The organism is Marinomonas arctica, from assembly GCF_003259225.1.
Classification (GTDB): Bacteria; Pseudomonadota; Gammaproteobacteria; order Pseudomonadales; family Marinomonadaceae; genus Marinomonas; species Marinomonas arctica.
The window spans coordinates 115,344-173,014 of record NZ_QHJF01000003.1 but is presented as its reverse complement, the minus strand read 5'-3'; the positions used below and the strand labels follow the sequence as shown (position 1 = coordinate 173,014).

The 57,671-nt window shown below is 44.9% G+C and carries 54 protein-coding genes (2 of these 54 cut by a window edge); 29 read left to right on the top strand and 25 right to left on the bottom strand.

The genetic code is table 11. The features are described 5' to 3' along the window. The 5 genes from DK187_RS02535 to DK187_RS02515 all read right to left on the bottom strand — a co-directional run. Positions 1–560 carry the 5' end (the start) of an alpha-glucosidase gene (locus tag DK187_RS02535; protein ID WP_111605765.1) on the bottom strand. Its footprint begins 1,033 nt before the window's first position, so only the first 560 of its 1,593 coding nucleotides appear in the window; it begins with the start codon at positions 558–560; the stop codon falls past the left edge of the window. Between the two features lies 1 nt (position 561). Continuing rightward, complete coding sequence (locus DK187_RS02530) at positions 562–1,590, bottom strand: ABC transporter ATP-binding protein (RefSeq protein WP_111605764.1); 1,029 nt, start codon at positions 1,588–1,590, stop codon at positions 562–564. A gap of 12 nt (positions 1,591–1,602) precedes the next feature. Continuing rightward, entirely contained in the window at positions 1,603–2,436 is an 834-nt protein-coding gene (locus tag DK187_RS02525; RefSeq protein WP_111605763.1) for a carbohydrate ABC transporter permease, read from the bottom strand. Further along, complete coding sequence (locus DK187_RS02520) at positions 2,433–3,395, bottom strand: carbohydrate ABC transporter permease (protein WP_111605762.1); 963 nt, start codon at positions 3,393–3,395, stop codon at positions 2,433–2,435. The genes DK187_RS02525 and DK187_RS02520 overlap by 4 nt, the downstream gene beginning before the upstream one ends. A 70-nt stretch (positions 3,396–3,465) precedes the next feature. Beyond that, a complete protein-coding gene (locus tag DK187_RS02515; protein ID WP_111605761.1) occupies positions 3,466–4,743 on the bottom strand; it encodes an ABC transporter substrate-binding protein in 1,278 nt (425 codons plus the stop codon). A gap of 250 nt (positions 4,744–4,993) precedes the next feature. Here DK187_RS02515 and DK187_RS02510 point away from each other — a divergent pair, with 250 nt between their 5' ends. From DK187_RS02510 to DK187_RS02495, 4 genes are all read left to right on the top strand, one after another. Continuing rightward, the gene (locus DK187_RS02510) at positions 4,994–5,959 is read left to right on the top strand and encodes a LacI family DNA-binding transcriptional regulator (RefSeq protein ID WP_162623472.1); all 966 of its coding nucleotides are present in this window, start codon (positions 4,994–4,996) and stop codon (positions 5,957–5,959) included. A 162-nt stretch (positions 5,960–6,121) separates the two neighbouring features. Next, positions 6,122–6,901: a ThuA domain-containing protein gene (locus tag DK187_RS02505; RefSeq protein WP_111605759.1), complete on the top strand. Its 780-nt coding sequence runs from the start codon at positions 6,122–6,124 to the stop codon at positions 6,899–6,901. After that, positions 6,901–7,950 carry a Gfo/Idh/MocA family protein gene (locus DK187_RS02500; RefSeq protein ID WP_111605758.1) on the top strand — a complete coding sequence of 350 codons (1,050 nt, stop codon included), beginning with the start codon at positions 6,901–6,903 and terminating at the stop codon, positions 7,948–7,950. The genes DK187_RS02505 and DK187_RS02500 overlap by 1 nt, the downstream gene beginning before the upstream one ends. A gap of 11 nt (positions 7,951–7,961) precedes the next feature. Continuing rightward, positions 7,962–9,101, top strand: coding sequence for a Gfo/Idh/MocA family protein (locus tag DK187_RS02495; RefSeq protein ID WP_111605757.1), 1,140 nt, complete (start codon positions 7,962–7,964; stop codon positions 9,099–9,101). Between the two features lie 21 nt (positions 9,102–9,122). Here DK187_RS02495 and DK187_RS02490 read toward each other — a convergent pair whose 3' ends face one another. After that, positions 9,123–9,713, bottom strand: a complete 591-nt coding sequence (locus tag DK187_RS02490) for a TetR/AcrR family transcriptional regulator (RefSeq protein ID WP_111605756.1) — start codon at positions 9,711–9,713, stop codon at positions 9,123–9,125. 127 nt (positions 9,714–9,840) lie between these two features. On the opposite strand from DK187_RS02490, the gene fabF reads away from it, so the two are divergent. Continuing rightward, positions 9,841–11,109 (top strand): beta-ketoacyl-ACP synthase II, encoded by a 1,269-nt coding sequence (gene fabF, locus DK187_RS02485; protein WP_111605755.1) that lies wholly within the window; start codon positions 9,841–9,843, stop codon positions 11,107–11,109. Between the two features lie 107 nt (positions 11,110–11,216). Here fabF and DK187_RS02480 read toward each other — a convergent pair whose 3' ends face one another. From DK187_RS02480 to DK187_RS02465, 4 genes are all read right to left on the bottom strand, one after another. Beyond that, on the bottom strand, positions 11,217–12,539 hold the full coding sequence (locus tag DK187_RS02480) for a TRAP transporter large permease (RefSeq protein WP_204355570.1): 1,323 nt from the start codon (positions 12,537–12,539) through the stop codon (positions 11,217–11,219). Beyond that, positions 12,536–13,090 (bottom strand): TRAP transporter small permease subunit, encoded by a 555-nt coding sequence (locus DK187_RS02475; protein ID WP_111605754.1) that lies wholly within the window; start codon positions 13,088–13,090, stop codon positions 12,536–12,538. The genes DK187_RS02480 and DK187_RS02475 overlap by 4 nt, the downstream gene beginning before the upstream one ends. Positions 13,091–13,170: 80 nt before the next feature. Beyond that, complete coding sequence (locus DK187_RS02470) at positions 13,171–14,196, bottom strand: TRAP transporter substrate-binding protein (protein WP_188322942.1); 1,026 nt, start codon at positions 14,194–14,196, stop codon at positions 13,171–13,173. A gap of 399 nt (positions 14,197–14,595) precedes the next feature. Next, the gene (locus DK187_RS02465) at positions 14,596–16,485 is read right to left on the bottom strand and encodes a HAMP domain-containing methyl-accepting chemotaxis protein (protein ID WP_111605753.1); all 1,890 of its coding nucleotides are present in this window, start codon (positions 16,483–16,485) and stop codon (positions 14,596–14,598) included. A 335-nt stretch (positions 16,486–16,820) separates the two neighbouring features. Here DK187_RS02465 and DK187_RS02460 point away from each other — a divergent pair, with 335 nt between their 5' ends. After that, the gene (locus DK187_RS02460) at positions 16,821–17,759 is read left to right on the top strand and encodes a LysR family transcriptional regulator (RefSeq protein WP_111605752.1); all 939 of its coding nucleotides are present in this window, start codon (positions 16,821–16,823) and stop codon (positions 17,757–17,759) included. Positions 17,760–17,761: 2 nt separating this feature from the next. Here DK187_RS02460 and DK187_RS02455 read toward each other — a convergent pair whose 3' ends face one another. Further along, the gene (locus tag DK187_RS02455) at positions 17,762–18,484 is read right to left on the bottom strand and encodes an FCD domain-containing protein (RefSeq protein ID WP_111605751.1); all 723 of its coding nucleotides are present in this window, start codon (positions 18,482–18,484) and stop codon (positions 17,762–17,764) included. A gap of 213 nt (positions 18,485–18,697) precedes the next feature. On the opposite strand from DK187_RS02455, the gene manD reads away from it, so the two are divergent. The 5 genes from manD to DK187_RS02430 all read left to right on the top strand — a co-directional run bounded on the left by manD (position 18,698) and on the right by DK187_RS02430 (position 23,826). Beyond that, positions 18,698–19,909: a D-mannonate dehydratase ManD gene (gene manD, locus DK187_RS02450; RefSeq protein WP_111605750.1), complete on the top strand. Its 1,212-nt coding sequence runs from the start codon at positions 18,698–18,700 to the stop codon at positions 19,907–19,909. A gap of 6 nt (positions 19,910–19,915) precedes the next feature. Continuing rightward, a complete protein-coding gene (locus tag DK187_RS02445; protein ID WP_111605749.1) occupies positions 19,916–20,938 on the top strand; it encodes a Zn-dependent oxidoreductase in 1,023 nt (340 codons plus the stop codon). A 46-nt stretch (positions 20,939–20,984) separates the two neighbouring features. Continuing rightward, positions 20,985–21,941, top strand: a complete 957-nt coding sequence (locus DK187_RS02440) for a TRAP transporter substrate-binding protein (protein WP_111605748.1) — start codon at positions 20,985–20,987, stop codon at positions 21,939–21,941. 65 nt (positions 21,942–22,006) lie between these two features. Further along, positions 22,007–22,552: a TRAP transporter small permease gene (locus DK187_RS02435; protein ID WP_111605747.1), complete on the top strand. Its 546-nt coding sequence runs from the start codon at positions 22,007–22,009 to the stop codon at positions 22,550–22,552. Next, complete coding sequence (locus tag DK187_RS02430) at positions 22,552–23,826, top strand: TRAP transporter large permease (RefSeq protein ID WP_111605746.1); 1,275 nt, start codon at positions 22,552–22,554, stop codon at positions 23,824–23,826. Before DK187_RS02435 ends, DK187_RS02430 begins: the two co-directional genes overlap by 1 nt. A 45-nt stretch (positions 23,827–23,871) precedes the next feature. Here DK187_RS02430 and DK187_RS02425 read toward each other — a convergent pair whose 3' ends face one another. Next, a complete protein-coding gene (locus DK187_RS02425) occupies positions 23,872–24,813 on the bottom strand; it encodes a LysR substrate-binding domain-containing protein (protein ID WP_111605745.1) in 942 nt (313 codons plus the stop codon). 121 nt (positions 24,814–24,934) lie between these two features. Here DK187_RS02425 and DK187_RS02420 point away from each other — a divergent pair, with 121 nt between their 5' ends. Continuing rightward, positions 24,935–25,117 carry a hypothetical protein gene (locus DK187_RS02420; protein WP_111605744.1) on the top strand — a complete coding sequence of 61 codons (183 nt, stop codon included), beginning with the start codon at positions 24,935–24,937 and terminating at the stop codon, positions 25,115–25,117. Between the two features lie 273 nt (positions 25,118–25,390). Then, on the top strand, positions 25,391–26,374 hold the full coding sequence (locus DK187_RS02415; RefSeq protein WP_111605743.1) for a TRAP transporter substrate-binding protein: 984 nt from the start codon (positions 25,391–25,393) through the stop codon (positions 26,372–26,374). A gap of 69 nt (positions 26,375–26,443) precedes the next feature. Here DK187_RS02415 and gabT read toward each other — a convergent pair whose 3' ends face one another. After that, positions 26,444–27,721: a 4-aminobutyrate--2-oxoglutarate transaminase gene (gene gabT / locus DK187_RS02410; protein ID WP_111605742.1), complete on the bottom strand. Its 1,278-nt coding sequence runs from the start codon at positions 27,719–27,721 to the stop codon at positions 26,444–26,446. Between the two features lie 99 nt (positions 27,722–27,820). Further along, positions 27,821–29,287, bottom strand: coding sequence for an NAD-dependent succinate-semialdehyde dehydrogenase (locus DK187_RS02405; protein ID WP_111605741.1), 1,467 nt, complete (start codon positions 29,285–29,287; stop codon positions 27,821–27,823). Between the two features lie 291 nt (positions 29,288–29,578). Between DK187_RS02405 and DK187_RS02400 the strand changes: the two genes are divergently transcribed. From DK187_RS02400 to DK187_RS02380, 5 genes are all read left to right on the top strand, one after another. Beyond that, positions 29,579–30,247, top strand: a complete 669-nt coding sequence (locus DK187_RS02400; protein ID WP_111605740.1) for a GntR family transcriptional regulator — start codon at positions 29,579–29,581, stop codon at positions 30,245–30,247. 665 nt (positions 30,248–30,912) lie between these two features. Continuing rightward, positions 30,913–31,683, top strand: a complete 771-nt coding sequence (locus DK187_RS02395) for a cysteine synthase family protein (RefSeq protein ID WP_204355569.1) — start codon at positions 30,913–30,915, stop codon at positions 31,681–31,683. A gap of 216 nt (positions 31,684–31,899) precedes the next feature. Next, positions 31,900–32,412 carry a type I phosphoribosyltransferase gene (locus DK187_RS02390; RefSeq protein WP_111605739.1) on the top strand — a complete coding sequence of 171 codons (513 nt, stop codon included), beginning with the start codon at positions 31,900–31,902 and terminating at the stop codon, positions 32,410–32,412. A 49-nt stretch (positions 32,413–32,461) separates the two neighbouring features. After that, complete coding sequence (locus tag DK187_RS02385) at positions 32,462–33,127, top strand: YggS family pyridoxal phosphate-dependent enzyme (protein WP_111605738.1); 666 nt, start codon at positions 32,462–32,464, stop codon at positions 33,125–33,127. Beyond that, positions 33,124–34,050 carry a DMT family transporter gene (locus DK187_RS02380; protein WP_204355568.1) on the top strand — a complete coding sequence of 309 codons (927 nt, stop codon included), beginning with the start codon at positions 33,124–33,126 and terminating at the stop codon, positions 34,048–34,050. The genes DK187_RS02385 and DK187_RS02380 overlap by 4 nt, the downstream gene beginning before the upstream one ends. 84 nt (positions 34,051–34,134) lie before the next feature. Here DK187_RS02380 and DK187_RS02375 read toward each other — a convergent pair whose 3' ends face one another. Genes DK187_RS02375 through DK187_RS02365 form a run of 3 tightly spaced genes read right to left on the bottom strand, consistent with a single transcriptional unit; the run spans position 34,135 to position 37,339 of the window. After that, positions 34,135–35,385, bottom strand: coding sequence for an NAD(P)/FAD-dependent oxidoreductase (locus DK187_RS02375; protein ID WP_111605805.1), 1,251 nt, complete (start codon positions 35,383–35,385; stop codon positions 34,135–34,137). A 50-nt stretch (positions 35,386–35,435) separates the two neighbouring features. Then, on the bottom strand, positions 35,436–36,371 hold the full coding sequence (locus tag DK187_RS02370) for a 4-hydroxyproline epimerase (protein ID WP_111605737.1): 936 nt from the start codon (positions 36,369–36,371) through the stop codon (positions 35,436–35,438). Beyond that, positions 36,359–37,339, bottom strand: a complete 981-nt coding sequence (locus DK187_RS02365) for a dihydrodipicolinate synthase family protein (protein ID WP_223232269.1) — start codon at positions 37,337–37,339, stop codon at positions 36,359–36,361. The genes DK187_RS02370 and DK187_RS02365 overlap by 13 nt, the downstream gene beginning before the upstream one ends. Before the next feature lie 172 nt (positions 37,340–37,511). On the opposite strand from DK187_RS02365, the gene DK187_RS02360 reads away from it, so the two are divergent. Both DK187_RS02360 and DK187_RS02355 read left to right on the top strand, forming a co-directional pair. Continuing rightward, positions 37,512–38,306, top strand: a complete 795-nt coding sequence (locus DK187_RS02360; RefSeq protein WP_111605735.1) for a HEPN domain-containing protein — start codon at positions 37,512–37,514, stop codon at positions 38,304–38,306. Between the two features lie 9 nt (positions 38,307–38,315). Beyond that, complete coding sequence (locus DK187_RS02355; RefSeq protein WP_111605734.1) at positions 38,316–38,669, top strand: hypothetical protein; 354 nt, start codon at positions 38,316–38,318, stop codon at positions 38,667–38,669. Positions 38,670–38,742: 73 nt separating this feature from the next. Here the strand turns inward: DK187_RS02355 and lpdA are convergent, their stop codons facing one another. Next, the gene (gene lpdA, locus DK187_RS02350) at positions 38,743–40,161 is read right to left on the bottom strand and encodes a dihydrolipoyl dehydrogenase (RefSeq protein WP_111605733.1); all 1,419 of its coding nucleotides are present in this window, start codon (positions 40,159–40,161) and stop codon (positions 38,743–38,745) included. 136 nt (positions 40,162–40,297) lie between these two features. Here lpdA and DK187_RS02345 point away from each other — a divergent pair, with 136 nt between their 5' ends. From DK187_RS02345 to DK187_RS02325, 5 genes are all read left to right on the top strand, one after another. Continuing rightward, the gene (locus DK187_RS02345) at positions 40,298–40,864 is read left to right on the top strand and encodes a TetR/AcrR family transcriptional regulator (protein WP_111605732.1); all 567 of its coding nucleotides are present in this window, start codon (positions 40,298–40,300) and stop codon (positions 40,862–40,864) included. A 77-nt stretch (positions 40,865–40,941) separates the two neighbouring features. Then, positions 40,942–41,880, top strand: coding sequence for a lauroyl-Kdo(2)-lipid IV(A) myristoyltransferase (gene lpxM / locus DK187_RS02340; protein WP_111605731.1), 939 nt, complete (start codon positions 40,942–40,944; stop codon positions 41,878–41,880). A gap of 153 nt (positions 41,881–42,033) precedes the next feature. Next, positions 42,034–42,975, top strand: coding sequence for an oxygen-dependent coproporphyrinogen oxidase (hemF, locus tag DK187_RS02335; RefSeq protein WP_111605804.1), 942 nt, complete (start codon positions 42,034–42,036; stop codon positions 42,973–42,975). Positions 42,976–43,035: 60 nt separating this feature from the next. Then, entirely contained in the window at positions 43,036–43,836 is an 801-nt protein-coding gene (aroE, locus tag DK187_RS02330; protein WP_111605730.1) for a shikimate dehydrogenase, read from the top strand. A gap of 41 nt (positions 43,837–43,877) precedes the next feature. After that, on the top strand, positions 43,878–45,038 hold the full coding sequence (locus DK187_RS02325) for a GNAT family N-acetyltransferase (protein ID WP_111605729.1): 1,161 nt from the start codon (positions 43,878–43,880) through the stop codon (positions 45,036–45,038). Between the two features lie 14 nt (positions 45,039–45,052). Here the strand turns inward: DK187_RS02325 and tenpIN are convergent, their stop codons facing one another. From tenpIN to hmpA, 3 genes are all read right to left on the bottom strand, one after another. Then, positions 45,053–45,538, bottom strand: coding sequence for a type III toxin-antitoxin system TenpIN family toxin (tenpIN, locus tag DK187_RS02320; protein WP_111605728.1), 486 nt, complete (start codon positions 45,536–45,538; stop codon positions 45,053–45,055). A 454-nt stretch (positions 45,539–45,992) separates the two neighbouring features. Beyond that, a complete protein-coding gene (locus DK187_RS02315; protein ID WP_111605727.1) occupies positions 45,993–46,613 on the bottom strand; it encodes a dioxygenase family protein in 621 nt (206 codons plus the stop codon). A 348-nt stretch (positions 46,614–46,961) separates the two neighbouring features. Then, positions 46,962–48,152: an NO-inducible flavohemoprotein gene (gene hmpA, locus DK187_RS02310; RefSeq protein ID WP_111605726.1), complete on the bottom strand. Its 1,191-nt coding sequence runs from the start codon at positions 48,150–48,152 to the stop codon at positions 46,962–46,964. Between the two features lie 173 nt (positions 48,153–48,325). Between hmpA and norR the strand changes: the two genes are divergently transcribed. Then, positions 48,326–49,954, top strand: coding sequence for a nitric oxide reductase transcriptional regulator NorR (gene norR, locus DK187_RS02305; protein ID WP_223232270.1), 1,629 nt, complete (start codon positions 48,326–48,328; stop codon positions 49,952–49,954). 108 nt (positions 49,955–50,062) lie between these two features. On the opposite strand, the gene DK187_RS02300 is transcribed toward norR, so the two are convergent. Together DK187_RS02300 and DK187_RS02295 are read right to left on the bottom strand one after the other, a co-directional pair. Next, positions 50,063–50,488 (bottom strand): group II truncated hemoglobin, encoded by a 426-nt coding sequence (locus tag DK187_RS02300; RefSeq protein ID WP_111605724.1) that lies wholly within the window; start codon positions 50,486–50,488, stop codon positions 50,063–50,065. Between the two features lies 1 nt (position 50,489). Further along, positions 50,490–50,693, bottom strand: a complete 204-nt coding sequence (locus tag DK187_RS02295) for a hypothetical protein (RefSeq protein ID WP_111605723.1) — start codon at positions 50,691–50,693, stop codon at positions 50,490–50,492. A 388-nt stretch (positions 50,694–51,081) separates the two neighbouring features. Here DK187_RS02295 and DK187_RS02290 point away from each other — a divergent pair, with 388 nt between their 5' ends. After that, positions 51,082–52,371 (top strand): MATE family efflux transporter, encoded by a 1,290-nt coding sequence (locus DK187_RS02290; RefSeq protein ID WP_111605803.1) that lies wholly within the window; start codon positions 51,082–51,084, stop codon positions 52,369–52,371. Between the two features lie 265 nt (positions 52,372–52,636). Here the strand turns inward: DK187_RS02290 and DK187_RS02285 are convergent, their stop codons facing one another. Continuing rightward, entirely contained in the window at positions 52,637–53,410 is a 774-nt protein-coding gene (locus DK187_RS02285; RefSeq protein ID WP_111605722.1) for an FCD domain-containing protein, read from the bottom strand. Positions 53,411–53,661: 251 nt separating this feature from the next. Here DK187_RS02285 and DK187_RS02280 point away from each other — a divergent pair, with 251 nt between their 5' ends. Further along, on the top strand, positions 53,662–56,538 hold the full coding sequence (locus DK187_RS02280) for an FAD-binding and (Fe-S)-binding domain-containing protein (RefSeq protein WP_111605721.1): 2,877 nt from the start codon (positions 53,662–53,664) through the stop codon (positions 56,536–56,538). Positions 56,539–56,750: 212 nt separating this feature from the next. Next, positions 56,751–57,260: a PDDEXK-like family protein gene (locus DK187_RS02275; protein WP_111605720.1), complete on the top strand. Its 510-nt coding sequence runs from the start codon at positions 56,751–56,753 to the stop codon at positions 57,258–57,260. A gap of 174 nt (positions 57,261–57,434) precedes the next feature. Here the strand turns inward: DK187_RS02275 and DK187_RS02270 are convergent, their stop codons facing one another. Beyond that, positions 57,435–57,671 carry the 3' end of a sulfite exporter TauE/SafE family protein gene (locus DK187_RS02270; RefSeq protein ID WP_111605719.1) on the bottom strand. The gene runs 570 nt beyond the window's last position, so only the last 237 of its 807 coding nucleotides appear in the window; the start codon falls outside the window, past its right edge; it ends in the stop codon at positions 57,435–57,437.

The following is a 57,671-nucleotide window of genomic DNA, read 5'->3' as shown; positions in this document are numbered from 1 at the left end:
TTGAGAATCCAGTCTTGCACGTCTGGATTGTGGAAATTTAGATCCGGCTGCTGGCGTAAAAAATTATGCAGATAATACTGTTTACGGCGAGGCTCCCATTGCCAGCCAGTGCCGCCAAAAATCGATAGCCAATTGTTCGGTGGTGAGCCATCTGGTTTTGCGTCTGCCCAAACATACCAGTCTGCTTTATCATTTGTCTGGTCTTGGCGACTTTCCAAGAAATAAGGGTGTTGGTCACTCGTGTGTGAAAGTACTTGATCTATAATAACTTTAAGGCCTAACTTATGAGCCTTGGCTATCATCTCATCGAAATCTGACAGTGTTCCGAAAGACGGATCTATATCGGTATAATTGGAAACATCGTAGCCCATGTCTTTCATTGGCGACGTGAAAATGGGAGAAAGCCAAATAGCGTCAACACCTAGATCTGCTAAATAGTCTAAACGGCTCGTAATGCCAGGAATGTCTCCTATACCGTCACCGTTACTATCTAGGAAAGATCTTGGATAAATCTGATAGGTAACGCTACCACGCCACCATTCTTGCTCACTAGTATTCATTTTAAATAGTCTCACTGTTGGCTGTGGAAGTGATGGGCAAACCATTGTTGTCAAATCGATGGAGGTGTTCTTCTAATGGACGTACATTAACTTGAGTACCTAGCGGAATTCGTTGTTGCCCATCCAAGCGAACAACGAGAGGATCTTTTATACCCAAATCTAAGAATAAAAAGAAATCTGCACCTAGGTTTTCTGTGTGAACTACTTCCCCACTCCATATACCGTCGTTATGATCGATAACCAGATGTTCAGGGCGAATACCCAAAGTATGACACTGGTGTTTTTCAGCGATATCGCCAGTGAGAAAGTTCATTTTTGGAGACCCAATAAAGCCGGCAACAAAAAGAGATTTCGGATGACTGTAGAGCTCTTCTGGTGTGCCAACTTGTTCGATATTACCGTCTCTTAGGACGCAAATTCGATCTGCCAGTGTCATTGCTTCCACTTGATCATGGGTAACGTAAACCATGGTGGTGTTTTTCATTTTGTGATGTAACTTGGCTATTTCTAGTCGAGTATCCACGCGTAAAGAGGCATCTAAGTTAGACAAAGGTTCGTCAAAGAGAAATACTCTCGGATCCCTGACAATCGCGCGGCCAATGGCAACCCGTTGGCGTTGGCCGCCTGAAAGTTGTTTAGGTAAGCGATCAAGTAAATGGTCTATTTGCAGCATTTTAGCGGCTTCAATAACGCGAGCTTCCATTTCTTTGTTGGAAAAATTGGCTAATTTGAGCCCAAATGCCATATTTTTATACACAGACATATGCGGATACAGAGCGTAGGACTGAAACACCATAGCGATGCCACGTTCAGACGGCACCTTGTCATTCATGGACACTCCATCAAATAGTAGCGCTCCAGATGTTATGTCTTCTAATCCACAAATAAGACGTAACAACGTTGACTTACCACAACCGGAAGGGCCGACAAACACCATAAGTTCACCTGCATTAATGGTGAGATCGACACTTCGAATAACATCTGTGCTGCCGAAAGTTTTACTCAGATTTTTAAGTTCAATTTTAGCCATAATGAATACTCCTTAGCCTTTCACGCCACCAGCGGTTAGGCCGGATACAATTTTTCGCTGGAAAATAAGCACCAAGATCACGAGCGGAACGGTGACCAAAACAGAGGCCGCCATAATTAGCCCCCAGGGTGTTTCGTATTGAGATGAGCCTGACAACATGGCAATGGCAACTGGCACGGTGCGCATGGTTTCCGATGCGGTAAAAGTCAGAGCGAATAAGAACTCGTTCCAAGCGCCAATGAAGGCTAGCAAGCCAGTTGTGACCAAAGCAGGCCACAGTAAGGGCATAAAAATTTGCGTGATAATGACCCAAGGCGTGGCACCATCGACAATCGCCGCCTCTTCAATTTCGACGGGCAAATCACGCATAAAGGTGGTCAACACCCAAACGGTAAATGGCAGCGTAAAAATGGTGTAAGACAAAATCATCGCCCAAGGGGTGTTGTATATCCCAATAAAGCGAATAAGTTCGAATAGTCCTGCTAGCACGGCTATTTGTGGAAACATAGAGACGGCTAAGATAGTCATCAGCAATAACCCTCGACCTCTAAATCGGACCCTCGCTAAAGCGTAGGAGGCCGTAACGGCGAGAAAGAGTGCGAATACGACGGTGGTACTGGCAATAAATATGGAATTTAAGGTGCTGCGTATAAATTTGCCGTTGTTCAGTATGTCGATGTAGTTGCGAAAATCGAACGATGAAGGGAAATAATTCACCTTGAACAAATCGGTTCCTGTCTTAAAGCTGGTTAAGATCGCATAGTAAAATGGGAACACTGAAATAAGGACAATAACTACCACGATGGCATAGAAAGCGATGTTGTTGCGTAATGTCTTGTTCGTCATGATTTGTCTCCATTTAGGTCGAGCTTGCCAAGCCAAATATAAAGCGCGACGCACACTGCTATAATGGCAAACAGTAAGGTTGACTGAGCTGAGCCATAGGCAAACTTGTCAAATTCAATGAGGTTTTCTCTGGAAATAATCGACATAGTTTTGGTGGCGGTAGAGTTTGGCGTGAGCACATAGACCAAATCAAACATGCGCAATGCATCAAGTGTTCGAAAGATAACCGCTACCATGAGCGCAGGTTTTACTAAAGGAAGTGTCACTTGAAAGAAGACTTTTACGGGATGGATTCCATCAATTTTGGCTGATTCGTACATGTCTCTTGGGATCATTTGCAACCCGGCCAAACAAAGCAGAGCCATAAAGGGCGTCGTTTTCCAGATATCGACAATCAAGACGGACAACATGGCGGTATCAAGATTCGCTGTCCAAGCGATTTTATGATCGATTAACCCCACAGTGAGGAGCATGTCATTAATGATGCCGAATTGGTCATTAAACATCCATGCCCACATTTTTGCTGAAACAATTGTTGGGATTGCCCACGGTATTAAAATGGCTGCTCGTACTAAACCTCGGCCTTTGAATTCAGCGTTTAAGACCAGAGCGACCATTAATCCAATAATGGTTTCTAAGGTGACAGAAACGACAGCAAATTTTACGGTATTCCAAACCGCATTCCACCAAGCTGGATCAACCAAGGTACCGGAGTAGATGGTGCGCCCAGACGACAGTGTTCTCCAACTTAAATAGTTTTTGAAACCGACCCACTCTCCTCCATACAAATCGGTTAGAGAGGTGTCGGTAAATGAAAAATAAATGGAGCGTAAGAGTGGCCAGGCAGCGACACAAAGTAATACTAATAACATTGGCGCTAGAAACCAAAATGCCGCTCGTTGTTTTTGCTGTTGCAAACTAGAGGTGGGCGAATTGGTTAAGGTGTGTTTTTTAAACATACAAACGTTTCCTATCGAAAAAGGAAGGGGCTCAAAAGAACGACCCTTTGAGCCTTATTGAGTGCAGGAATTACCAGCGACTGCCTTTGAGTTCTTCCAATTCATATTCAAGTACTTCGAGATTCTCTTCTGCGGAGCCGCTGCCTAACAGTGTGGCGTGTACCGCCGAGAAAAATTTAGAAGACACTTCGTTGTATTTGATTTTGGTCGGCGCAGAAGGCCGTGGTACCGCCTGTAAAAACACGTCTTTCCATTGTGCGATCATAGGTTGTTGCTGTTTGATGTCTGGATCATCGTACAAGGACATGATGGTCGGTAATCGAGATGATTGAAGCGCTTGGTACTTTTGTACTTCTTCGGACGCGAGGAATTTTATTAATGAAATAGACGCGTCTTTTTTGGTTGAGTAGCTTGAAACCGCTAAATTCCAGCCACCTAATGTGGCTGCGGATGGGCCATTTTCAGTGCCACTGGGTAATGGCATAACAGCAAACTGGTCTTTAATCGTACTGGTTTCCATGTTGCCAAGCGCATAGGCATAAGGCCAATTTCGCATGAAAACCGCATTGCCTGTTTGCCACACGCCGCGAGCATCTTCTTCTTGATAAGCCAATACCCCAGCAGGAGAAATGTTACCGACCCAAGATTTCGCCAGTTTTAACGCCTCTATGGCTTTTTCGTTGTTGATCGAAATTGAACCGTCAGCTTCTACTATTTGGCCGCCGCCAAAAGATTTTACCCATTCAAGCGCGTTACAAGTCAGGCCTTCATAAGAATTGCCTTGCCAGACAAATCCCCACATATTGTCATTGCCTGCTTGACGCTCTTTGGTTTGAATTTCTTTTGCGGTAGCGGTGAGTTCTTGCCAAGTGGTTGGTGCTGCTTTTTGGTATTTTTCCAATAGGTCTTTACGGTAATAAAGTGCGGGAGCATCGGTAAAAAAAGGCAGTGCAACCAGCTTCCCGTTGCTTGTTTGTGACTCAATAATGGAAGGAAAGTGTTGGTCTATGATGTCTTTGGTGTAGGGAGTAAGGTCCACAAAATTATTAGCGAGTTGTGGGGCCCAAATCACGTCGGTTTGAAAAACGTCTATGTCGGCATTCCCCGCCGCGAGCCATAAACGATACTGAGCGAACTGATCGGTCGTTGACGCTGGCATGGGAAATACGGTCAGCGTATGCCCCGTTTTTTGTTCCCACGGTTTTACTATTTCTTTTAGTATTTCGATGTCTTTCCCTACAGCGCCAGAAACCAGAACGATCTCTTCGGCATGCGCCGTATGAATGGCCGAGGCCGCGATAGATACGGCTAAAAAAGAAGCATTGACATATTGCCATGGTTTTTTCATTGCATTCACTCCTGTTCTTATTCTTGTTGAGTTCATTTTTTACATGAGTACGTAAACGTTTACTCATGCTTTTAACGTTAACGTAAACCTTTACTCTAGTCAACGAAGTATGGAAATAATTAGCATGCTTTTAAAAAAGACTATTTGGATGAATAGTCATGAAGGTTTTCTCTGCCTGTCGCTTGTGGGACTCATTTGCGATATTCTTAAAAACCTTATCCTGTATTTTAAGAAAAGCGATCATTACTGCATGAGCAACAAGTCGGTTACCATTCATGAATTGGCTAATTTAGCCGGTGTGTCTATTGCGTCGGTTAGTCGAGCATTAAATGGCAAGCCTGGTATTAGTGATACTTTGCGAGCGCGCATTCTGTCGCTAAGTGAGGAGATTAATTACCAGCCAAATGTTATGGCTCGTCAGCTTATTTCAGGAAAAACGCCAGTAGTGGCTCTGTGTATGCCGCCTTCTCCTTATGAATTTTCGGATAGACCGTACTTTGTTCATCTTTACCAAGCATTAACTTTGTATCTACATCGTAAAGGTTTGGTTCCGGTTTTATTTGCGTATGAAAATATCGATCAGGTCTTCTCGCAAGCAAGCTCAGCAATTTTATTGGGTGCGACAGAGGATGATCGCCCAGAAATTTTTGATCGCCAAAAGTTCCCTTATGTGACCTTAGAAACTGGGGTGGGTGCTTCTGTCGTTATTGATGAGGCAAATGGTGTGTATAAACTGACACACTATTTGTTTAAGAAAGGTCGGAAAAATATGCTTTTTTTAGGTGAGAATATCGATATTTCAACAAGCCAAGGACGATTGCGAGGTTACCGAAAAGCGATTAATGAACTAGGATTGCAAGAACATTTTAATAATGTATCTCGTCAAATTAGCTCTTCTCTCAGTGCATATCGCCAGATGATGAAACTCTTTCAGTCTTCAGAGCCTTTTCCTTACGATGCTATTATTTGCGCAAATGATGAATTAGCCGTTGGTGTCATTCAAGCTGCTGAAGATGCTGGGTACAAAGTTCCTGAAGATCTCTCTGTAACGGGCTTTGACGACCTTCCACGATTCTCTAACAAGATTACCACTATCCATCAAGATATTCCCAAAATTGCTGAGGCCGCTGTCAGTTTGCTATCAGAGCAGTTAGACGGATTCCCTCCGCGTGTTATTGAAGTGATGACGCGACTCGTTAGCCGAGAGAGCGCTTAACTCTTCTTTATCTAGCTACATCTCTCCTTATTCTTCGAGATTTTTGTATTAAATTTTTCTAAAAAGGCTTTTATTTTTTCGAGTAAACGTTTAAGTTAATTACGTAAACGTTTACTTTGTTTTGTTTTCCATCATTAAAAAAATAATATCTAGGAGAAAAAAATGACAATAAAAGTAACTGTGTGGGGTGAAAACGTCCATGAAAAAACCAATAAAGTGGTCGCCCGCATTTATCCTAATGGTATGCATAACTGCATTGCTTCAGGTTTGAATGAAGATCCGAATATTGAAGCAACCAGTGTTACTTTGCAGGATAAAGAGCATGGTCTTACCGAAGAAAAACTAGAAAATACCGATGTTTTGATTTGGTGGGGGCATGCTGCCCATGGGGATGTTGCGGATGAAATTGTGGATCGGGTTCAGAAGCGTGTACTTGAGGGAATGGGTTTATTAGTCCTTCACTCCGGTCATTATGCCAAAATATTTAAACGTTTAATGGGAACGACCTGTTCTCTAAAATGGCGTGAGGCTGGTGAACGTGAACGGCTCTGGGTGGTTAACCCTGGTCATCCTATTGTTCAAGGCGTTGGAGACTATATTGAGTTACCTCATACTGAAATGTATGGCGAACCCTTTGCCGTACCCAATCCCGATGAAGTGATTTTTATCAGCGCTTTTGAAGGCGGAGAAGTATTCCGTTCTGGCCTTGTCTATCGTCGTGGCAATGGCAAAATATTCTATTTCCGTCCGGGTCATGAAACTTATCCAATTTACTATGATGACAAGGTCAAACGTGTTCTAAAAAATGCGGTGAAATGGTCTCAGCCTGAGGGTAGCCGTTGGATCGACTCATGTCCTTGTGTTCCTGCTGATCAAGCTCCAAACCCTATTGAAGTTAAAGGCGAAGGTTTGCATAAGCCTGGTGAAGAGGGCTTCAAATAATGATTCGGATCGGCATTATTGGGACTGGCGGTATGGCGCGAGTTCACGCAGAAGAGTTTTCAAAAATAGCCAATTGCGAAGTGGTCGCAGCGTGCGATCTAAATGCTTCGCGCCTTGCAAGCTTTGCTGAGGCTCATAATATTCCTTATGCCTTTGGATCGGTAGAAGCTCTACTAAGCAGCGGTCAGGTGGACGCAGTCTCTATTGTGACACCGGATCCATTTCACAAAAATCTATCGATTCAAGCACTTGAAGCGGGAATGCACGTGTTATGTGAAAAACCATTAGCACTCAATGCATCGGATGCCAAAGAAATGGCTGACGCTGCGAAAAAAGCTAAGTGCATAAATATGGTTAATTTAAGTTATCGAAATGCTCATTCGTTACAAAAAGCACGAGAGCTTATTGCAATGGGATGTATCGGTAACATTCGTCATGTAGAAGCAAGCTATTTGCAGAGTTGGTTAGTATCGCCTAAATGGGGGGATTGGAAGACCGAAGATACTTGGTTGTGGCGGCTATCAAGTGCGCATGGTAGTAAAGGTGTACTAGGCGATGTAGGTGTTCACATACTGGACTTTGTTCGTTTTCCTGTTGGCGAGTTTGCAAGCGTAAACTGTACCCTAATGACCTTTGATAAAGCAGATAATAACCAAATCGGTGACTATAACCTTGATGCAAATGACAGTGCCTTAATTACCGCTCGAATGCAAAATGGTGCTATGGCATCTATTCATACTTCTCGTTGGGCAACGGGGAATCTCAATGATTTGCGATTGGTTGTGCATGGCGATAAAGGCGCATTAAAAGTGTCGTTAAAGCTGGATCAGGAATGGAATCAGTTGGAAGTCTGTTTGGATGAAGATGTGATTGAAGGCGTCTGGAAAACAGTAAAATGCGAAAGTACGCCCAATATTTATCAACGTTTTGTTAGTGGTATCTTGTCGGGTAAACAAGAACAGCCAGACTTTAATGCTGGGCTGCAAGTACAGCGAGTGCTGGATGCCTGCGAACAATCCGATCAGCTGGGTCAGACAGTGCAACTTTAGGAGCGTATTGGATGGCTATATTGCATTGGGGAATGGTGGGCGGTGGAGATGGTGCGTTTATTGGTGATGTTCATCGTATGGCCGCTCGTTTGGATGGAGGCTACCAGCTTGTCGCTGGTTGCTTCTCTTCTGACTTTGAAATCACAAAAGCATCCGCGAAATTACTGGGTGTGCAAGACGATCGGGCATATTCTGACTTTCGTACAATGGCTGAGGTTGAAAGCCAACGAAAAGATGGTGTCAGCGTGGTGAGTATTGTCACACCTAATTTTTTGCATTACGACAATGTTGCTGCGTTTTTAAACGTAGGTATCGCGGTTATTTGTGAAAAACCTCTCACAGTTTCATTGCTGCAAGCTCAAGAATTACAGGCTTTGGCAAAGAAGCGAAACACTTTTCTTGCTGTGACCTATAACTATGTTGAAAATCCTATGGTTAAAGTTGCACGGGAACTGGTTAAAAAGGGAGAGTTAGGTGAGTTGTTAATGGTAGATGCCTATTATTTACAAGATTGGCTGGCCGCAGATATTGAAAATTCTGATCAAAAACAAGCCGCTTGGCGTACTGATCCTACTAAGGCTGGACGTGCTGGATGCTTAGGTGACATCGCCATACATGCTTATAATTTGGTGAGTTATTTAATTGGTTATCCTGCGTCGTCGGTCAATGCACGCTTAGCTACCTTTGTCGTAGGGAGAAGAGTGGATGACCATGCGGATATTCAATTAAGTTACAGTGAAAATATACTGCAAGGTCGGGTGTTGGCTTCACAAGTAATGACGGGACATGAAAATGATCTTGGTTTTCGTTTAACTGGTCGTAAAGCAACGATTGAGTGGCGCCAAGAAGACCCGAATGTGCTGTGGTTTAAGCCAATGGCAGCGCCTGCGCAACGATTGACTAGAAATGGCGCGGGTTACCCTGAGCGTTTAAACGCTTTGTGTCGTATTCCAGCTGGCCATCCAGAAGGTTACTTAGAAGCTTTTGCCAATGTTTATAAGCATATACGGTTAGCATTATCGGAAAAGGACTTTGTGTATTACCCAAATGTCGATCAGGCGGTGAAAGACATGGCGTTTGTTGAAGCGTGTTTGCAATCTCATCACCAAGGTAATTGGTATGAAGTTGAAGCGGTATTCAACAATCAGTAACACTGTGTTTGCAGAAAAAGGTTAAGCCGTATTTTTTAACCCGCTATTGAGTCGATTAACGATGCGTTCTTGAGCGCGTTTTAAAAAGTCGCTTTGCAGCGGTTGCGCAAAAGACCGTGCGATGGCGACGGTTCCCACTAAGGAAACCACGGTTTCTTCTGCCAGTGCTTCGGCTTCTTGGCTGCCACGTTTTTTTAGAATCGTGGCAAGACGGTCAACTAAACTGTCGAAGCACGCTTGGTAGGCTTGGCGAACTTTTTCTTCTTTGTGTGCGGCGTCAGTCACTAGAAACTCTAGTGGCGATGGATGCTCTTTGTCGCTACGGCTCCAGCTTAAATACCGAGTCACTAGCGCTTTTAGATGTGTCTCGCTACTTTCGGTTTTTTTATCATTACGTGCCCAAAAACCATTGGATGTGGCGAATTGCATGGCCGCTTCATAGAGGCTACTTTTCCCCGAAAAATGCGCGTAAAACGCTCCGTGTGTCATGTTGGCTTTTTTCATTATCTGCGTGAGTGTGACGTGGTCAAACCCGTGGGAGCAAAATAGTTTTGCGGCGGCTTGTAGTATGCGCTGTCTAGTTTGCTCTTTGTGTATTGGGGTGTATGACATAGTTAACCTCCTAGGCGAACTCTCGTATATCCCATTATAAGTCGGTTTCTAAATATTATCTTGATCATATATAGACTCACTCTAGCATGGGGACTTTCTTTCTGCTGAAACTTAATGGGGTTATTTCATGTCGCTTAAAGAACGTATTGTTATTACGGGTATGGGGTTGGTATCCCCACTTGGCTTAGGTGTCGCTTCGGTCTGGGATAAATTGATTCGAGGTGAATCTGGTATTCGTTTGCTGCCTACGACGTTGTCCGATGGGCTGAGCACGCATATTGCCGGACAGGTTCCGAGCCATGTAGAACAAGCTAATGGCTTGAATGAAGCCGATTATCTGTCACCTAAAGATCGTAAACGTGTCGATCTGTTTACCTTATTTGCCCTGGCTGCTGCTGAAGAAGCACTAACCCAAGCCAAGTGGCACCCAGTGAGCGATCTAGATCAAGAAGCCACCGCAACTATCATCGCCACGGGGATTGGCGGCTTGCCAACTATTACTCATGCGCAATCTGTTTTAACAGAGCAAGGCGCTCGACGCTTGTCACCTTTTACGGTTCCTGCGTTTCTTGCCAATCTCGCGGCTGGTAACGTGTCGATCAAATATGGCTTCAAAGGTCCGATTGGCACGCCTGTGACCGCTTGTGCGGCAGGTGTACAAGCCATTGGCGATGCCATGCGCTTGTTGCGCACAGGTGAAGCAAAAGTCGTATTGGCTGGCGGTACAGAAGCCTGCATCGATCCATTGTCTCTGGCCGGTTTTGGCGCTTTAAAGGCGTTATCTACTCGAAATGATGCTCCGGAAAAAGCATCCCGCCCTTTTGATAAAGATCGTGAAGGTTTTGTGATGGGCGAAGGTGCTGGTCTTATTGTGATTGAAACCCTTGAACATGCCTTGGCTCGAGGTGCGACACCATTAGTTGAGCTCGTTGGCTACGGCACCAGTGCAGATGCTTACCATCTGACATCTGGGCCGGAAAACGGCGAAGGTGCTGCCCGTGCGATGCAAACGGCGCTAAACATGGCAGAAATTTCTGCGGATCAAATTGGCTACGTGAATGCACATGCGACATCGACGCCAGTGGGTGATCGTGGCGAGATTAATGCGTTACGTCGTGTGTTTGGTGAAAAAGTCACCGATGTGGCGATCTCGTCTACTAAGTCCGCGACAGGTCATTTGCTGGGTGCTGCGGGTGGTGTCGAAGCAATTTTCAGTGCTCAGGCGTTAATAACAGGCATTCTGCCACCGACGTTAAATCTGGAAAACCCAGAAGAAAGTATGGCCGATTTGGATCTTATCCCCTTGGTTTCACGTGAAAAAAATGTCGAGTATGTGCTGTGTAATGGCTTTGGTTTTGGCGGCGTCAACGCCGCGATTATCTTGAAGCGTTACTAATCTATAGAGCAATCTATAGCGCAATTTATCGAGTAAATTCAAAAAAAAGGCGACTCAATTTGTATGAGTCGCCTTTTTAATATCTGTGTTCTTCCTGTGTATTGGTTTTAGCCATCCATTAGTTTGCTAGGTAACCAAGTAACCAATTCTGGGAACATCATCACAATGACCAGCACCAAAAGTTTCAACAGCACAAAGGGTAGGATAGATTTGTAGATATCCAACATGGTGATGCCCGGAGGTGCAATGCCTTTTAGGTAGAACAAGGCAAAACCATAAGGCGGCGTTTGTACAGCGATCTCAATGTTAAGAATCATCAAGATACCAAACCAAATTGGATCATAACCGAGAGACACGGCAATCGGTGTGAAGATAGGCGCACACATTAGGACGATGATAAATTCATCGATAATGAAGCCCAGCAACAGCATGATCAATTGGAACAACATGATGACAACAATGGGTGGCAAGCCTAAATCTTGGGTGAAGCCTGCGACCATGTTTTGTACGCCCATTAGCAAATGGAAGTTACTGAACACGGATGCACCGACAATAATCCACATGGCCACACTGACGAGCAATGCGGCTTGCATACCGGCTTTTTGAACCATACGCGGCTTGAAGCGTTTAAAGAAAATCGCAAGAATAATCGCGCCCACTACACCGATAGCACCGGATTCTGTTGGCGTGGCGATGCCCATGATAATACTGCCAAGCACGGCCACAATTAGTAATAGTGACAACAAGCCATCACGAGCGGTTAAGAACTTCTCCTTTGGTGTCGGTTGTACTTTTGGTGCGATATCCATCGGGGCGCGCTTTGGGTTTAATTTACAAGAAATCACCACGTAAGCGATCAGCAAAATGATAGTGATCAGGGCTGGAATTAAGGCACCGATAAACATGCGCCCTACTGAGTTCTGTGTAGACGACGCAAACATGATCATTGGAATGCTAGGTGGAATCAAAATACCTAAACCGCCACCGGCCATAATAACGCCAAGCGCGAGACGTTTATCATAACCACGCTCCAACATTGGACGCAGTGCGATACTGCCAGAGGTCATGATGCCTGCACCGATGATACCGACCATGGCACCGATCATAGAGCACACCACGATCACGCTGATGGCGAGGGAGCCACGCACACGACCGATCAACATTTGGCTGGCATTAAACATGGCGTCGCCAATGCCGGAACGAGTCAGCAATTGTCCCATGTAAATGTATAAAGGGATGGCCAGCAGGATAAAACTGAAATGGGTGGATTCTAGCGTAGTCGGAATAACATTAAAGAGCGCATCGCCCCATGTCATATAACCTATGCCCATGGCGATACCACCAAGCGCTAACCCAACGGGAGCACCTAAGGCAAACGACGCGATGATGCAGGCGAATAAAATGCCCGTTAATAATTCAATACTTATCATTGTGCGGCTTCCTCTTGTTCGGTTGGTGCTTCTGGTAATAAAGGTTTGCCTGTAATCGCCTGATATAAGGAGTCAATCCAGTCGCTGGAAAGTTGTAAAATTAGCAGCACACTAGCGATTGCCATCATTAACCAGTAATGATGCATATGAGGAGCCCATTCACTTTGACGTCGATAGTTAAACTCGAGCGCTTCTTCAAACTTACCTATGCTCATTTTGCAAACGATCACCATGAAGAACATGGCAAGGGCGAATGAAAATAGGTTAAATATGCTTTTCGTCCGAGCTGAAACTTTGTTGTAAAGGATATCCACATTGATGTGAGCGCGTTGCTGCTGGGCATAAGCACCACCTAGAGCCGCAATGTAACCAAAAATAAATAACGACGTGTCGTAAGCCCAAATGGTCGGTTTGTCTAAGGCGTAACGAGAGAAAACCTCGAAAGCAACGACAAAGGCTAATACCGGCATAAGATAGGAAACGGAATTCCCAATGAAAGCCACCAATGCGTGGACTCCTAGACAATAGCGTCTAATCGCAGTCATTATCATTGTTTTGTACCTGTAAGGGTGGATCGGAAAATTAAAAACGGCCTTCTTGGTGAAGGCCGTTTTCATGAGTGCTAAATCAATTATTTCTGTTCTTTACGAAGAACGTCGATCAGCTCTTTGCTGTATTTGTCTGCAGCCGCGTACTCATCCCAAAGTTTCGCACCCGCATCTTTCCATGCGGCTTTGTCTGCGGCACTTGGCTCAGGGCTCCACTGAAGACCTTTCGCTTCCATTTCTGCAACCGCTTGAGATTCCCAAAGTTTAGATTTCGTCATTTGCTCTTGAGCGTGAACGGTTGTTGCTGCTTTAACAATGGCTTTTAAATCATCAGGAAGTTTGTTCCAAGCGCTTTGGTTAACGATGATAGGTAACACTTGTGCACCCGCTAGTGGAAGTGGGTACATGTATTTCGCTACTTCAACGTGGTTACCGTCGCGGTGATCGATCATGTTAGAACCGATAGAACCGTCGATTACGCCAGTAGATAGAGAGGTGTAAATCTCAGACCAAGCAAGCGATACCGGAGAAGCACCTAGGTTACGTAGGAACTTACCGTATGCACCTGGCGCACGGATTTTCAAGCCTTGGAAGTCGGCAACAGAATTAATGGGTTTCTTAGTAATAACGTAAACCGCTGGCTGAATGTACGGGTCAAGCCATACTAGACCTTGAGCGCTGTAGGCTTCTTTGAGGATTGGCGCCCAACCTTTTTCTTGGAACAAAGTCGTTAGCTCACCAACGTCGCTCGTACCGCCAGGAAGACCGATTTCAACCAAGCCTGCTGGAAGTTCGCCCGCGTTCAAAGATTGGAAGGTCGCGCCCATCGTGATTAGGCCCGTTTTCACGGCACCAAAAATACCAGAAGAACCTACGCCTTCACCGTCGTATAAAACTTGTACCTTGATGCGACCGTCAGACATAGTCTCAATGTTTTTTGCTAAATCTTCGTATACCGCACCGAAGGCAGAACCGCGGCTGTATAGGTTAGCGAAGCGCCAGTTATGATCTGCTGCATGGGCAGAGGAAGCGACAGCGCCTAATCCAAGAGCTACCGCTAGAGAGCTTGCAACCAATCGTTTTTTTACTTTTAGTATCGCCTTAATCATTGAGCTACCTCGAGAGCAAAAGTGCATTAAAAAGTCACATCCGCATTGGTGTGACACCTTGTATTCGATACTTTCAAAAAGCCTGCGTGCAATAAAGCACGCAAAATCTATCTAAAGTTTTGTCGTTATCAAACAATCAAAAAAGTCAAAAGCCTTTATAAATCAGATCACTAAGTGGAACAGGGTGCACTAAAAAAGAACTAAAAGCACTATTTTGGTGCAATTAATAAGTGAGATTCATGCACCAATTGAGTGAATAATATTGATCTATGATATTGAAAACGTGCATTTTTTTTGCAATTTTCAAACAAGTGGTTAGTTTTCTAGATTCTGCTAAAAGACCGCACCGAATTGGTGCGGCGTATTTTTTAACAGCGTGCTGAGGAGGTTTTTTTGGCTTTAGGTTATATCAAAACGTTGGATTTGCTGAGCTAGCTCATTTGTTTGATGGTGAACATTTTTATTGGCCGTTTGGATAGATTGAGTGGCGTTATGGTTGTCTTTAATATCATGAGCAATGATGTCCATGTCTTGTGCCATTTGTGCTGTCGTCAAGGCAACCTCTTTTATAGCTTGAGTAATCTCTTGCGTATTGTTCATCGCCTCTAAGGTATTTTGCTCAACGAGATGAATGGTCTTCACTGCGTTTTCGCCCTGCTCTTTACTGCGACCGACTTTATTTAGGCTCAGTGTCATGGCGTCAATGACTGCCAGCGTTTCCTTTTGGATGTTTTCGACTTTCTCGGTGATGCTACCCGATGCTTTAACCGTTTGCTCAGACAGCGTTTTGACTTCGTCGGCAACCACAGCGAATCCGCGCCCTGCTTCCCCTGCTCGAGCCGCCTCTATTGCTGCGTTGAGAGCCAATAGGCTGGTTTGCTCTGCGACCCCCACGATGAGCTCAATCACCACATCAATCTCTTTAGACAGCGTACCAAGACGCGCGACCCGTTCATTGGTGTCTTGAATGGTGTCGGCCACGTCGCTGATGCTGGTCATGGCATCACGCATGGCACTCACACCACTGGTTGCGGATTCATAAGCCACTTTTGCGGCGCTTTGAACGTTCTGCGTCATGGATTGAACGGTATCTGCGGTCGCGGATATTTCTTCTGTTGAGGCCGCCAAGGTGTTACTGCGATCACGAATACGCTCGCTGCCGCTGACAATGGTTTTAATACCGCTGTCCAGTTCATCGGCTGTGAATACTAGCTTCTCGTTGCTGCTTATTAAATGGCCAATTAATAAGCGCAAGCTGTCGGACATCTGGTTTGAAGCAATAAAGAGCTGTTGGAATTCATCTGGATTTGTTGAAGTCTGGCTATTTTTATGTGAACGCAGTTTGCCTTGTGCAACATCTTTTAAAATCGCTAATACGGCTGTTAGATTGCGATTTAAAGAACGGATGACGGTCGACAAAATGAACCCGATAACGAGCGCCAGTAATACACAGGCGATTGTTAAAGAGCGACGTGCTTGCTCAGCGGTTTCAGATGAGCGGATCTGCGCCTGAACCAGTAAGGTGTTTTGCAGATAATTGGCGCTGTCATCCATGGCTTGTGTATATTGATTGCTTAAGAGCGCAAGCTTACTTTGCTGCTCTTTTAGGGTAATAGACAGGGCGATCACGGGAGCCAGTGCATCTTCATAGGTTTTAATCATTGGTCCAAATACATCACCAAAACCAATGTTATTAACGCTGTCTTTGAGTGCTTGAATGGCTGCCAGCAGACTTGCTTGGTGTTCTGCATCGCTGTAGGCAAGAAAGTCTTTTTCTTTTGCTCTCACCTCTTTAAAGAGCGAGGCAAAGCTTGCTAAGGATTTTAGCTGTTCAGCTAAGGCTTGTGCAGACTGATTTAATTGCCCCAGCGCGCCGGTGTTGCTGCTTAATCCGAGAGTGGTTAAGTTTTGCAGATTGCTTTCAAGGGCGGATAAATAATTAGGCTGTAAAGCTTGGCTGTTTTCTAATAACGCCTTTCCCTCTTTATCGAGTAAATCTGCTCTAATACTAAATCCCGCCGCCGTTTCACTTTTAATTCTGGCTAAGGTTGTACTGATTGTGTCGATGTTATCCGGTGATATGCTGGTCATTTGGCGCTCAACTTTTAAGAGTGCAATTTCAACATCTTTGACTTCACTGGTGAGTCGGCTTAGCTCGGTAGCATCGTCGGATGCACTCGACATCTGCGACAAGTTGTAAATGGAATAAGCACCAAACCCTGCATAGCCAATACAGACTAACACAACGATTGCAATTAGCTTTTGACGAACGGACAACGCGATGGACATATCAACCTCCTTTAGACCCCTTTCTAAAAAGAAGGGAAGCAATCAAAATGACAAAAAAGGCCTGTTTATCAAACAAGACAAACAGGCCAAAATAACGTGCTGGAAGAATAAAATGAATGGCCAGTATCCAATGTTTTATTTCAGAGCATAGCCAAGTCATTTCAGGGTATAACCAAGCGGATACGTATCATCCTGAATGAACAAAATATCATTTTGTTGCGGTAACCGACCTCTCTTACCTTAAAGAAGCAGAAAGGGGGATGAAAGTCGCTTAAATCAATGTAAAGTTAGAGAATCAACGAACTAAATTATGATGGGACATATGGGGAGCGGCGATGAGTGTTAAAAACTACTCACTGGGGCAAGTCGGTGACTATGAGATCAAACAACTAAAAGTCTTTAAAACGGTCGTTGATTGCGGTGGTTTTTCGGCGGCTGAAACCTCTCTGAATATTGGTCGATCAACCATCAGCCTGCATATATCTAATTTAGAAGCGCGCTTGAACCTGATCTTGTGTAAACGTGGCCGTGGTGGATTTTCGCTGACGGAAGAAGGCGTCATCATCTATAAAATGACCGAGAATCTACTTGAATCATTAGATGCCTTTCGCACCACAGTAAACAACCTAAATGCCAGCTTAACTGGCAAACTGCGTCTTGCCCTTTCCGATAAAGTGAGCCTTGATCCTCGTAGTCATTTCCCTGAAATGATCCAGCGTTTTTCGAGTGAAGCACCGGAAGTCTTGATCACGACGAACGTGTCTTCTATGTCCAATATTGAGCGCATGATTTTGAATGATGAAGCCGATATAGGTTTTATTCCCTATCATCGTAAATTAGATGGTCTAAGTTACGTGCATTTATACAGCGACGATTGTTATTTGTATTGCGGTAAGGATCATCCATTAGCGACCATGTCCGTTGAAGACCAAGACGACAAAGTCGACAAATACCCTGCTACTCACGCTGGATTAAAACCCCATGAAGCGGTCAGCGAACAGATTTCCCATATGAACCTTACGGCGATCTCGTACTTCTATGACAGCCGCTTAGCCTTGATTTTATCGGGTCGATACATAGGCTTTTTACCCGAACGCTATGCTGAGTCATATGTTGAGTCCGGACAAATCGTTGCCGTAGCGCCAGAAAACCGCTCTTACACCTTAGGCGTTGCCGTGATTTGTAAGAAAACCACCCAACCGAATAAACCGCGAGAATTATTTCTTAAAGTGTTGCACCAAACCGTTGAAGAGCTTATCTCAGCGCCTTATTAATATTAGGAGTGCGGTTGAGCAAAAAGATAACCATCAAAATCCGGGGCGTCTGTGTCTGAGAGCTTAAACAAGGTTTGTTTAACGTTCTCTAAATGCTGCCACATGGCTTGTCGAGCACCTTCTGGATTGCGCTTCCTTAGTTGTAACAACACTTTTTTATGATCTTCCAGCCATTGATCATGATAAGACGTGTCTTGTATGCGCGCATGAAGCTTTTTCCACATTGGGTTGCCGTCGCGCATATCCCATAAACGTGTTGCGGTGTCGAGTAGCACGATGTTTTGGGTAGACTGTGCAATGGATAAGTGGAAATCTCTGTCTGCACTGTTGGCTTTTTCAACCGTTTCTAACTCAGCGCTTTCGATATCTAAGATGTCCTGCAACTTTTGCAAGTCCTGTTTCGTTATCACCTTTGCAGCGCAAGCAGCAATCGAGCTTTCTATTTCCTGTCGAGCTTGCAATAGCTCAAAGGGACCCACATCGGACACTTTATTGCTCGTTTTTAAAGAGAGGGTATTTTTCAAATAACTGCCAGAGCCTTTTTTAACCTCTATAAGCTCTTCGATTTCCAGCATGATAAAGGCCTCTCTTACTAAGGTTCTGCTAACCCCAAATAGCTCGGCATAGACGCGTTCAGTCGGCAACTTATCACCAATTTTAAGCGATGATTTTGCAATTTCTTGTTTAATATTTTCGCCGATTTCTCTGTAGAGTCGTTCTGCCATAAGGGGGTACTTAGATGCTGTATTCCAGTTATTTGGTATGCCATTTTCACGTAATAAGGTAAGAAAGTCGATATTTCAATTGAATGATGTGGATTAAATATTAAATTGGCATGCCAATATTTGGATTAACGCTTGTATTGATGGAGTTGTTCCGCTATTTTTGTCTTGTTTATGAATATTGGTATACCAAAAAATAATTAGGTACCGTGCTTTATGAAAATTCGTTCAGCCAAAGTAATTGTGACTTGCCCTGGCCGTAACTTAGTCACGCTAAAAATTGAAACCGATCAAGGTGTTTACGGCATTGGTGATGCGACACTTAATGGTCGTGAAAAGTCTGTTGTCTCCTACCTTGAAGATCACATTATCCCTACCCTTATTGGTAAAGACCCTCAGCGCATAGAAGACATTTGGCAGTATTTGTATCGCGGTGCTTACTGGCGCCGAGGCCCAATTGGTATGACAGCGATTGCCGCTGTTGATGTTGCTTTGTGGGATATCAAAGCCAAATTAGCGGGAATGCCTTTGTATCAATTGCTTGGCGGGAAAAGCCGTGAAAAAGTGATGGTCTATGGTCATGCTACTGGATTAGATATTGAGTCCTGTCTTGAAGAAGTCCGTAAGCATGTTGCACTAGGTTATAAAGCCGTTCGAGTGCAATGTGGCATACCAGGAATCCCAACAACCTATGGCGTTTCTAAAGAAGCTGGCAAGCCTTATGAGCCTGCTGATTCTGCTTTACCTGCCGAACATGTGTGGTCTTCGGAGAAATATCTTAATCATGTACCTGAATTATTTGCTGCTGTGCGCAGCGAATTCGGCGAAGATTTACATATATTGCATGATGTACATCACCGTCTCACACCAATCCAAGCCGCGCGTTTAGGCAAAGAAGTTGAACCCTTTCACTTATTTTGGTTGGAAGATTGCACGCCGGTCGAAAACCAATCTTCCTATGAATTAATTCGTAAGCATACGACGACGCCTCTTGCGATTGGAGAGGTCTTTAACAGTTTGTCTGATTGCCAAGAGTTGATTCAAAACCAGCTAATAGATTATATCCGCGCAACCATTACTCATGCTGGTGGTATTACCAATATACGCCGTATTGCTGATTTTGCGGCGATCTTTCATGTTAAAACAGGTTTCCATGGGGCGACGGATCTTTCCCCTATTTGTATGGGGGCTGCGCTGCATTTTGATACTTGGATACCTAATTTTGGCATCCAAGAACACATGCCTCATACCCAGGAAACAGACCTTGTCTTTCCTCATGCTTATGAGTTCAAAGATGGCTTCTTTACGCCTGGTGAAGTGCCTGGTCATGGTGTGGATATCAATGAAGAACTTGCCGCGAAATACCCCTATAAACCTGCTTATCTTCCGGTTAACCGCTTAGAAGATGGCACCTTGTGGAATTGGTAGAAAAATATGAAAGCCTTTCAAGTTGCGAATGTAAATGATTATGCCTTGATCGATACCAAACAGCCTGTCGCTGAGGCTGGAGAAGTCTTGATTAAAACTGCCTTTGCGGGAATTTGTGGATCCGATCTGCATATTATTCACGGGCAAAACCCCTTTGTTCAGTTTCCACGAATTACGGGGCATGAGTTTTCGGGGGTTGTCGCTGCGGTTGGCGAAGGCGTCACTCACGTAAACATTGGCGATAAAGTGTGTGTCGATCCCGTTATTAGCTGTGGCAAATGTTATGCCTGCCGAGCTGGCCGCTTTAACGTTTGTGCGAATTTACAAGTTTTCGGCGTACATCGTAACGGCGGCTTTGGTGAGTATACGAGCGCGCCTGCGGGCAATGTTTTAGTGCTTCCTGACAATGTCACACTTGAGCAAGCGGCATTGGTAGAGCCTTATTCCATTGCTACCAATGTGTTGTCTCGAATGGCGCCAATTCCAGGCGATACCTTGCTGGTTTACGGTGCTGGCGTGATCGGTTTGACCATAGTGCAAGTGGCCAAAGCCATGGGTATCGAACGCATTATTGTCACCGATATTGTTGGTGAGCGTTTAGAAACGGCAAAATCCCTTGGCGCGACGGATGTGATTAACAGCCGAATTCATAAAGTGGAAGACTGTATCCAAGAATGGACAAGTGGCGAAGGTGTACCTTTAATTGCCGATGCTGCTTGTATTCCTGCTCTTTTGCCTGAAATTTTGCGTATCGCCTGTCCTGCTGGACGTATTGGTTTGTTGGGTTTCAGTACAACGCCAAGTGATTTAGCGCAAATTGAAGTGATTAAGAAAGAACTGACGATTGTGGGTTCACGCCTTAACAATCGACGTTTTCCGCAAGTACTTGAAATGATTGCATCAGGTCGTTTGGATCCTTTGGCATTAATCAGCCATCGGATTGCTTTAAACGACATTGGCGATGGCATTCAGTTAATGGAAAACCACCCCGAACTGACTCGTAAAGTGCTGGTTGAGATGAGTAAGTAATAGTTAACCCTAGAGCCTAAATCTAATAATAAAAACGGAGTTCACCATGATAAAACCAATGTTAAAAGTCGCTATCATGTCATCAATCTTGTTGACAGGCCTGTCGCAGGCTGCTGATGTTACGTTGAAGTTTGGCTACCCAGCCAATGAAGACAATATCTGGCACAAAGCGGCTTTGAAGTTCAAAGAAGTCGCAGAAACAAAGTCGAATGGTCGCATTGACGTTAAGCTTTATCCCAACGAACAGTTGGGTAAAGAAATGGATGTTATTAATAGCATTCAGCTGGGCACAGCTGATATGACGATTACAGGCGAATCATTACAGAACTGGGCGCCAAAAGCCGCACTAATGGCGGTGCCTTATGCATTTACGAGTTCTGAACAACTAACAAAAGCGGTTAATGGCGACGTTGGTAAAGAAATCAGCGAACAGATTTCTGAGCGAACAGGGCTTAAACCGATTGCGTGGTTTGAACGTGGTCCTCGTCATTTAACCTCTAATCGTAAGATTTTATCCCCCAGTGACTTGGATGGCTTGAAGTTACGTGTTCCTAATGTGCCTCTGTTTGTAAAAACATGGCAAGCCCTAGGTGCAAAGCCAACCCCTATGGCATTCAGTGAGGTATTTACTTCTCTACAACAAAATACGATCGATGGACAAGAAAACCCACTTAGTTTGATTAACAGTGCGAGTTTTTATGAAGTTCAGAAATACGTAAACCTAACTGGCCACGTGCGTAGCTGGATTTATGTGGTGATTGGCCAAGACAAGCTAAACAGCATGCCCGCGGACTTACGCGATATCGTATTAGATGCTGGTCAGCAAATGCAAAGCTATGAGCACAGCATGTTTGCAGCGGATGAAGCGCAATTGCGTTCTACTCTAGAAGCTCGTGGAATGGAGTTTGTACAGCCAGATCTTGACGCGTTCAAAGCTGCAGCTCAAAAAGCCGTACAAGAAGCACTGACTCCTGAGCAACTTGCGCTTTATAACAAAATCTAAATCCGTTTAAGACCGCCTGTTTTCGCTTTTTATAGCGAAAACAGGCCCTTTTGGAGAGAAATACGATGAGTATCTCGTCTCAAACCAATAACTCAAGAGATTTTGTGAACAAGCTGGAAGCGAGTATTCAGTGGTTGTTGCGCATCATTGACTGGGTATTTTCTATGTTGGCTGTCTCTGCCTTATTGGCAATTACAGCGGTGGTTATTTTGCAAGTCGTGTCTCGCTTCTTGCTGCCTAGTTCCCCGATTTGGACAGAAGAATTGTCTCGTTATTTATTCGTATATCTGATCGTAATGGGTTCTGGATTGGTGATTCGTCATAATCGTCATGTTCGTCTGGAGCTGTATCAAGGTGCATTAAACCGATTCTGGAATAAGGTATATCAAATTTTCTGTCATCTGTTAGCGGGGAGCTTTGCTATTTATATTCTGCCTTATGCTATCAAATACGCTCAAATAGGACGTTGGCAGACCTCTCCTGCTTTAGAAGTCCCTATGTACTGGGCATTCTTATCAGTGACTTTTTTCTTCGCGTTAACGGCATTTTATAGCTTTATGAGTGTGTTACTTGTACTGCTTGAACGTGATGACCAAGGAGTAGCTTCATAATGGAAGTCATTTTACTGTTTCTCGTATTCTTCTTATTGTTATTCGTTGGTGTGCCAATTGTTTTTTGTCTAGGCATCGCGTCGCTTACCTATTTAACCATGGTAGGAATTCCATTAACCATTGTGCCTCAGCGTTTGTATGCGGGTATGGATTCCTTTGTTTTGCTGTGTATTCCTGGCTTTATTCTGGCTGGTAATTTAATGAATGTCGGTAATATCACCGAATATATCATTCGTTTTAGTAATGCATTATTAGGCCATATTCGTGGCGGCCTTGGTTTGGCGAATGTGGGTGGCTCGATGATTTTTGGTGGTATCTCTGGTACTGCCGTAGCGGATACCGCAAGCATTGGCGCCGTGATGATTCCCGGCATGGCCCGAAGCGGTTACGATAAACCTTTTGCCGCGGCCGTAACGGCAGCGTCATCGACAATTGGGCCGATCATTCCACCCAGCGTGCCGATGATAATTGTCGGTTCATTGAGTGGTATTTCCGTTGGTAAGATGTTTCTGGCTGGCGTCGTCCCCGGAATTATGTTGGGTCTCGCTATGATGATAACGGCGTATATTATTGCCGTGAAACGCCAATATCCTCGTGAAAAACGCGCTACATTAAAGGAAATATACATTGTTGGTAAAGGCGCTTTTTGGGCGTTACTGATGACCTTTATTATCCTATACGGGATTATTGGTGGACTCTTTACACCAACAGAAGCGTCTATTATGGCCAGTCTATATGCCTTTGTGGTCGGCATGTTTGTTTATAAAGGTCTGACATGGAAGAACTTACCTAAATTGCTAGTCGATACTGTGCTGAGTTCAACCAGCTTGTTACTGCTGGTGGGCATGGCGAACTTATTTGGCTGGATCCTGACGAGCGAACAAATCCCTCAGATGTTAGCAGGTGCGATATTTAGCATTAGTGAAAATCCACTGGTGGTGATTTTAATCATTAATATTGTGTTGTTGATTGTGGGTGGCTTTATGGAAACCATCGCGGCACTTATTATCCTATTCCCTACTTTGTTAAAAGTGGCAGAAGGCATTGGTATGGACCCGATTCACTTTGGTGTGATGGCCGTACTCAACTTGATTATTGGTTTAACAACCCCGCCTGTTGGCGTGTGTTTGTTTGTCGCCGCAGGAATCAGTGAATTGCCAATGACCACCATTGTAAAAGCGATTTGGCCTTTCTTACTCTGTAACCTTTTTGTGCTTTTACTGGTTTCTTATATCCCAGCTATTTCACTGTGGTTGCCTTCTTTTTTAGGCTAATGTTGGCCGGTGAAGGTGTTTCTGGTCCTCTGGGAACGCCTTTTTTTAAGGCCAAGGCAGTGGCTGATGTGGCTTTGGTGTTATCTCGTTACTGTTTTGTCCGCCACTTTCTTCTCTTAGCCAATCGACAAAGGCGTCAATTCTGGCTTTTCTTGGTGAATTTTTCGCGAAGTTCACGTAAAAATTTATTCTATTACTCAGTGCTGTTGGAAAAGCTTGTATCAGTATTCCTTGTTCTAACTCTTCTTGCACCATAAACCGTGGACACAAAAAGACACCATGGCCGGCTTTCACGGCGCTGATACCCATGTACCAAGAATTAACCTCTGCCCAGAGTCGTTTTTTACTACGCAGTGGCGAGATCTGTTGTTCTTCGAACCAGGTCTCCCACCGATAAATAGGCGTATCCACCTGTATTAGCCAGCATTTGAGCAAGTCTGTTGGGTATTCGAAACGAATATTTTTTGCCAGTTCTGGAGCGCAAACTGGAATGATTTCGGAAGACAAAATTAGATTCTGGGCTATGTTGTCTTGGCTATTGATGACGTTATCAATGATGATATCTATCTTGCCGGAATGGATGTCTTCGCGTTCATCAGACGAAAAGAGTTTGATGTTGATAGATTGGTGTAAGTGGGAAAAACGCCACAGCTTTGGCATCAGCCAAAGGGATACAAAGCTCTGTAGACCTGAAACCTGTAACGTGCCTTCGAAGGGTTCAAGTTTTACACTTTCTAACCCTTGCTCTACATGGGTAAAGGCTTTAGCTAAATGCTCAGATAACACTTGCCCTTGACTGGTTAAGCGCATTTCTCGTCCCAAACGATAGAAGAGTGGCACACCTAGATAATCTTCTAATAAACGAATTTGCTGGCTTACTGCCGCTTGAGAAACATGAAGCTGCTTTGCGGCTTTGGTGTAACTTAATACCTGGCTAGCAACAGAAAAATAATGCGCGGCTTTGAGGTGAGTGATGCGATTGCTCATAAAACATAGTCCATAAAAATATTGTTCATAAGATTTTCTAATCTAATCTGTAAGAATATCGTGTTCGTTTTTACCTCTTTTTAGCGACACAATAAAGTCCTTATCAACAGGAGGGATGGGTATGTGGACGCTATTACTGTGGTTAAATACTAAGATGGTTGAGGGATATGCCGCGTTTAAAAAAAGAGCGGCCGAGCAAAGACGACGTCGTCAAATCCGAGATTTTTACCTGAAAGCACAATATATGCCTGAGTATTTGAAAAGAGACATAGGTTTGCCGCCTTATTCAGAGCATGAGACCTGATCTTGATCGAAAAGTATGACGAGAAGAAACAGACATTATTAAGATAAACTTATAATGTTCACATGCCATTTTGATGTTTTTTAGTCAAAAAAAGCGTTGCTTTTCCATAACAAAAAAACAGATAAACGTCGGATTTCTTCGCATTTTAGTGTCTTTTGATTCTATACTTTGAGGCCTGAGTGTCTGTGCTGAAATCGTTAAGATGAAAGAGCGTAGGCATTATGCAGGATCCCTTGTCGAGAAAAGATAACTGTCTGGATTTAAGGCTGTGCCATGAAAAAAATAATCGTCACATCGGCTATGATGTTGTTTGCTTGTTCTGTCAGTGCGGCATCAGTGAACGTTGCCTTGGATACGGATCCCGATCGAGAAAAGTCGGGTAGCTATCGATATGTGGATAATTTAGTTCAGTCGTTGAAAGAAAAAGGCTGGCAAATCAACGTATTTCCTCGAGATACGATTGGCAGCGAAGAAGAGCGTGTTAGTCGTGTTCGTTCAGGTACCTTGGATGTTTCTTTGTCTAGATATTCTGCGGCGACACAGTTTGTACCTGAAATGCAGGTGTTACAACTCCCCTATACCTTTAAAAATGTAGATCATCAGTACCATTTTTTTGCAAAAAGCGATTATCTTGATGAAATCAATAAACGCCTCGCCAGTGAGGGGTTGCGCGTATTAGCGGTGTTACCAACAGGCGCATTTTTGGGTATTTTTAACAGTGAAAAGCCCATTGCGACTGTCAGTGATATGGTGGGTTTGCGTATGCGGGCGCTGGATTCAAATCAGTTAAGTATGTTTGAAATGATGGGGGCAAGCGGTGTGGTTGTGCCGCTTTCAGAAGTGTCAAACGCGCTAAAAACAGGCATTGTTGATGGGTATATCAACGCTTCATCCGTCCCGTTAATGTTTAATCAAACCGACCTTTTGCACTATTTTACCGACGCAAAAATCATTATGTCTGCGCGGCTGGCGTTGGCTTCCCAGTATTGGTGGGACAATTTATCAACCGATGAGCAAAGACAGTTTACCGCGTCCTCTATTGAAGCTCAGAAAGACGTGTTTCGTTGGGTGAATCAATCTGACACTGTCCAGAAACAATCGCTTATAGCCGCAGGCATCGACGTGTATGAGCCGACAGAAGAGGATTTATCGACTTTTAAGTCAGCGTTGTCGGGTATGCATCAGCAGGTTAAAGGCGTGCCTCTTGATCGAGTTCTGCAGCTTCAAGACAAGGTAAATGGCTATTTGCCACAATAACATACGAGAATAAAAAAACCGGCCTTATTTTACCAAGGCCGGTTTTTTTGTTTCATTAACGAGATTTGATTAAACCAACGCTTTAAAACAGTCTTTAAAAATCTCCATACCTTCGTCGATCAGTTCCATTTCAATCGTCAACGCTGGTAGGAAGCGGATAACGTTACCGCGAATACCACAAGACAAAAGCACTAGACCATTTTCAGACGCTTTGCCTGACAGCTTTTTCGCCAGTTCAGGATAAGGTTTGTTGACGTCGCCATCGTGAACGAATTCCACCGCAATCATGGCGCCAGAGTTACGCACATCACCGATAATGTTTGGAAATTCCGCTTGTAATGCCGTCAGATGCTCAACAAAGCGTGTACCGATCTGCGTGGCACGCTCGCACAGCTTTTCTTCTTCAATGACTTCAAATACAGCAAGACCCGCTGCACAACCAACCGGAGAGCCACCGTAAGTGCCACCTAATCCACCAGGAATTGGCGCGTCCATAATATTAGCTTTACCCACCACAGCGGCTAACGGTACACCGCCAGCGATGCCTTTTGCCGTAGTCATTAGATCCGCTTCAATGCCCGCTTGTTCGTGGCAGAACATGGTGCCAGTGCGCGCAAAACCTGATTGGATCTCGTCAAGAATCAGCAACATGCCATGATCGTCACATAGCTTACGAAGTTTCTGTAGGAAGCTGGTAGACGCCTTGTAGAAACCACCCTCACCTTGTACTGGCTCGATAATGATAGCCGCCACGCGTGAAGGCTCGATATCACAAGTAAAGCGCAATTGCAGGTCAGCAAGTGCTTGCTCTTCGGTGATTCCTAAATAGTCATTTGGGTAAGGAACATGGAAAATGTCGCTTGGGAAAGGGCCAAAACCGATTTTGTAAGGGTTCACTTTACCGGTTAAGCCCATGGTCATGTTGGTACGACCATGGTAGCCACCGTTGAAAGCAATGATGCCAGGACGGCCAGTGTGTGCACGGGCGATTTTGACGCAGTTTTCTACCGCTTCCGCACCGGTGGTGACGAAGATAGATTTCTTCGGTGTGTTACCAGGCGCTGCTGCGTTTAACTTTTCTGCTAAGGCCACCGCGGATTCGTATGGGCTGACCATGACGCAGGTGTGAGTAAAACGTTCGATTTGAGCGATGGTCGCTGCTTTTACTTTCGGATGGTTATGGCCAGTGTTTACCACGGCGATACCCGCACCGAAATCGATATAACGCTTGCCTTCCACATCCCAAATTTCAGCGTTTAAAGCACGGTCAACATAAACCGGTGCCATATTTGCTTGACCGCGAGCGATCGCACTTTCTTTACGTTTTTGTATGTCTGCGTTTTTCATTTTGTCTATTACCTTAATGAGAGCAAGCTCTATGCACATGAAGCGGCGCGGTTGCTCCGCTTGTTAATCGATATTAGAGAGGCTGTGTGAGGTGAAGCCTCACGCCAAGCCGCCCATGCATAAGTATTTGATTTCAACGTATTCGTCGATGCCGTATTGGGAACCTTCACGGCCACTGCCCGATTCTTTAACACCGCCAAATGGCGCGACTTCACTGGAAATAATGCCTTCGTTAATCCCCACCATGCCGTATTCCAAGGCTTCAGACACACGCCAAATACGCGCAATATTTTGGGAATAGAAGTAAGACGCCAAACCAAATGGGGTATTGTTTGCCATAGCCACGGCGTCGTCTTCGGTTTTAAATTTGAACAAAGGCGCCACAGGACCAAAAATTTCATTAGAGAAAATGTCCATGTCTTCTGTGACACCAGTTAAAATGGTTGGCTCGAAGAACTGAGCACCCGCATGAGTCGCCTTTGTACCACCGATCAGCGCTTTCGCGCCCTTAGCGATAGCATCGCCAACCAATTGTTCCACTTTGCTGATTGCCGCTGGGTTGATTAGCGGACCAATGTTCACGCCTTCAGAAAAACCATCGCCTGTTTTAAAAGTGGCAACACGCTTCGCCAGCTTCTCGGCGAACGCATCGTACACGCCTTCTTGCACTAAAATACGGTTTGCACACACGCAAGTTTGGCCCGCATTGCGGTATTTAGAGGCAATGGCGCCTTCTACCGCAGCGTCTAAGTCAGCATCATCAAACACGATAAAAGGTGCATTGCCGCCCAATTCCATCGACGTACGTTTAACGGTTTGCGCGCACTGAGAAAGCAACAATTTGCCTACCGGTGTTGAGCCTGTGAAAGACAACTTACGAACCGTTGGATGACTCGTTAATACGCCGCCGATGGCTTTCGCGTCTTTACCAACCACAACATTTAATACGCCTGCTGGAATGCCAGCCTGATGGGCTAGCTCAGCCAATGCCAAGGCACACAAAGGGGTTTCGTCAGAAGGCTTGATTACGATAGTACAGCCTGCAGCGAGTGCGGGTCCGGCTTTACGGGTGATCATCGCAATCGGAAAGTTCCAAGGCGTAATCGCCGCCACCACACCAATGCCTTGTTTGATAGTTAATACGCGCTTGTCTTTAGCGAATGTTGGGATCACATCACCATTCAAACGACGCGCTTCGTCCGCAAACCAATCAATAAAAGACGCACCATAAGCCACTTCGCCCTTAGCTTCGGCAAAAGGCTTACCTTGCTCCAAGGTCATCAAGGTCGCTAAGTCGTTTTGATTGTCCAGAATCAACTGGTTCCAACGACGCAACAGCGTTGCACGCTCTTTCGCGGTACGGCCTTGCCATTCTTTCTGGGCTTTTTCAGCCGCCTCAACGGCCAGCGTTGTCTCTTCTGCGCCCAAATCGGCCACATCGATAATGTGTTCACCATTGGCTGGGTTGGTTATCGCGAACGTCTTACCAGACTTGGCCGCGACCCACTCGCCGCCAATATAAGATTGGCTTTTCAACAAAGTGGCCTGAGATAGTATTGCTTTCATAAAGACTCCAGACTTGGCTAAGGAGGATAATTTGTCAGTGCAGTGTGTTATTAACTTAGCACTTTTAATACCAATCGATAGTAGGCAATGGCCACAGTTTGAAAAATGAGAAGCTATCAATTCAATGTTTGAAGTATTTCAAACATTGAATCATCTTGTTAGCGCCTGTCATCATGAATGAAAGACGAAAAAAAGCGCCGCTAACCTCACGTTAGCGGCGCTTTTGCGTATAATAGGCCAATATTACACACTTTTGATTTCGAAGTGTTTAGCTCGCGAAGGAGTAGTAGATTGGCGCAGAAAAGAGCGGTGGTTCGTCAGAGTTTGCCCGATGTTATAGCGGCCGATTTGCGTCAGCGTATTTTGTCTGGTGATCTTGCGGAAGGTGAGCTCATTCGTCAGGAGTTGTTGGCGGAAGAATACGATGTGTCGCGCATGCCGATTCGTGAAGCATTAAAGCGTCTCGATGCTGAGGGGCTGGTGGTTTTCACCAATAATCGCGGTGCTACGGTCACCAAGCATTCTCTCGATGAAATTGCCGAAATCTTTGATGTGCGCATGATGCTAGAAGTAGATCTTTTCACTCGCGCTATTCCCTTGATGCAAGACGAACATTTTCAGCTTTGCGAGCGTATTCTAAAAGAGATGGAAGTCTCATACCAAAGTGGCGATGTTGCAGCATGGGGGCCGTTAAACGCTGCCTTTCATGGTGCGCTTTACGCGGCCGCGGATCGAAAGTTAACAACCAATCTATTAGAACGTGCCAGCTTACAATCCAATCGTTATGTGAGTATGCACATCGATCAGCTGAATAAATCAAAAAGTGCGCAACAAGATCATAGTGATCTTCTTGCTTTAGCTCGGCAAGGTAATGTGCAAAGTGCGGCTGATAAATTACGCTCTCATATCGAAAACACCAAGCTCCAAGTGCTTGAATGGATTACCGCTGCTCGGCGGTAGTTTTCTTTTGATACCCTGTCTTTTAAGGAGGTTAGGGAGAGGGTAAATCAAATTTATTGATGTGACCGAATAATTCGTAGTTAATGCGGTTTGCTTCTGCGCCGAGCGTTAACAATTGCTGCTTAATGAATATCATGAAACCAAATAGCCCACATAAGTAAAACTTATCACCTGCTTTTAATCGCTTCTAGCTGCATCATGCCTTTGGATATGCCCTCTTTCATTCGCTGTTAGTTTGTGTCAGACACATTCAGTTGGCTTTTCAGGCCGTTTACGTGTTCTTTGAGCGAATGCTGATCTTGGAGTGGAGCATCGGTAGTTAATACAAATATGGCACACTTAATTTTATATATTAAATCTGCTAAGAGAAATAATTAAATTTTGAATGGATGATATGTATATTATCATCGTATTTTTTATTAATTAATTGTTATATATAAATTTTTTGGTATATCCGCAGATGCTTTATCAGCTTATATGTATTTATCTTCATTTGGATTAATAAATTGAACTAATAAATTTATTGACAAATATAAAAAATATCATTTTACTAAAATTAACCCTGAATTCAAGGATGGTGAATTTGATCTCTATGATTAGAGAAGTAAGCCGCATGAATACAGTGCAAAGTGATAACTTACTTGATGGTTACTGGAGCGAATTGCATGGACGAAGAACTAAATTTACATCATGTCGGAAACACCCCCCTTCACCAAGTAAATAGTATAGATGCAAATGGTAATACTGTATTTGCAAAATGCGAATTTATGAATCCAACCGGGAGCCATAAAGATAGAACCTTTTTATATATGGTTACAGAACTTGAGGCTGCCGGCGAAATTAAACCAGGAATGACTTTGGTAGATTGTTCGACTGGTAACGGTGGCGCAGCTTTAGCATGGATCGGTAAAAGAAAAGGATATAATGTAAAGATATTTATGCCTGAGGGTATGACACAAGAACGAAAAGATCAGATACGAGAATTTGGGGCAGAAATTATTGAGACGGATAAAAATCTATTTCTTAATGGATCCGTTCAAGCTGCGAAAGATTATATGCTCGATAAGAACCCTGAAGATTTTTATTTTTTAGATCAAGGTTCTAGCCTTCTCAATAAGGCTGCATGGCTTCAATGTGGAAATGAAATTGTTAGTCAATTAGAGGGAAAAAATATTATACCTGATTACTTTGTTTGCTCGATTGGAACTGGAGGAACATTTTCTGGAATCGCTGAAGTTCTAAAAGCTCGATATCCTAGCTTGAAAACTATTGGGATTGAGGTAGACAAATCCGCTCCTTTGTATTCAAAGAAAAATAACCTGGTATTTACACACAAGCCTCACAACATGATGGGGCTAGGTGCTGGTGTACTTTCTTGTAACACAAACGAGTCAGTAATTGATGAAATAGTTACAGTTGATGGAGAACAATCTTGAGAACGGATGAAAAAATTTATAGAAGATGAGCTGCTTGAAATTGGGCCTACGTGCGGTGCAAATTTGTTTGCATGTGAGCAGCTGCTATCTACAATAACTAAGAAAACAATAATAACGTTATTTTTCGACTCTGCTTGGAAATATAAAAGTCGCTGGTCGGGAATCTATCCTGAGTACAGTGGAAGTTAATCATTTATATTAATAATTAAGGATAATATGTTACTGCAGGACGTGTATAAAGCCGCAAAAGTCGTCAAATCAGGTAATCATTTCACTACGGTTAATGAGTTTACAGATCAACTTCCAGCTCTTCGGCCAAAGGTGCTATGGGAAGCCTCACTAGAAGTGGTTAAGATAGGAAGTTTTAATGTAGACAAGATAGTTACTGAAGAGGACAAGGGGGCTCCACTTGCTACATTAGTTTCCGTTATGACAAACACTCCACTTGCAATAGCACGCTGGTACCCTTATAGCTTAGGAACTCACAATGAAGTCAGAGTAAAAATTGATTCTGAGTACTTCCGCGGCGATTTGTATTTAAATGGCGTATTGCCTGGCGATAAAGTTGCTATTATTGATGATACGATTAGTACTGGCGGCGCATTGATTGCATTAATTAAAGCAATACGTGATGCTGGAGGAAATGTTTCTGAAGTTATTTGTGTCGTCGAAAAAGTTGGGAATCATGGTGTTGAACGGGTTCTTAAAGAAACTGGTGTTTTAGTTTAAACTATAATTAAAATATCTGTGACTGAGTCTGGAGTTGAGGTTATTAACGATGAATGAAATAGTTAAAAATTATCATTCTGTTAAAGATGACATTCATTCTGAGTTAAAGCAGTGCCCCGGTGAAAATAAGAGCTTGCAATTAATGGTAGTTTCGAAATTTCACGGTATTGAAAGGATACGGCCTTTATTATTGGAGGGGCACCGTATTTTTGGCGAAAGTAGGCTTGATGAAGCACGTGAAAAATGGATTGATTTAGCAAGAGAATTCACAGATATAAAACTTCATTACATTGGAACATTGCAATCAAGAAAAATCAAAGAGATTGTTAAAATTTTCGATGTTATTCAGTCTTTAGATAAAGAGGAAGCTGCTGCACGTATTGCTCGTGAAATGCAATCTCAGAAGAGAAAAATTGATTGCTTCATACAAATAAATATAGGACGTGAACCGCAGAAGTCTGGTGTGTTACCTGAAAATTTTGAGTGTTTATTTTATCAGTGTATTAATAAATACAATTTAAACGTGTCGGGAATTATGTGTATTCCCCCTGCCGGAGAGGATCCTTCTACTTATTTCATGGAAATGAAGAATATTAAAGATAAATATAGATTGGCAGAATTAAGTATTGGGATGAGCAGTGACTATTTAAGTGCGATTAAACATGGATCGACCATGGTTCGCGTAGGTGCAAAAATTCTCGGAGAAAGAAATTGAAATTCACGACACCTAGTACCATTGAAAAAAGGTTAAATTTACCTATTGCTAAAGTGCCAATATTTGCATACTTATGTCTTGCCATGTCTATGTGTATGGTGGGTAGTAATATTGGCATTGGAAAGTTAGTCCTCTCTGAGATACCGGTCTTTCTTTTTGCTGCGCTACGCTTTTTGATTGCAAGTCTTGTGCTTTTTCCGGGTATGCTTCTACCATCTTTTCGTAAAGGTCTAAATAAGACAGCTTGGTATGGCTTATCTTTACAATCATTTTTTGGTTGTTTTTTGTTTAGTTTGTTCATGCTCTATGGCGTAACCTACACTACTGCTACCAGTGCAGGTGTAATAACTAGCTCACTCCCATCATTAATCGCTTTGTTGGCATGGCTTTGGTTACGTGAGAAGATTGGTGTCCGAAGTCTCGGTGCTATCTTTTTTGCTGTGCTGGGAATAACTTTTTTAAATTTGCAGGACGCAAGTTCTTCTGGCAATGGAAGCATATTAGGCAATGCTTTGGTATTAGGTGCTGTTTTTGCTGAGGCATTGTTTGCTGTTTTTTCCCGACGGTTATCGTTGACTGTACACCCTTGGAGCATGGCGTTCGGTGTTAATCTTGTTGGTTTGCTCCTGTTTCTACCATTGGCAATCCCGCAAGCGCTTACTTTTGACTGGGGTATTCCCAGCGCAGAGTTATGGTACTGGGTGCTGTTTTATTCTATTACCGCAAGTGTATTGTCATTTTTATTTTGGTATAGAGGAATGTCTGAAGTTCCGGCCAACATAGCAGGGTTATTTACAGGGTTAATGCCGGTTAGTGCAGCGTTAATTGGTTTATTAGTCTTAGGAGAGGTTTTGACGACAGGGCATGTAATCGGTATGGGGATGGTGATAGGATCGATATTTCTTGGCGCTAAATTCAAATAACCCTCTCAGCCTCCCTCTTAGCAGGGGGGCTCTAGTTTTGTGATATTCCCTCCTTATCTTCAAGGGTTGGGTTAGTGAAGATAGCTAAAACCGATTCGCTGAAAACGGTGTAAGATCAATGTCTGGTGTGCCATTACTAACAAGCGCCGCGACGAGCTCAGCGGTTCCTGCCGATTGAGTAAGTCCTAAATGGCCATGCCCAAACGCGTAAATCACGCGTTTCGAGCGGCTGGCATAGCTTATGACGGGCAAGCTGTCAGGCATGGAAGGACGAAATCCCATCCATTGTTTTCCGTCTTCGATTTTTAAACTAGGTAAAAATGTTTTCGCTTTATCGAGCAGGACCTCAGCACGTTGAAAATTTGGCTGCAAATCCAATCCACCCAGTTCAACTGCACCGCCAACACGAACACCCTCACCTATTTTGGTCACTACAAAGCCGTGATTACTAAACGTAACATGAGTCTTTAAATCGAACGCGCCAGATGGCAGCGTCGTGTTGTACCCTCGTTCGGTATCCAATGGCAAACTGTCGCCAATTGATTGCGCTAAGGTTTTTGACCAAGCACCAGCACAAAGTACCACTTGATTGGCTTCATAATCGGCCGAGTCGCTTTTTAATATCACCGAATCTTGCTGTATCGATATGGAATGGATGGCTGCTATGGCAATTTTACCGCCACGTTTTTCAAACTCGTTGGCCAAGTGCTGAGTCCATTGGGCAGGATCGCAGACGTTTATCCATTCCGGGGTAAAGGCTGCATGGGTGAATCTAGGGTGAATGCCGGGTTGGATTTTGGCGATGGCTTCTGAACTAAGTAAAAACTCATAGACGACGCCGTGCGCTTGTCGAGTTTGCCAACCGGCAAGACTGGCACTGAATTCTGCTTCGCCTTCATACAGCTGCAACTGCCCTTCTCGGCGGATCATGGCTTCGCCACCTACCGCGTCGATTTGGCGCTCCAACGCCGCCTTGGAAACCGCCATTAAACTGGCTTGCGCCGCTAACGCGGCTTGATACTTATCTTGCCAGCTGGCGCGCCAGAAACGCAGCATCCAAGGAAGGATTTTCAGTGCATAAGCCGGTCGCAGTGATAAGGGGCCAAGAGGGTCGATTAACCATTTTGGTGCTTTGCGCATAATGCCAGGTGTTGCCAGCGGAATGACATCGGCAAAAGCAAAGGCGCCAGCATTACCCGCAGAGGTTTCTGCAGCGACGCCTTTTCGATCCAACACCAGCACTTGTCGGCCTTCGGATTGCAGTTTTAATGCAATGCTAATGCCTATGATTCCGGCACCAATTACAATCACATCCTGATTTTTTGTACTGTCCATTTCGGTTTCACCCATTATCGCTAAGCTATTTTGTGACTTTGAAGAATCTATTAAGACAAGCTAATGCCATTCTTCAACGGGTCGTTGGGGTTCATCATTAACGTGGCTTCTTTAGTGACAAACGCTTGTCCGGTAATATTTGGAATAATGGAATCGTTTGTTACTTGCTGATAGCTCAAACGATAACTACTGCCAATGGTACTTTCTTGAATAATTTCTTCGCCGGGCGCAAGGCGCTTATCCGCTGCTAGACAAGCCAAGCGAGCCGAGCTGCCTGTGCCGCAAGGTGAGCGATCATAAGCATTGTCTGGACACAAAACAAAGTTACGACTGTGGCCGTTTTTGTTCAAAGCTGGTCCATAAAGAACAATGTGATCAATGATGCCGCCATCTGTACCTGTTAATTGCTTTGCTTCAATGGCTTCACGAATTTTGATCGAAACGTCAGTGAGGTTGCGAATATTACTTGGAACCACAGGAACAGGGCTTTTATCGACAATAAAGAACCAGTTTCCACCATAAGCCACATCGCCAGAGACTGTACCTATTCCTTCGATTTCTAAGCTTACATCTTTGTGCAAACGATGACTGGCAACGTTTTTCACGGTCACTGTATTGGTATCAGACAAGGTGACTTCAACCACGCCGACGGGCGTCTCAATCTTATGAGTACCCATACCAATTTTACCCATGTGAGCTAACGTGGCAGCCACGCCAATGGTGCCGTGGCCACACATACCGATAACCGCCGCGGCATCGAAATAAATCACCCCTGCTACGCAGGTTGGATCGACGGGCTCAACCAGCATCACGCCAACCATGGCTTCTTGCCCATAGGGTTCGGCTACCACGGAACGATAAAAATCTTTATGTTCTGTCGCTAATACCTTGGCGCGTTCCGCCAATGAGCCAGAACCTAAATCTGGCCCACCAGACACAATAACGCGGGTTGGTTCACCTTCCGTATGACTGTCTATGACTTGCATGTATCTATTACTCCACCTTGTGTAGCCCAATCCGCAAACCAGTCTTTGAAGAGGGCATATTGTTCTTCACAGTAACGACGTTGCGCGGCGTTAAGCTCGTCCGTTTCGTTGAAGTGTAATCGATACGCTTCTTCGCCGTTTAAGACAAGCAAATATTTGAAGAACAATACCAATTCTGGGCCTTCGTCGAAACTGGCCAAAACGGAAAAGGCTTCTTCTAATTCTTGGGCTCGAACGCGAGCCTCTGCGTTGCCTTTTGCTGCTAGCTTACATAAGTTGGCGAGTAACAAAACTTCGTTTGGCAACGCTGTACCAATCCCTGTGATGGCACCCACCGCGCCGCATTTGACAAAACCGTGGTAGACCGCCGTATCCACCCCCACCATGAGCAAAACATCATCGTCTTGGGAGGTGATGTTCTCTGCGGCATAACGCAAGGCTTCTTTGCTGCCAAATTCTTTAAAGCCAACTAGATTCTTATGCTCAGCACGTAGCGCAAAAAACAAATCCGCGCGGGTTTCAAAACCATACACAGGGCTGTTGTAGATAATCGCTGGAATGGAGGGCGCAGCGGATAAAATCGCTTTAAAGTGGTTACGTTGCGCGGCAATCACCGAGCCACGAGACAGCACTCGAGGAATCACCATCAAACCCGCCGCACCGACTTTTTCCGCGTGCGCCGCCAAGGCCACTGCGGATTTGGTATTAATCGCCCCCGTGCCAACCACCACAGGAATGCCTGCATTCACTAAGCGCTCCACGCCCTCCATGCGTTCTGCATCGGTCAACAAAGGCCAATCGCCCATCGAACCGCAATACACCACCGCCGACATGCCCGCCGCGATCATCTCCTTACCCTTCTTCACCAAATTATCGAAATCTGGCGTGCGATCCGCCTTACAAGGCGTCATCAGCGCCGGCATGATACCGTTGAAAACACTCACATCTAAAACAGAACGACCCATCATTCGCGACCTTTTTTTAAGAAATTGAAGGATTTTACTAGCAAAAAGTAAAAATGGATTTTGTATCCAAAATACGCTTAGTATAAAAAGTAGTCAATTAAAATTGAGAGATAATTCGATGCCAATTTGTTTTTAGTTAGATTAGGATCAAGACTATTTTTGGAGGAGGATAGAGATGAAAAAGGATCATTTAAATAGTTTTGTAAATGACTATGCTGTTCGTTGCTTTAGAGATGTTGCCGACCAAGACTATATAACAGCTAGGGTTTGCTTTCGGGAGGGGTTAATGATCCAGTTTAACTGGATGGCATTACAAGCTGTTGAAAAATACTTAAAAGCTATTTTGCTATTCAATCGCGTTAGCTCTAGTAAGATTAACCATAGTCTAAAAAAAGCTTATGAAGAAGTTGTTAAAATTGAAGGCCTTGAATTTAGCTTACCTGAAAAAGATATAAAATTTATAGAGTATTTAGATCAAACGGGTTCGAACCGATACCTTACTACGGCTCATTGGAATAAAGGGGATGAAATCTTTTCTCTAGATCGGGTCGTTTGGCTTATCCGCCGATGGTGCCAAGACTTAAACAGAGAAATTCCAATAGAAAAAGACCCGAATACAGGGGGTGTCACGAAATCTCGACGAAAATTGGATTTAGAGAAAGAGAAATTTACTCAGTATGAGACTACCCCTCATTTATTTAAGCTGGTAGGCGGGCATTTGGAAAAAGTTCTCTCCACTAGACAGCATCCTCAGAGATCAAGTTTGATTTGGCAGAATTGTTTTTATTCACTAAAAAAACGTAATACTTTAACTTTTCCTGGAAGAATGAATGCGATCAATCCTCCTCAAATATTACACCCTGAAATCTTTGAGGAGCTATCAAAATACATAAAGTTTAGTGGACAAGAGAGAGATTCATTTAGACAGCGGCTTAATCAAATGAAGCAAAGTCAAAAAAATAATAGTTGAGAATTAAGTTTGTCCTATTTAGATCAGTTCATGCAGCAATGGAAAGTGTATTTAAAACAACAACTTTCTCTATGTGGGTTGAACTATGTTGTTTCGGCAGCTGATGGTAGTACGGATATTAAGGCGAATTCACTGGCGTATTTTGCTTGGCAGCGGACGCATTCCATCGAACTTGTTGGAGTGGATGAAGCAAGGGATGAAGTCGCTTGGGTGATGTTGGAAAAGCAATTAAAAGCCTTTGCCGATAAAGCGGAAAAAGGCACGTTTGACCTTGTTTCTAAGCTGCACCTTGAAGAAAGCCAAATCCAGATAGTTCTCAATTTTAGCTACGACGAAGAACAACATATTGTTTTGGTTAGCTGATTTCTGGTTTTGGCCTAACTGCAATGATGATGGGTGAGCGGTATAGGCCTCTCCCCCAATAGTCTTGTTATCATCAAGGAGCTTTGTTCATTTCCCCCGCCTTCTTATTCGGCATGTCGGTAATTGTCCCTGCTCCGAGTTCCGCGGCTAAGCCAACAGTTTCGTGTAGGCTGGGATGAGCGTGGATGGTTAAGGCGATATCTTCCAGTGTGGCGCCGAATTCAATGGCGAGTGTCAGTTCACCGAGCAATTCTCCCGCGTGGGAACCCACGACGCCAGCGCCTAAGACGCGTTCTGTTGCTTCGTCATAAATGAGTTTGGTTTTGCCTTGGGTTACCCCTGAGGCAATGGCTCGTCCGCTGGCTGTCCATGGGAAAACGGCGGTTTTTATGGCGATGTTTTGTTTTTTTGCTTCCGTTTCAGTTAAACCAACCCAGGCCACTTCTGGAAAGGTATAAGCGATGGACGGAATGGCGAGTGGTTGGAAATCAACCTTGTGACCCGCAATGACTTCAGCGGCGGTATGGCCTTGATGGGACGCTTTGTGCGCCAACATTGGGCCGTGAGTGACGTCGCCAATCGCATAAATGTTGGGTACAGATGTTTGGCACTTTTCATTTGTCAGTACAAAACCACGTTCGTCTAATTTGACGCCGATGTCGGAAATACCCGCGGTTTTGCCATTCGGCGAGCGACCAACGGCGACCAGCACGGCATCCACTGAAAGGCTTCGCTCGCCATCTTTGTCTTGCATGGTGACGTTCAAGGCTTCTGGTGTGGCTTCTATATTAGTGACTTGGGTTTTGGTTAAAAAACTCATACGGTCTTTGTTGACTTGCTCGAAGACACGCACGAGGTCTTTGTCTGCGCCGGTCATGATTTGCTCGCCAAGTTCCGCGACGGTAATTTTCGCGCCAAGTGCTTGGTAAACCGTGGCCATTTCCACGCCAATAATGCCGCCGCCAAGGACGAGTAAATGTTCTGGAATGCGTTCGAGTTGTAGAGCGCTGGTGGCGTCTAAAATCCGTGGATCGTCATAAGGCACAAACGGCAATTTAATGGCGCGGGAACCAACGGCGATGATGGCGTTTTTAAAATCGACTTGTTGTGACTGTCCGTCTTTGGTGACGGTGATGGAGTTGGTCGAATCGAACGTCCCTTCCCCATGAATGACAGTAACCTTTCTGCCTTTGGCCATCATTGTAAGACCGCCAGTTAAAGTGTCGACGGTAGATTGTCTGTGTTGGCGAATGTCCTCCAAGTTGATGGTTGGTTTAGCAAATTGCACGCCATGGGCGGGTTCTTCAGCCATAAGGATTTTGCCTGCGACATGCAACAGCGCTTTAGACGGGATACAGCCAACGTTCAAACAAACGCCGCCCAATGTATTATGACGTTCTATCATGGCAACGCTTAAGCCTAAATCGGCAGCTCGAAACGCCGCCGCATAACCGCCAGGACCGCTTCCTAGTACAACGAGATCGTATGTCATTCTTTCTCTCCTGCAATGATGTTCTGTGAAATATGGCTTTTCTACCTATCACTAGATAGACTAAATATAACTTGTGGATTTACGATGGGTCAATAAAATATCTATCACTAGATAGATGAAATAATGAGACACCCGAATGAGCATTGAAAAAAACGATACCAAAACAAACATCTTGGACGCAGCTGAGCGTTTTATTGTGCAAGGCGGTTATAACGCATTCAGTTTTCGCGACATCGCCGAAGCGGTTGGTATCAAGAGTGCAAGTGTTCACTATCACTATCCGACCAAGGGGGATTTGGTGGCCGCTGTGATGGCGCGTTATACTGAGCTATTTTCGCAATTACTGCCAAATCCAAAGGATGAAAGACTCGATCCTAGGGTGTTGTTAAATGGTTTTATCAATGGTTTTAAAGCCAAGATCGTCGAACAGCGCAATATGAGCTTGTGTACCATGCTGACGTCTGACAAATCGATCTTGCCAGACGAGGTTTGCACAGAGTTATCTGTGTTTTATCAGCTGAAACTTACTTGGCTGAGTCAGGTGTTTGCGCGTTTGGATCAGACAGATGAAGACACGGCGTTAATGCAAGCCAGTCAATTGTTAGCGTGTTTGCATGGCGCATCGATTTTAGTACAAGGTACGAATCAGCCTGTGTTGTTCGATCATGCCTTGTCTGATTGGCGTGAACGTTATGGCAAGTAACAAAAAAGATATCAATTTAAGGTGCCAGAGGTTTGATGTATCATAAAGCTTCCACAATTTATGCGACATGTTGAACAATGAACTGTGCTGACAAGCATTTATACAATCCAACTTTTCAGTGGCGATTTCTTCATCCAAAGTTTTGGTTAACTTGGCTAGGGGTGGGAGTGTCATTGGTGGTTGCCTTTTTTCCGTTGCGTTGGCGTGACAAATTGGCGAGTTGGATTGCGTGTCGATTGTTGAATACCAAAAGCAGTACGTTAAAAAGAGCGCGGATTAATTTAGAGCAATGTTTTCCGGAGAAATCTTTGGAAGAACGCGAAGCCCTGCTTAAGCATAGCTTCCAGACAGCTGCGCAGTATTTTGTTGGGTATGGCGAATTGCTTGTGCGTAGCAAGCAGCATTGTGAGGATCGCTGTGTTATTTCAGGTCAAGAGCATCTCTTTCCGTTGTTGAATCGCGGAGACAATGTGATTGCGCTGGTGCCACATTGCTGGGCGATTGATTATGCGGGGATTATGCTGACGGCTCGAGGGTATAAAACCGTCGCTATGATACGTACTCAGAAAAACCCTATCTTCAATTGGCTGATTCACCGACAGCGAGTGCGTTACGGGGCTCGAGTTTATTGTCGTAGTACGGGCATTAAACCTTTTATGAACTCGGTGAAAGATGGCTTTTTAGGCTATTACTTACCGGATGAAGACCTTGGTGCCCAGCATTCTGTTTTCACCCCATTTTTCGCGTCAACCAAAGCCACAATGAAAGGGCTGGGTAAGTTGACCAAGCTTACCAATGCCACCGTTGTTCCTATGTTGCCCGCTTATAATGCGACATCGGGTAAATACGAGTTGTTTATTTTTCCTCCGCTAGAAAATTTTCCCAGTGGCGACGAAGAAACCGATGCGCTTATCATGAACCAAGCTCTTGAAGCGATGATTTCCCGACATCCTGAGCAATATATGTGGGTGTTAAATTTGTTGCGTACGCGTCCTGATGGTTCTCATCTGTATTAACATCATTGTCATTCATAAGTTCTTTCGCGGTACCTATCTTTTCAATGGTAGACTGGGTGCAACTTTTAGGCTCTTGTTTAGCCATTTTTTAACGCTTTTTTAAGCCGTTTTGTAAAGCGGTTTTCATTAAGAGAAGACACGATGGAGCATGTCATGTCAGTAAGCTCACCAGCCACGGTCACCCGCCTCGATGTTCAGGCGGTTAAAGATTACCTCTTGTCTCTGCAAGACCATATTTGCTCGACATTAGAAAGTGTCGAGCCGATAGCGCGTTTTAAGCAAGACGCTTGGGACAGGCCCAACGGCGGTGGCGGACGGACTCGTGTTATTGCGGGTGGTGAGGTTATAGAAAAAGGCGGCGTGAATTTCTCCCATGTGATGGGCGACAACCTTCCTCCGTCTGCGACGGTCGATCGTCCAGAACTGGCAGGAGGCCGATTTGAAGCCATGGGCGTGTCTTTAGTCATTCACCCAAATAACCCTTTTGCACCCACTTCTCACGCGAACGTGCGTTTATTTATCGTTTATAAAGACGGTATGGATCCGGTCTGGTGGTTTGGTGGGGGTTTTGATTTAACGCCTTATTATGGCTTTGATCAGGACTGTATCCATTGGCATCAAACCGCGTACGATGCCGTCGAACCTTTTGGCGAAGGGTATTACACACGCTTTAAAAAGTGGTGCGATGAGTATTTTTATTTAAAACATCGTGGAGAGCCTCGTGGTATTGGTGGCTTGTTTTTCGATGATTTCAATGAAGGCACTTTTGAGCATTGTTTTGCTATGATGCGAGCCGTTGGTGATGCTTATACACAGGCCTACTTGCCGATTCTAGAGCGTCGCAAAGACCATGAATTCAATGAGCAGCAGCGGGATTTTCAATTGCATCGTCGTGGCCGTTATGTGGAGTTCAATTTGGTCTTCGACCGAGGCACACATTTTGGTTTACAAAGTGGCTTGGGCCGTACGGAATCTATCTTGATGTCGTTACCCCCCGAAGTTCGCTGGACGTACGAATATCAGGTCGAGACCGATAGCGCAGAAGCCAAGCTTACCGAGTACTATCTCACTTCGAAAGATTGGTTATGGGTGTAATGGGCTTGCTGTCTACGGTTGCGTCATTGCCTTTAGCGTTTCAATAAAAGAGGACATATTTTGGATCAATACGCCGTTGTCGGAAATCCGATTGCTCATAGCAAATCTCCTAGGATTCATGCTTATTTTGCTCAGCAAACGGAACAAAATTTGATATATTCGACTTTGCTGGGTGATCTGGCTGAATTTGAGAATCAAGTCAGAGACTTTTTTGAAAAAGGTGGAAAGGGTCTGAATATTACGGTGCCCTTTAAAGAACGCGCTTATGCCATGTGCGACATATTAAGTCAGCGAGCCAAGCAAGCGGGTGCCGTGAATACCTTAATGATGGGCAAAAATGGCGACTTGTTCGGCGACAATACCGATGGAATCGGCATGGTTCGTGACATCATCCATAATCACGGTCAGAGTTTAACGGATAAACGCATTCTTCTACTGGGCGCTGGTGGCGCGGTGCGTGGTGTGCTTGAACCTGTTTTGGCCGAAAACCCTGAATCTGTCACCATTGCTAATCGTACCGTCGAAAAGGCGCAAGCCTTAGCGGATCAATTTGATTGTCTCGCGTCGTCTTTCGACGCGTTAGATGGCCCTTTCGACATCATCATAAATGGCACCTCAGCGAGCATGACGGGCAGTCTGCCACCCTTAAAAGATACCTTAGTGAGTGACGGCACTTGGTGTTACGACATGATGTATGGCAAAGATCGCACGGTCTTTTTACAATGGGCTCATGAGCGTGGCGCCGATGGAGCGGACGGTCTGGGTATGTTGGTCGGCCAAGCCGCAGAGGCTTTTTATTTATGGCGACAAATACGACCTGAAACCGCCAGTCTAGTGGATGAAATGCGCAAACAGATGTAAGTCAAACGGCCTTTGCAATGAGCGACAGAAAGGAAAGTAGTATGAAAGCGCAATGGTTTAATTCGGTTGATCAAATAGGCGAAGCCAAATGGCAAGCTGCTATTGGAGAAACACGTTATCCCTTTGCGCAATTTGCTTTTCATCAGGCGTTAGAGCAAAGCAACAGCATTGGCGACGGCACAGGCTGGTATCCAGAATATTTATTAGTAATAGATGACGACGACAGCCCGCTAGCCATTGCCCCAACCTATTTGAAAACCCACTCGCAAGGCGAATTTGTGTTTGATTGGTCTTGGGCGGATGCTTACCAACGTTACGGCATGCGTTACTTTCCAAAGCGCATTTGGGCGATTCCATTTTCCCCTGTGACTGGAGTGCGGCTTTTTTCACACCTTGACCCAAAAGGCGATGATGTACAGTTCTCGCATCTGTACCCAGCGCTTGCGGAGTTAATGACCCAAGCGAATCAAGAACGCGACTTTTCCAGCTGGCATTTGTTGTTTACCAAGCCAGAACACGCAGCCTTGTTTGCATCAAACAAAGATCTGGTACAGCGCATTTCCTGTCAGTTCCACTGGTTTAACCGTGGTTATAAAGACATGGAAGATTACTTGTCACACTTCTCTTCACGCAAACGCAAAACTGCTCGTAAGGAACGCGAAAAAGTCGCGAAGGAAGGCATCACACTGACTCGAACCATCGGCCGCGATTTAACCCCAGCCGACATCGATTTTTTCTATCTGTGCTATCAATCCACTTACGCCAAACGCGGACAACAGGGTTATCTCACCCGCGAATTCTTCGGCCAATTAGCGCAAGACATGGGCGAGCAAATCCTCTTAGTGCAAGCCTTTCGAGAAAGCGAAGCCATCGCCGCCTCTTGGTGCTTCTTCGACGATCATTCTTTGTATGGCCGTTATTGGGGTTGTATGGAAGAAGTGGATTGCCTGCACTTTGAAGCCTGTTACTACCAAGGCATCGAGTTTTGCTTGGAAAAAGGCTTACAGCATTTTGACCCAGGCACCCAAGGGGAACACAAAATCGCCCGAGGCTTCGAACCTGTCTTCAGCCACAGCATTCACTACATCGCCCACGAAGGCTTTCGCGACGCCATTGGTAACTTCTGCGAAGAAGAAGCTGAAGCCGTGCGTGAGTACCATCAAGATACCCAAGAAATGTTGCCGTTTAAGCAGTATACCTAGAAACCCCTCTCAATCTACTTGGTAGTTAGGTCTTCAATACCAAGTTCGATGTGATAATTTTGCAAGGTAGTGTAGCGATATTCGTTTGAAGTCAGCACATTGCTATCAGCCTTGCGAATTGCTCGAACGTATTTTGTAACGTACTTTTCAAACGATTTGGAGATAAAGATGGCTTTATCTTTTAAAAGCTCATGCTGTCGAGTATCAATTTTGAAAGGCATTGAGCTAATATAATCAGGTTTCGCAAGAAGCAAGGCTTTGGAGTAATCCAACCCTTTACCAAGTATGCCAGGCTGGTTGCCTCGATTTGTAATATAAGACGCTTTGTGCCTAATATTGGACCGAACAGGAACGCCAAAAGTAAGGCCGTTTAACTCAATCAAAACGATGCCATATCCCCGTGTTTTACCCTTAATCCAAACTCCATTCTTAAGGTCTAACGCTTCTTTTAGATGAGTATTCTCATCATAAAAAGATTGATCAAGCTTCTTTAGCAGCACAAAATGTCCTTAATTTGTGTATACGAAAAAAGCCCCATAAAGGGGCTTTTAAAGGCAGTAAATTCTGTTTGGATGCTTCTGTTTTTAACGTGGAGTGATCCTACTGCCACAACATTCTGTTTGAGTGCTTCTGTTTTTAACGTGGGGTGACTCTACCGCCACAACTGCCAAGTAAATATAAGTTAAGTTTGCTTAATTGTCAAACAGCGCGACCTTTAGAAGCACTCCTTACATATGAGGAGTGCTAAGCTATGTTGGTCAGCAGGGTTCCGATTTTATGACCAGTTTTGAATGTGAAAGCCGTCGTTTGACTATTCGTAGTCGGTGGGAAGCGGTCATATTGCCATCGGCCACTTCTGCAAAGAAGAAGCCCAAGCCGTGCGTGAGTACCATCAAGATACCCAAGAAATGTTGCCGTTTAAGCGATGAATGACATTTTTGCGCGAAATGCCTTTTATACCACCAAGTCTACATTGGTCGTTACCGTACCCTTGTCTTCGACAAACACCATAGACACGCTTTGTGCTTCTTGGGCTGATAGGCGACGAAAGATGCGATCTGACTTGTTTTGCGGCTCATCGGCAATGTAGAACTGGGTGGTCAGTAATTCGCGCTGGCCATCAAAAACCTTTACATGTATGTGAGGAGTACGACCAGGATAGGTCGTCGGTTTAATGGTTCTGAAATGGTAGGCTCCTTCGGCATCTGTAATGTCATGTCCAAAACCTTGGAAGCCCGTATCGTAAGGAAAATTACGGTTATCACCTGGATGAAGATATTTGCCATTAACATCACATTGCCAGATCTCGATTCTATGACCAGCCAATGGCTGGCCCGCTTTCGAGCGAATCGTGCCTTGGAGATGAATGATATCTCCACCCGCTTCTTTTAGCGTGCCAAGCACTTTTACCAAGTCATTATCTACGTCATCAAAGCGTATGGATTGTCTTGGGTAGAAGGGGCCTTCAGTCGCTCTAGGAGTCAGCACGGCTGACGCTGCATAAGGTGATAATGCGGTTAATCCTGTTATAGTGATACCATGTTTCAACAGACTACGACGAGTAACATCATGCATCTATATTCTCCTGGAGAGAGGAAGGGTCTAACATTGAGTTGTTGAATCTATTTTTAACAATATTGAGGGTTAAGATAACGCTATTTTATGCAGACGTGAAGGCCGCTTGATTACGGCCATTTGCTTTTGCAACATACAGCGCTTTATTGGCAGGCCCATAATAATTTTCATTATAGTTACTTTGAATTTTAGTTACTTGAATTTTTAGCCAGCCAAATACGTTAATTGGATTGTTATTGAAGTCAGATAAAAGCGCATCTAATGGGCTGGATTACGATGCTTATTCGCGTGAGTATCATCAAGATACCCACGCGTTATTGCCGTTTAAGCAGAGCGTTTAGCTAAATATCACACTTCCTGATGCGGGCCGAATAATTCGTAGTGAATGCGGTCTGCTTCTACGCCTAGGGTGAGTAGTTGCTGTTTGACAAACATCATGAAGCCAACGGGTCCACATAAGTAAAACTCGCCATCCGTCAGCGGTAAGCTGTCTTTTATTGCTTCTAATTGCATCATGCCGTTTAACACGCCTTCTTCTTCATTGTCAGCTTGCTCGTACCAAGTGTGAACGGACAAATTCAGTTGTCCTTTCAAACTGTTCACGTGCTCTTTGAAGGAATGCTGGCCTTGGTGCGCACAAGCGTGTAAATAGCTGACTGGGTGGCTATATTGCTGCTTGGCGAGTGTATCCAATATGGCTTGCATGGGGGTTAAGCCAACGCCACCAGAAATCAGTACGACGGGCGTTTGCTTGTCTTTGAATACGAAATCACCGGCAGGTGGCATGGCTTCGATTTCATCGCCCACGTTTAGGTGATCGTGCAGGTAATTCGACATAACGCCCTTGATATCGCCTGCACCTTCACGTTTGACGCTGATGCGATAGTGTTTGCCATTTGGCGTGGTGGACAACGAGTATTGACGTATCTCATCGAACTCATTGCCTTTTGGGTGTAACTTAACGCCCAGATATTGGCCGGGTTGGTAGCCGATTACCGCGCCACCATCGACAGGCTCAAACACAAAGCTGGTGACCAAGTCGGATTCTGGTGTTTTGGAGGCAACACGGAAGCGACGAAAATCTTTCCAACCGCCCTGTTGCGCGGCACGTTCGGCATACAGATCACCTTCGACTTTGATAAAGATATCCGCTAGTTGTCCATAAGCCGCTACCCAAGCTTCTTCTACGTCTTGGGTAAAAGCATCTGGGGCGAGTTCACGTAAGGTTTCAATCAGGTGGTGGCCAACAATGTCGTATTGATCTGGTTGAATATTAAAACTGGTGTGTTTATGGGCAATGCGCATCACAGCGCCAGTTAATACCTCGAGGTTATCGATGTGTGTCGCGTAAGCGGCGATGGCATTGAACAAAGCCGCAGGCTGACCGCCCGTTCTTTGGTGGGTCATGTTAAACACGTGTTTTAGCTCCGGATTGTGAGCAAACATACGCTGATAAAAATGTTCGGTAATAGCCGGGCCAGCGGACGCTAATAAGGGAATCGTGGCTTTGACTGTGTCTATATGTTGTTGAGATAACATGCTTGTATCCTTTTGACCTAGGTGAATAAAATCGGGTTATCTTCTCTATAGCGAAGTCCGTGCCAACTTGAAATTTCTAATAAAATCAATGGTTTATTTTTATTTCAACTATTTAAGAGTCAATATGACTCGCTAATATAAAAGTCTATATGATATCTTTGAGTCAAATTGACATGAACAGTCATTCGTCCTATGAGTCGATCATCATGAATCAGGTTTCTAATAATGCTTTGTTGAGCTTTGCCCTCGACCTTGCCAGCGCCGTAACGCAACCTAATCGCTTTGAGCAATTGGTGTACGCGGTGCGGGCAACGATCAACTGCGATGCGGTGGTCTTGTTGTTTCACAGTAATGGCGTGCTGACGCCGCTGGCTCAGCGTGGTTTATCGGAAGATCTAATGGGGCGACGCTTTATTATTGAAGAGCAGCCCCGATTAAAAGCCATTTGTGCGGGGCATTATCCGGTTCGCTTTCCTGCTGACTCCCCTCTTCCCGACCCTTACGATGGCATGGTGTTAGGTCATGACGAGAATTTGCCTGTGCATTCTTGTATGGGTGTGCCGCTGTATTTGGAAGGCAAATTGATTGGCGTGGTGACATTAGACAGCATCCTGCCGGGCGTGTTTGATAATATCGACGCCCGCGCGTTGGAAATCATTGGCACCATGGCAGCTATGACGCTGAATACCGCGATCTTGATGGAGCGTTTAGAAAATCAGTCGCAACACGCCCAAAACGTATTAAAAGTCATCGCAGAGCAAAGCCATGAAATGATTGGTCAAAGCAAGGCCATGCAAGACCTCAAGCAGTCGATTAATCTGGTCGCACCGTCAGACTTTTCTATCTTGATCGAAGGGGAAACGGGGGTAGGTAAAGAGCTGGTGGCACGGATGTTACATGACAAATCATCACGCTTTGATGCGCCTATGGTGTATGTGAATTGCGCGGCGATTCCTCATCATCTTATTGAAAGTGAGTTATTTGGTCATGTAAAAGGCGCTTTTACTGGCGCGGATCGGGATCGTCAGGGAAAATTTTTACTGGCGGATGGCGGCACTTTGTTTTTAGATGAAATTGGTGAGCTGCCTTTAGAAGTGCAAGGCACCTTGCTCAGAGCGATTCAAAACCAAGAAATCCAAGCGGTCGGCAAAGATCAAATCCGCAAGGTAAACGTGCGCATCATTGCGGCAACCAACCGACATTTAGAAACCGAAGTGGCAGACAATCGTTTTCGTGCTGACTTATTCCATCGCCTTAGTGTTTTTCCAATCCAAGTTCCGCCGTTACGAGAACGACAAGGCGATGTGCCCTTGTTAGCGGGATTTTTTGCTGAGCGCTTCCGCCGTAAATTAGGCCTGCAACAACTGACGTTATCCGCATCAGCCATCGAATTATTAGAGGCGTATCACTGGCCTGGGAATGTTCGAGAGCTAGAGCACGTCATTTCCCGTGCTGCGCTTTTCTCTAAGGCAGAGAGTTCTAAGGCAGAAAGCGCTAAATCAGACAATGCAACAGGGATTACCGTTATTTCATCGGCGCATTTAACAGGGTTACAGATCGACAATAGTACCCAAGAAAAGAGACAGAAAAACGAGCTAGCGCCGCCGCGCTTAGAAAAACACACATCAATCGATTTACGTTTAGAAACAGAGACTTATCAACGAGAGTTAATTTGCAAAGCATTAGAAATCAATGGTGGCAACTGGAGCAAAGCCGCTCAACAGCTGTCTATGGACCGCGCCAACCTAGCCCGCTTGGCAAAACGCTTAGGGATTGTCATTGCTAAAGAAGTACGCATTTAAAAACACCTGAATGAAGTTATTCAAAGCACAATGACATTCAAACGAGGTAGGCGATAGTTTCGAGGAAGAATGTCATTTGCTTTGATTACAAGTAGTGCTGAGAATAATTTACTGGTGTCTCGCTGCACTTACCTGTCGAATTCGTTCGGCCGGAAAAGCGAGCTGAGGTAGCAAATAGGCTTTTAATGCGTCTGGGTAATCTAGCTCATCCAGTGCCGCTGCCATGCAGTTTAACCACATGGCTTTTTCTTTTTCGGTAACGATTAAGTGGGCATGAGCTTGCGGTAAGCTGGTGGGGCCGTACTTTTTTGAAAATAGCTTTTCGCCACCCATCCAACCGGATAAAAACGACACCAACTTGTCGATGGTCAGTGCCGTATTACTCGGATGCATATCAAACAAAGGCCGAAACTCTGGTGTGTTTTCCATGATTCGGTAAAAGGTTTCGACTAATTTTTGCAAGCCTAGTAATCCGCCGACAGCTTGAAGAGTAGCATCGCCTTCGCCATAAACAGGTGGGTTAGACACCGTCATGTTATTCGGTGTCTTTTGGTTGGTTTTGTGCTTTTTTCGCGGCTTTTTCTTGATCCATTTTGATCGAGTTGCGATAACCGCCAATGGCCGCTAATCCGCCAATGATGAAACTCATATACAGGGGGATTTGAAATAACATCGTGATGCTGATAAAGACGCAGCCGACGGCTAAACCTTCCAGAAAGGGTTTAAATTGCTTGGGCATTCGGTTTCTCCGAGCGATAAAAAATAAACGCCAGTTTAGCAAAGTTTTACGACGATGTGCGCATGATTGTGGAAAAAAGCATCACTTATCCCATATTAGAATGTTTGAATTTTATGGGGTTAAATCCGTTTATTTTTGTGGGTAAGTCCGCTTCAAACGAGAACCATACTTGATAATCACGCGATTTTGACCAATTACTGCACAAAGTGAGTAAAAACTGCCTCTAAATGTGAATAACTGCTATCATTTTCCACAGATCAAGGCGTTCCTGTTTTTCGATATTGATTGTTTTTTATCCACAAGTGAGTCTCGTGTGTCAAAGTTATCCCCCAGTGCTCTTTTTTGCTCGTATCGTGCAAATGCTGTATTAAATCAAAAAATTTGGCGCATGGCGTGGCCGCCGATGGTATCGAACATCACGACCCCTTTACTTGGCTTAGTGGATACGGCGGTGGTGGGACATTTAGGGACCGCAACGCATTTGGCCGCGGTGGCGATTGGCGCGAGTATTTTTAGTTTTTTGTTTTGGGCATTTGGTTTTTTGCGCATGGGCTCAACCGGGCTGACAGCACAGGCTCTTGGGCAAGGTGACGACAGACGCGTTCGTGAACTGCTGTTGCAATCGATTTTAATGGGTGTGTTTATCGGCTTAATGCTGATTCTTTTTCGTGGGCCAATTATTGAATTAGCCATTAGCTTAATGGCGCCCAGTGCGGAAGTGGAACCGTGGGCACGTTTGTATTGCGAGGCGCGTATCTTCAGCGCGCCAGCCGTGTTGGCGGGTTATGCGCTAATGGGTTGGTTCTTTGGTGTGCAATATTCCAAAGGGCCGCTGTGGATGTTATTGGTGATCAATCTTGCCAATATGATTCTTGATTACCTCGCGGTTTATGGTTTGGGCATGGCGAGTGACGGTGTGGCGTGGGCGACGGTGTTTGCGCACTACATTGGTGTCACGGTCGCGGGAGTGTTGGCGTGGCATAAGTTAAAAGGCTTTTCTGGTCATGTTCCCCTAAGCGTTTTGGCGAAATGGCGTGAATATATGGCCTTGGTGAGAGTGAATCGCTACCTGTTTGTACGCACGATTCTCTTACTGCTGGTGATGTTGTTTTTCACGGCACAAGGCGCGCGCCAAGGGGATTCTATTCTCGCTGCCAATGCTGTTTTGCTGACTTTCTTGATGATTATTTCTAACGCTTTGGATGGTTTTGCTTTCTCGGTAGAAGCCTTGTGTGGCGAATATTATGGTCGTAAAGACAAAGCGAATTTTAAGAAAGTGATTCAACTTTCGACCTATTGGGCGCTGTTTGCCGCGGTGGTGCTGATGCTGATATTTTGGCTTTTTGGTAATCACATCATTGCGTTACTGACCAGTGTACAAACGGTTCGGGACGATGCGGCACTGTACCTACCTTGGCTTATCTTCTTCCCTCTGTTAGGCATTTGGTCTTTTATGTTGGATGGCATTTTCATCGGCACGACAAGCGTAAAGCAAATGCAAAACACCATGATCTTTTGTGTGGTCGGCGTGTTCTTCCCTGTTTGGTTTATCACTCAGGATCTTGGCAATCATGGTCTATGGTTTAGCCAAGCCATGCTGTTCATCGCCAGAGCCATTACGCTGTATTGGTGTTATCTGCAGAATATGAAGAAAGGTGTGTGGTTCGCGAATTCTTAATCTCTTCGGGTGTAATTCCTCGCCGCTTATGTCGTTAATAATCATAGCAACGATTGTCCTTCCCGCGAAGGAGGCTGTCGCTAAACAACTTTCGTTGATCTTGTAGGTCGCGCATTTATGCCGACAAAAAACTCATAACGACAAATTACGTCTTGTCGGGCTAAAGCCACGACCTACAAAAAAACAATATAAATCAACCAATTGTAGGATGAATAGCGTCACACGCCTGATTACGGTCGTGCCTCCCTCATCAGGCCTACAAAACTTAAGAATTCTGGTGTTCGTTTCTGCGTAGCGAGCGCTGGATTCGTGTTTCTTCTTGGCGCATTTTTAATAGATTATCTTCCACAAACACCAAATGCGTATGCGCCGCGGTGCGAGCGTCTTCCGCATTGCCCTCCATGATGGCTTGATACAGATTCCTATGTTGTTCCATCACACGTTGGCGTGCTGCGGGTTTTTCGAATAAATTTCTCAAGTTGCTCGAAATGCTCTTCGCCAACATGGCGTGTAGGCCGCGAAGTGTGTGTAGTAAGACCACATTGTGCGCGGCTTCCGCGATGATCATATGAAATTCCACATCGAGCTTTGTTTCCAAGGCGAAGGCTTTATTTTGGTTGGCTTCCACCAGTTGATGAAAACAGTGAGTGAGCTTAGTTTTGTCTGCATCGGTGCTGCGCAACGCGGCGTAATAAGCAGCAAGACTTTCTAACGCATCGCGAAACTCCAACTGGTCGTATAAAAATTCATCATGGGAACTGAGCAGATCTTGCAGTGGATCGGCAAAGGAGCTGCCGAGTTGCTCCGACACATAGGTACCGCCACCATGACGACTGAATAACACGCCGCGCGCGATTAATTTTTGAATGGCTTCCCGCAACGAAGGGCGAGACACGTCAAAGCGCGCTGCCAATTCCCTTTCTGGCGGCAGTTTTTGCCCTGCAGTGAAACTGCCTTCTAAAATCATGCTTTCGAGCTCTTTCATGATGATGTCGGAGATTTTCGGTTGTTTAACGCGACCAAAGTGCTTGGAATCCATGGATTGTCCTAAAAATGGTTTTTAAATATTTCTTTCGTGAAAGCTGTGTGTAAGTTTAAAAGTGGTAAAACCAATTAATATTGTCGCTAAAATTCACGAAATATCGACTAAAATATCGGTTGACAAAGTTTGGTTAGCTTCTTAATGTGCCTTATATTTAAAAGGTAAATTGGTATGACCAATTTGTCTAGTCTAATTTTCAACACTCATACTCTCTAACAATAAAAAAGGCTACTGCCGTGGAATCTCTGATGAACACTGCCCCGACTTCTACCGACTCACTGGCATCCAAAGCGGCTCAATACCGCGATTTATACATCGCCTTAAAAGACGCGAAAAATGGCACTATTGATGAGACGCGATTGATCCGAGATCCACTTCGTACTTTGGCCTATGGTACAGATGCCAGCTTTTATCGCCTGATTCCGCAATTGGTAGTGCGAGTCGACAATGAAGCGGAAGTGCAATTGGTGCTGAAAGAAGCCAGAAAACGCAATTTACCGGTGACCTTCCGCGCGGCGGGCACAAGTTTGTCTGGGCAGGCGGTAACGGATTCTATTTTGATGCAATTGTCCGATAACTGGAAAGGTCATCGACTGCATGACCATGGTCGTTCTATTTCCCTCCAGCCAGGCATTATTGGTGCACGCGCCAATCAGCTGCTAGCGCCCTTCCAGCGTAAAATCGGCCCAGATCCTGCGTCCATTAATGCTTGTATGATTGGCGGTATTGCGGCGAACAACGCCAGTGGTATGTGTTGCGGCACGGCACAGAACAGCTATCACACCATTCAAAGTGCCCGTTTGATTTTTGCCGATGGTTCCCTATTGGATACGGCTGATGGAGCAAGTCGTTTAGCCTTTGGAAATCGCAATGCTGACTTGCTGGATACGCTGGTTCGTTTGTCTAAAAGCGTGCAATCCAATAGCGAATTAGCCGACAAAATTAGACACAAATATCGTCTAAAAAACACCACAGGATACAGTTTAAACAGTTTAACGGACTTTCAAGACCCCTTTGATATCTTGCTGCATCTGATGATCGGCTCTGAAGGGACGTTGGGCTTTATCAGCGAAGTGACCTACGAAACCGTGGTGGATCACCCCATTAAAGCCGCCGCGATGATCTTCTTTGAGGATATGGAAGTCACCTGCCGAGCGGTGACGGCGTTAAAAAGCTCACCGGTTTCTGCGGTGGAATTGATTGATCGTGCTGGCTTGCGGGCGGTGGAAGGCAAACCGGGTATGCCGGAGATATTGTCGTCCCTTGGCTCGCAATCGGCTGGTTTATTGGTCGATGTACGGGCTGCCGATGCCGAAGAGTTAGAAACGAATTTGGTCTTGGTGAAACAGGCGTTAAGCGGTCAAGCCACACTCAATCCAATCGAATTTACTCAAGACAAGGTTATTTACGACTCTTATTGGAAGATTCGCAAAGGCTTGTTCCCCGCTGTTGGCGCGGTTCGCTCTGTGGGTACGACCGTCATCATTGAAGACGTGGCCTTCCCCATTGAAAAACTTGCTGAAGGCGTTCTGGAGTTGCAAGGCGTGTTTCAAAAACACGGTTACAGTGAGGCAATTCTGTTCGGCCACGCTTTAGAAGGCAATTTGCATTTCGTGTTTACTCAAGGTTTTGATGATCCGAAGGAAGTGAAACGCTACGAACAATTGATGGACGAAGTGGCGCAATTAGTCGCGGTTAAGTACAAAGGCTCGTTGAAAGCGGAACACGGCACAGGTCGCAACATGGCGCCTTATGTGGAATTGGAATGGGGCAAAGAAGCCTACGACATTATGTGGGAAATCAAGCGTGCCTTTGACCCGCAAGGCTTGCTCAACCCAGATGTGATCTTGTCACACAATGCCAACTTGCATGTGCAGAACCTCAAACCCTTGCCCAAAGCCAATGACAAAGTGGATACCTGTATCGAATGCGGCTTTTGTGAATCCTCCTGTCCGTCAAAATCCATTACCTTAACACCGCGCCAACGCATAGTGATTTGGCGCGAAATCCAACGACTGATTGCCTCAGGTGATGACCCCGAACGTCTTGCTGAGCTGAAAAAAGATTATGATTATCAAGGCGTTGATACGTGTGCTGGCTGTGGTTTGTGTTCTATGCAGTGTCCGGTCGGCATCAATACGGGCGATTTAACCCGTGAGTTGCGCCATGATCGTCACCCAGACAGCAAAGTTGGCTATTGGGTTGCCGATCATTTTGCAGGCGTCACCAAAACCGCAAGAATGGGGCTTGGCCTTGCTGGCAGTGCCCGTCGTATTATGGGGGATTCAGGCATGACGGCGGTTACTTCGTTAATGAATAAAGTCTCCCATGGCGCAGTGCCGAAGTGGCATAAACAAATGCCCAACGCAGCGTCGTCTTTGAAGTCTATTCCTGTCTTGCAATGTGATGACATGCAAAAAGAAGTCATTTACTTTCCTAGCTGTGCGACTCGTGTCATGGGCGCGGGGCCGAATGCCGACGATAAACGCTCCGTCATGGAGGTGATGTTCTCTGTATTGCAAAAAGCAGGCTATAAAGTCACTGTACCCAAAGACATAGATAGCCAATGCTGTGGTATGGCGTTTCAATCCAAAGGGCAATTCGACGCCGCCAACCAAAAAGCCAACGATCTCAATAGTTTACTACTCGAAGCCAGCGATAATGGCAGAATTCCCATCGTCTGCGATGTCAGTCCTTGCTTGCTACGCATGCAGGAAAGCCTTGATCCCTGTTTAGAGCTGCATGAGCAAGTGGGCTTTGTCTCCACTCATGTGATGCCAAACCTAACGGTGAAAGAGAAGCTCGGCAAAATCGCCTTGCATGTGACGTGCAGCACAACTCGCATGGGACTCGCCGACAGCTTCGTACAGCTTGCTCATCAACTCGCCGACGAAGTCGTGATCCCACCAGACATTACCTGCTGTGGCTTTGCCGGCGACAAAGGCTTCTCGACCCCCGAACTCAACGCCAGCGCCTTGAAAACCCTCGCCAAAGCCGTAGAAGGCTGCGAAGCGGGTTACTCCAACAGCCGAACCTGCGAGATTGGCTTAACCGAACACAGCGGCATCGAGTATCAATCCATCGTTTATCTGGTTGATCAATTGTCTGAGTCATCACCCGCCTAGTTAGCCGCTCAGCCGCGCTTATCAAAAAGATCTTCATCGGTAAACCCGCAACAAAGACCAACGCCTCTTTTCGGGTTAAAAAGAAGCGCTAAAGCGAGAACATCCAATCGGTGTTGGTCTTTGTTGGAATATCATGGTTGGTGGCAAAAAATAGTTTATATTGAATGGTTATTAAGCATAAATAGCCTTGAAAATATGACGGATTTCAATTTATGAGCAAGCATTCTATTTATTCATCCTATCGAGAAACGTTGATTGAGCATTTATTTATTAGTGAATTGCTAAAAATTTCATGGAAAATGGGAGATTGCTCTTTGGAGGTTGCTAAGCCTGAAGTGGATAATTCCGGTTACGACTTAATAGTAGAAAGAGAGGGTGTGGTTAGGCATATACAACTTAAATCTTCCTATTTAGGTGGTCGAACTTCTACTCAAAAAGTTCATACTAAACTCTCCAATAAACCAGCAGGCTGTGTGATATGGCTGTATTTTGATGAGTCTACATTAGATCTCGGGCCATTTTTGTATTTTGGCGGAAGAGCCAATGAGCCCTTGCCTTCTTTAGTGGAGGCAAAAATAGCTCGGCATACAAAGGGAGATCATGATGGGTATAAAGCAGAACGACCCATGATACGTGAAATTAACAAAGGAATGTTTAGTAAATACTCATCAATAGTTGATCTTTATAATGTCTTATTTGATGTGAGCGACTTGCATGAATGAAGAGGAATCAAGCATTGTGGGCAAGGTATACCTAGTCGTCGAGAAGCGACCATTTAGATAGCGAATGTCACTAGATCAACACCGAGCGGACGTTCTCGCTTTAGCGCCGAAGCGAGGGTTGATCTAGTGACTGAGCTAACCGTGAGTGGTTGCGTTAAAGACGAATTAAAAACCTCAAAGCATGAAGGTCGAGTACAAGCCAAACCCGCAGACGATGAGTAGCGCCCAGCCGACAAATTGGAAGAAGACGGGTGTTTCGGCTTTTTGAATGCGGTTGTGGAGCTTTTGCCCAAAGACGTGTCCAATCAAGGCGCAAGGCAGTAACCAAAGCTGGTGAATGAGTTGTAGGTCAATGCCGGCGATGAGGAAGGACGCCATTTTGATCATCACTAAGATAAACCAAAGCACGAA

Excerpts from the sequence above, each read along its gene's own strand:
- DK187_RS02480 (WP_204355570.1), bottom strand. The coding sequence starts at position 12,539 with ATGATAAGTATTGAATTATTAACGGGCATTTTATTCGCCTGCATCATC.
- DK187_RS02395 (WP_204355569.1), top strand. The coding sequence starts at position 30,913 with ATGGACGAAGAACTAAATTTACATCATGTCGGAAACACCCCCCTTCAC.
- DK187_RS02285 (WP_111605722.1), bottom strand. The coding sequence starts at position 53,410 with ATGGATTCCAAGCACTTTGGTCGCGTTAAACAACCGAAAATCTCCGAC.
- lpdA (WP_111605733.1), bottom strand. The coding sequence starts at position 40,161 with ATGACATACGATCTCGTTGTACTAGGAAGCGGTCCTGGCGGTTATGCG.
- norR (WP_223232270.1), top strand. The coding sequence starts at position 48,326 with ATGAACAGTCATTCGTCCTATGAGTCGATCATCATGAATCAGGTTTCT.
- DK187_RS02365 (WP_223232269.1), bottom strand. The coding sequence starts at position 37,339 with ATGATGGGTCGTTCTGTTTTAGATGTGAGTGTTTTCAACGGTATCATG.
- DK187_RS02515 (WP_111605761.1), bottom strand. The coding sequence starts at position 4,743 with ATGAAAAAACCATGGCAATATGTCAATGCTTCTTTTTTAGCCGTATCT.
- manD (WP_111605750.1), top strand. The coding sequence starts at position 18,698 with ATGAAAATTCGTTCAGCCAAAGTAATTGTGACTTGCCCTGGCCGTAAC.
- DK187_RS02455 (WP_111605751.1), bottom strand. The coding sequence starts at position 18,484 with ATGGCAGAACGACTCTACAGAGAAATCGGCGAAAATATTAAACAAGAA.
- DK187_RS02375 (WP_111605805.1), bottom strand. The coding sequence starts at position 35,385 with ATGGACAGTACAAAAAATCAGGATGTGATTGTAATTGGTGCCGGAATC.
- DK187_RS02510 (WP_162623472.1), top strand. The coding sequence starts at position 4,994 with ATGAGCAACAAGTCGGTTACCATTCATGAATTGGCTAATTTAGCCGGT.
- DK187_RS02465 (WP_111605753.1), bottom strand. The coding sequence starts at position 16,485 with ATGTCCATCGCGTTGTCCGTTCGTCAAAAGCTAATTGCAATCGTTGTG.
- DK187_RS02420 (WP_111605744.1), top strand. The coding sequence starts at position 24,935 with ATGTGGACGCTATTACTGTGGTTAAATACTAAGATGGTTGAGGGATAT.
- DK187_RS02425 (WP_111605745.1), bottom strand. The coding sequence starts at position 24,813 with ATGAGCAATCGCATCACTCACCTCAAAGCCGCGCATTATTTTTCTGTT.
- DK187_RS02475 (WP_111605754.1), bottom strand. The coding sequence starts at position 13,090 with ATGATAATGACTGCGATTAGACGCTATTGTCTAGGAGTCCACGCATTG.
- hemF (WP_111605804.1), top strand. The coding sequence starts at position 42,034 with ATGTCAGTAAGCTCACCAGCCACGGTCACCCGCCTCGATGTTCAGGCG.
- DK187_RS02500 (WP_111605758.1), top strand. The coding sequence starts at position 6,901 with ATGATTCGGATCGGCATTATTGGGACTGGCGGTATGGCGCGAGTTCAC.
- DK187_RS02275 (WP_111605720.1), top strand. The coding sequence starts at position 56,751 with ATGAGCAAGCATTCTATTTATTCATCCTATCGAGAAACGTTGATTGAG.
- DK187_RS02300 (WP_111605724.1), bottom strand. The coding sequence starts at position 50,488 with ATGACGGTGTCTAACCCACCTGTTTATGGCGAAGGCGATGCTACTCTT.
- DK187_RS02430 (WP_111605746.1), top strand. The coding sequence starts at position 22,552 with ATGGAAGTCATTTTACTGTTTCTCGTATTCTTCTTATTGTTATTCGTT.
- DK187_RS02360 (WP_111605735.1), top strand. The coding sequence starts at position 37,512 with ATGAAAAAGGATCATTTAAATAGTTTTGTAAATGACTATGCTGTTCGT.
- DK187_RS02505 (WP_111605759.1), top strand. The coding sequence starts at position 6,122 with ATGACAATAAAAGTAACTGTGTGGGGTGAAAACGTCCATGAAAAAACC.
- DK187_RS02405 (WP_111605741.1), bottom strand. The coding sequence starts at position 29,287 with ATGAAAGCAATACTATCTCAGGCCACTTTGTTGAAAAGCCAATCTTAT.
- DK187_RS02495 (WP_111605757.1), top strand. The coding sequence starts at position 7,962 with ATGGCTATATTGCATTGGGGAATGGTGGGCGGTGGAGATGGTGCGTTT.
- DK187_RS02460 (WP_111605752.1), top strand. The coding sequence starts at position 16,821 with ATGAGTGTTAAAAACTACTCACTGGGGCAAGTCGGTGACTATGAGATC.
- DK187_RS02490 (WP_111605756.1), bottom strand. The coding sequence starts at position 9,713 with ATGTCATACACCCCAATACACAAAGAGCAAACTAGACAGCGCATACTA.
- DK187_RS02520 (WP_111605762.1), bottom strand. The coding sequence starts at position 3,395 with ATGTTTAAAAAACACACCTTAACCAATTCGCCCACCTCTAGTTTGCAA.
- fabF (WP_111605755.1), top strand. The coding sequence starts at position 9,841 with ATGTCGCTTAAAGAACGTATTGTTATTACGGGTATGGGGTTGGTATCC.
- DK187_RS02295 (WP_111605723.1), bottom strand. The coding sequence starts at position 50,693 with ATGCCCAAGCAATTTAAACCCTTTCTGGAAGGTTTAGCCGTCGGCTGC.
- DK187_RS02290 (WP_111605803.1), top strand. The coding sequence starts at position 51,082 with ATGGCGTGGCCGCCGATGGTATCGAACATCACGACCCCTTTACTTGGC.
- DK187_RS02390 (WP_111605739.1), top strand. The coding sequence starts at position 31,900 with ATGTTACTGCAGGACGTGTATAAAGCCGCAAAAGTCGTCAAATCAGGT.
- DK187_RS02435 (WP_111605747.1), top strand. The coding sequence starts at position 22,007 with ATGAGTATCTCGTCTCAAACCAATAACTCAAGAGATTTTGTGAACAAG.
- hmpA (WP_111605726.1), bottom strand. The coding sequence starts at position 48,152 with ATGTTATCTCAACAACATATAGACACAGTCAAAGCCACGATTCCCTTA.
- DK187_RS02370 (WP_111605737.1), bottom strand. The coding sequence starts at position 36,371 with ATGCAAGTCATAGACAGTCATACGGAAGGTGAACCAACCCGCGTTATT.
- DK187_RS02315 (WP_111605727.1), bottom strand. The coding sequence starts at position 46,613 with ATGCATGATGTTACTCGTCGTAGTCTGTTGAAACATGGTATCACTATA.
- DK187_RS02415 (WP_111605743.1), top strand. The coding sequence starts at position 25,391 with ATGAAAAAAATAATCGTCACATCGGCTATGATGTTGTTTGCTTGTTCT.
- DK187_RS02345 (WP_111605732.1), top strand. The coding sequence starts at position 40,298 with ATGAGCATTGAAAAAAACGATACCAAAACAAACATCTTGGACGCAGCT.
- DK187_RS02445 (WP_111605749.1), top strand. The coding sequence starts at position 19,916 with ATGAAAGCCTTTCAAGTTGCGAATGTAAATGATTATGCCTTGATCGAT.
- DK187_RS02280 (WP_111605721.1), top strand. The coding sequence starts at position 53,662 with ATGAACACTGCCCCGACTTCTACCGACTCACTGGCATCCAAAGCGGCT.
- DK187_RS02530 (WP_111605764.1), bottom strand. The coding sequence starts at position 1,590 with ATGGCTAAAATTGAACTTAAAAATCTGAGTAAAACTTTCGGCAGCACA.
- gabT (WP_111605742.1), bottom strand. The coding sequence starts at position 27,721 with ATGAAAAACGCAGACATACAAAAACGTAAAGAAAGTGCGATCGCTCGC.
- DK187_RS02470 (WP_188322942.1), bottom strand. The coding sequence starts at position 14,196 with ATGATTAAGGCGATACTAAAAGTAAAAAAACGATTGGTTGCAAGCTCT.
- DK187_RS02325 (WP_111605729.1), top strand. The coding sequence starts at position 43,878 with ATGAAAGCGCAATGGTTTAATTCGGTTGATCAAATAGGCGAAGCCAAA.
- DK187_RS02385 (WP_111605738.1), top strand. The coding sequence starts at position 32,462 with ATGAATGAAATAGTTAAAAATTATCATTCTGTTAAAGATGACATTCAT.
- DK187_RS02525 (WP_111605763.1), bottom strand. The coding sequence starts at position 2,436 with ATGACGAACAAGACATTACGCAACAACATCGCTTTCTATGCCATCGTG.
- lpxM (WP_111605731.1), top strand. The coding sequence starts at position 40,942 with ATGAACTGTGCTGACAAGCATTTATACAATCCAACTTTTCAGTGGCGA.
- DK187_RS02440 (WP_111605748.1), top strand. The coding sequence starts at position 20,985 with ATGATAAAACCAATGTTAAAAGTCGCTATCATGTCATCAATCTTGTTG.